Source organism: Paenibacillus sp. 4624, assembly GCF_050435065.1.
Classification (GTDB): Bacteria; Bacillota; Bacilli; order Paenibacillales; family Paenibacillaceae; genus Paenibacillus; species Paenibacillus amylolyticus_D.
This window is the reverse complement of sequence record NZ_JBNDJR010000015.1, coordinates 1-57,671: the sequence shown is the minus strand read 5'-3', so window position 1 is coordinate 57,671 and position 57,671 is coordinate 1. Positions and strand designations below refer to the sequence as shown.

The window sequence follows — 57,671 nt, the reverse complement described above, 5'->3', positions numbered from 1 at the left end:
ACAGGCTCTTCGACACGCAGCTTTTCGTAGACGGGGAAAGGCTGCTGAATGAATGAATGATCCATGAAATCAACTTTGGACTTGGAACGATCTTGATTTGCATTGGTAAACATCGTAACGCCCCCTAAAATGATAGTTTTAATATCAATACAATATAAATACTATCATATTTAGGGATTTACTTTCAAATTACTTCGTTTAATTCCAGTAATACGAAATTCAACATTTTCTTGTCTCTAAACCTGCACTCCCACTTCATAACTCGTGTACGGTTTTAAGCTTCTTGTCCTTCACCATAAAATGAAGTATTGTATAGATAAAAATTAGTTGTAACGTTTGTAGAATATTAACCAGGAGAGCCAAACAACATAGTTCTGCCATTGGTGTTAGTTAAAAGAGAAAGTACACAAAGTCTTTAAAGAGAGTTTCACGAATTAAAAAAGACAAACGAAGGTCAATCAATGATCTTGGTTTGTCTTTTTAGGTTATTCACAAAAGACATCGATGTTTATTAAATCAGGAATTATTGCTTCTGCTTTTTGTAGAAATCAATTAACATATTAAAAATGATTAAGTCATCACGGTAATCCTCTGGAGTTGTTTTTATGACCTGATCGTGAACAATTGCATCATAAAGTGCTTCCAGCTCAATCGTATAAGGGTCTTTATAAGTATGTCGAATAACGGTTTCTTTGTACAAGTCCCCTTCTGTTTCTGACACGATTAATTTAACAGGTAGTCCTTTAATATACGGTGTGTCAAATTCTACTCTAACCATTTTATCTTTTCCGTACACTTCCAGATGAGCATCAAACTTACCTACGTTATTCATACCTGTCTCATAAACTACATTGAAAGAAGGGTAGTTGAGAATGGCATTTATAAAGAAGCCTCCACTATTAAAGGCAAAACCGGATACGGATTCTGGCATTCCCAAAGCCTCACGCATGGCAGAAAGATCATGCGACCCTAAAGCGGTAAGGAAATAGTACAACATAATTGTAGTCTCATCGGCGCCCTCACCAAGAGCTTCTCTAATCCACTTCTCTGATTTCTCAGCTCTTTCTTTATTTAATTCTTCAGGAAAATCGTTAAACTTTTTCGGGTATGTTCCAGATTGCCCTATGAAATAATCATTCGGTCCAATAATATCTCGTACCCTTGCGTACAAAATTTGGTCTAATCCCCCTATTTCTTTAACTGCAGCTTCAAATGCAGGAGCATATCTTCTCATATAACCGACCATAACATGAACATTATTTCTGTTTTTCGCCTCGATCACAGCTTCTGCTTCCGATAATGAAAGCACCATAGGCTTTTCAACGAGAACATGCTTACCTGCGTTGGCAGCAGCTATAGCAGCATCTGCATGATATTCGTTACTGTTACAGACGAAAACAACATCAATATCTTCGTCATTAACAAGATCCTCCACATTTGTATAAAGGTTTGAAACACCAAATTTTTCGCCGTTATATTTGAGGGAATTATACGAAACATCACATAGAGCGGTTACTTTGAATTTTTCGGATAATTCTTTAAGGATAGGCAAGTGTACGACTTGTGCAAGTTCTCCCGTACCAATAATTCCTACACTAAGAACTTTACTCATTAGAACTCATCCTCTCAGTATGAAAACGACAAATTTAAATTTAAAATTTAATCGTGTCATTTAATTCGGCTGAACGGTAAATCGCTTCAAGTATCTGAGTAACGACTAGCGCTTGTCTTGGTTCAACTACAGGATTTTTGTCTTCAAGGATTGCATCAATCCATTGAGCCATTTCTCGATCAGCATCTGTTTCTTCTACGGGTGATATATACGATATACCGGCTGCATTCTGTAACTGAGTGCTAACGAGATTTCCATACATTTCTGTATTAAATATCAGTTCATTTGTACCTAAGGCTGTATTCCGGCGCATTTCGGCGCCTCCTTTTGTCCCAGACAACGTAGTCATTGCTTCTCTTTCATCTAGTGAATTCAGAGCCCAGGAACATTCTAGATAAATGGATGCACCATTCTTCATTTTGATAAAAGAGAACGCTGACTCTTCTACGTTAAAATGATCCGGATTCCACGGTCCAAAAGGATTGGCCTTATTCTCATGTCTTAATTTGTTGTGCACTACGCCGGTTACACTTTCAACTTCGTAGTTATTCATCAACCATAGAGTCAGATCAAGTGCATGCGTGCCAATATCAATAAGTGCACCCCCTCCTTGCATCTCTTTATTTAGGAATACTCCCCAAGTTGGGACACCTCTACGTCGAATTGCATGCGCTTTAGCAACATAAATTTCTCCCAGATCGCCATTAGTACACGCTTGTTTCAAAAGTATTGAATCTTTTCTGAAACGATTCTGATATGCGATTGTCAATTTTTTACCTGTACGCTCAGCAGCTTTTACCATTTCCTCTGCTTCTTGACTGTTCAAGGCCATAGGCTTTTCACACATGACATGCTTCCCTGCCTCTAAAGCCTCGACAGTCATTGAACTGTGTAATGCATTCGGTGTACAGATATGAACAACATCAATTTCAGGATCTTGCAACATATCTTTGTAATCGGTATAAATTTTTGCATCATTTCCTACCAAATTAGCACCTTTTTTTGCTTTTTCTTCATTTCTACTAGCAAAACCTTTGACATTTACCTTATCAGACAGTTTGAGCAATGCTGGTAGATGCTTTTCCATAGCAATTGCTCCGCAGCCAATAATACCAACATTTAATTTATGCATACTCAACACCCAACAAATCAGATAAGGCGTTAAAGCTTATCTCAACACTTTTTATTTCATCTATCGTTATAACATCTTGCTCGACAATGATATATTTAGTGGCTGTATGCTCTTTTACTAATTTGATAATTTCCTTAATATCCAGCTTTCCTTGTCCTATTTCTACAAAATTATCAGAATTAAACAATGGCATGAAATCATGTAAGGTTATCGCTTTTTCCTCGTTTAATGTTTCGAGTATATTTATTGAGCTAATTGGATGAGGCAAATCTTTTATATGAATTAATTCACATCGATTTCCAAGTTGTTTGAGCAACTGCTCGACATTTGCCCCTCCCCTAATAGCCCAATACATATCTAATTCAAACTTCAAATAATCAGGATTTGTATTTTCTAGTAGGATTTCATATACCGTTTTCCCATCAAACTTTTGAAATTCTTGAAAATGATTATGATAATATAGCTGGATCCCGTGAGTCCAAAGTTTTTTTCCATATTCATTTAATCGCTTACTAAAAGCGATTACGTCATGAGCTCCTTGAAACAGCATCATAGGAATAATGGCTCTATAACACCCCAACTCTTTGTGATAGGAAATTATGTCATTGAGTTCTTGCTCTTTTAATTCACCTGGAATATGTGTTGCAAGTACTTGTATGCCTGCAGTTTCAGTCATTCGCTTTAGATCACTGGCAGACAGAGTGTTAATATTAAAAACGCTATCACTTTGAAAATCAATTGGGATTTCAATGTGCTTATACCCAATCGTTGATAAATCCTGTAATGTTTTAATTCGATCTTCATTGAATTTATTTCGAACGGAAAACATTTGTAAACCAATTTTAATAGACAATAAAGTGACCTCCTTTTTGATCTAACCGGGAAAATAAAACGAAAACGGCACTAAAATTACGCTATTCGTATTCCGATCTCTCCCCAAATACGATTTCAACAGGACCAATCAAACCGCAATCCAGCGGTTGTCGGTTAGGATCGAAGATGCTTAGCGCATTGTTCAGGGTCGTCGCTACTTCGACCTCCAACTCGTTGTTTTCTCCATAGCGCAAGTATTCCCCGATTGGAATATGACGCCCGATCTGATCGACACCGTGGAGCTCTCGGCCGTTAACGAAGACCCTGAACGTATCGGACACCTCACCCATCTCTAAAATAACGGCAGCGGAAGTATCATTCCGCTCTTCAATGCGGAAACTTGTCCGATATCGTCCAATTCCGGATACTTGCCGGAGTACCGGAATGTGAGTCCAGGAGCGCAGCTCGTCAAGTTCAAGCTCGATCCTTTCAAGCTTCGTCTCCGTCGGATGCGCGCCTGCAGTCCAACTGTCCACGACGAGAGACCAGCGATCTGGTATGATCCGCGTACCTTTCGCAATCATATCGCGATATTCCTCGCGCTGAAGCGCTTCTGTCCATTCATCTGCAACCGCGATCAAAGCAGTTCCGTTCGGAGCGAGTCGTAGCTTCGCCGTCGTTTGACCGGAGCCTGTATGAACAGCGGCCATCGGGCATATTGTTCCATCCCAAGCGTTCAGCTTGAAAGGATTCCCTGTCCCTGTGAACTGCACTTCTCCCTCGAATGCCTGCACTTGACTTGGATTGTAGATGAAGTAATAGGAAATACCGTTTTCGTACCGACGGGCATTCAACAGAGGCGACTCGCACTGGACTTGAACAGCAGGAATGACGGAAAGCTCGCCCAGTGCCGCGACCGCATCTTCTTGAGTCTTAACCGCTCTTACCGTCGGCAGGTTTAACAGATGCTCGATTCGATCGCACAGCTGGACGTCCTTGGCTTTCATCTTGTCCTTGCTGCCAAAGAACGAAGCAACATGATACGGAGCTTCTCCAACGACCACGACAGGTAGTCCGCTCTCCGCGAAGGCGATCAGTTGATTGGCTGTTTCATTCGGGAGATCGGACGCCCTCCAGTCTCCGGTCAACGACTTCTTGCGCATATCTACGACGATAGCTCGATATGCCGGCCCGTCCGCTGCCAGTACGGAATGTCCCTCGAATGTACCGATTTGGGCACTTGCTAAATCCAACAAACAAGGACTTACAAAGTCATACGTGAAACCGGCTTGTTCATACGGGGTCAATTCCGTTCCCATTGCGCCATGAATCCCATCAATATGATAACGATAAATCGCCAGATCTACTTTCGGCTTACCAATTTGAAGCAGATATTGAGTACGCGCGATATAGTCTGTGAGGGCTCTTGCATGAAGGGAATTCGGTTGGCGTCCTCCCCATTCGTTCGAGAACCTCGACCCCATGAGCGACAAGCCCGGCCATTTGAACATCGCTTCGAAATGTTCCGAAGCAGATGAAGTATCGTAGGACATACCATGAAGAACCGCCTGGTTGACGCCAGCCGCAAAGCCTCGATGCAATTGCCAGAGAAGGCCGAAGTCCTGTCCGGTCCATGTCTGTTTGTAGCCATAACCCATAACAGCGCCTACCTCAATCGAATAGATCTCGCGATCATACAGATGAACGGCACCCGATTGGATTCGGTAACCGTCGGTCGAATCATGGAAACCGAGTGATTCCGTCTCCGGGATGTCAACTTCGGCAAGGCCCGAGGAGAGTTCGGTAGGCATGCCATAAGTTTGATAACGAAGCTTCATATGATGTCCGTTTGCCCACCTTCTTATTGTCCGTAGGTGATTGTCCCGGAACATATCTGTCAAGGTTTGAAAGAAGTCGTTCCTAATGCGTAGGTTTGCCGAGCGGTCAGTGAAATCGTAATCCGAGTCTCCGTCCGTCCGATTGCCCGCGCCTAGCTGATACAAACCTTTGACGAATATCGAAGGCAGATAAGGAGTCAAATCATAGCCTCGACGCATACGGAACTCCTCCAATACGGCGGGAGACCAGATCGCGACGGGCATCGGCGTCGCACCGTACATCCCGCCTAGCATAGTTGCGTTCAATTCAATGGAATCACAGAACAAGCTTCCGGCGTTCTTCTCGTATAAGGCACGTATGTCCGGATCCGCAAACAGGCGATTGTCCCAGAAGCCCGTAACTGCATCGGCTGCTGCTTTAGAGAAGTGATCGATCGCGGGAGCACCGATTGAGTCATTCATCTGTCCGTTCGTTTGGCTCCAAAAGCCGAACAAGTACCATTCTCCGTCAAGAGGAGCTGTCCAATCTATCCTTCGGTCGTCAACTCTGAAGGTGAGATCTGCTGCCGTCTCTAATTCCAGCGTGACGACTTCGCCTATGGACTCGCCGCTGTGTCTCCGAGCAGCCGTTACAGCCACAAGCTTATAAGGACGTGCGGGATCGATCGTATTGGGCACAGGAATTGCTCCGTTGTACGTCCCCACGACTACCGCCGCCCCGACATGCAACCCATGTGTGCAGCGATCGTCATTCTTGTCCATGACGGCGGGCGTCGCGATCGGCCACAGCGGTCCTATAGTGAAATCCAACTGAAAGTTAAGCGGGATGGCGGCTTCGAGTGCAGCTTTCATGCGGTTGTTCCATTCATCGCCTCCGAAAACGAAGCGGCCATAATCCGCTGGATTTACATCCGCGGAAGGGATCGGGAAGAAATGGATGATTTCCGCACCGCCGTAGCCGGCTTCCGCCATCCACTCGATCTCCCGTTTAATCTCGTCTTTGTCCATGAACGCCCCGGGAAGCCACCACCTCATTTTCGGGCGATAGTGCTTGGAGGGAGTTTGGAATTCCGCTGGATTCCATGTATTCATTTAAAACACTCCTTAGTTGAGAATGATGGGGAAACTTGTGTTTTCCAAACTGGCTATATATTCATTATAAGAACTTTGATTTAGAGAGACTGTAACGGAAACCAAACATTGTATAACGCGATCTTAACCTGTAATCGTCATGCCAAACGTACTGCCAATTCGATGAAAGTAGGTGCTCGAGGACATCACTGCGCCAACTCTGAATTGGGATAACACTCCTGAAGCGCAGACGTCAATACGGCATGACCAGTCCCATGCCGTAACCTAAGATCAACATTTTAGCGGCACTGTTAATTTGAAAGTGTCATGCCCCATTGTTATAGGTAAAAAACCGCTGTTCTCTTTAGATGAGAACAGCGGTTGCTTTTTAGGAAAGAGAGAAATTCCCTCATACTCGTGAATCAAACGCATAGGTACCATGATTCCTGCGTTATTGATAAAGTAGTCGATACGACCGAAAGTCTCTACTGTCTTTTCAACATAGTTTATTACATCTTCTTCTCGAGATACATCTGCTTTAATAAAGATGCTTGAATGTCTTGCTCCTGTGCAAGTAGTAGTGTTTCTTGACCTGCCTGTTCATTGAAATCGACAAGGGCTAAGTTGTATCCCTGTGAAGCAAGTTTTAATGCAACCGAACGTCCCAATCCTGTGGCTGAACCTGTAATTAGCGCTACCTTGGAATTATTCATATATAACACCTTCCTCAAACCCGTTTATATTTTTTACATGTTTCCGAATTCATGATAGCATGATAGCAAAAAAACTTATAAACACTCACTTCTTTCAGTGTAGTATTTACTACACAAGGGCAAATCTCAGAGAAGCATTAATCGACCTTTTGCAGCATACTACTTATGCTTTGGTAAACGTAACCGACATCGCTAAGCAAGCTGGTGTTAACCGTGTTACTTTCTACAATCACTATTCTTCGAAGGATGAATTAATAGAGGAAATTCTCGAATTGCTGATCGAAGAATATGTTGCATTAATCAACAAATACGAACCTGCTGAACTTGAACTTTTCATTCAGCTCAATTACACACATTATGATCAACATGCGAAAGGCTACAAATTGCTCTTATCGGAGGAGTTTCCAGAATACAAAAAAATATATATTGAACATTTACAACAAAGCATTCGTAGTATCCTAATGAAAATGAGGAGAAATCCAAACATTAATGATGAAAATTATAACTTTCTAATTGAGTGGAATGTCGGAGGCACGTTACAGACTATACACAACTACCTCAAAGAGGAAACGAGGCCTTCCCCTGAAATTCTTTCTCAACGAGTAATATGGATGACATCTTCAATGTTTCTAGACTGAAATACAAGACCAAGCGACAAGGAATTCGCTTTTGCTTCATGAAAAGGGTACAATTCACTTCAAGTTAACTTTAACTATTAAAGGAGCATCTTACATGTACAGTATTAGTGAAATTGAGAAGATCACAGGTTTACGTCCCTCCACTCTACGTTATTATGAACAAGAAGGCATATTGCCGCACGTTGAACGGAATGCTTCAGGTAGAAGAGAATATTCTGAGGAGGTTTTAGAGTGGCTTGAACTGGTTGTCGCTTTAAAAGATACGGGAATGTCTATTGAAGACATTAAGGCTTATACAGAGCTGATTCGCCAAGGTGATCCTTCCCTGGATGCCAGAAAACAATTTTTGCTTATGCATAAAACTAAAGTGGAACGTACTGTGGCTCAGACTCAGTTCCATCTGGAAAAGATTATTCGGAAGATAGCGATTTACGATGTTTTAATGCATAAGAAGATGAAATAGCTATGAATATTTATTTTTCAAAATGAGTATTGACTTCAAGTTAACTTTAAGAGGTAGAGTAAAGTTATTACCTTGAAGGAGTGATTACATTGTCAGAATCAAAAGTTTGGCTTATCACTGGATGTTCAACAGGATTTGGGCGACACATCGCGCAGAAAGCGATTGAAACAGGTTATAAAGTTGTCGTGACCGCACGTAATGTTCAGCAGGTAACAGATCTTATTGCCGGGCATGAGGATCAGGTAATTGCTCTCCCACTGGACGTGACTAGTCCAGAACAGATCCGCAATGTGGTTGACCGCACGATTGAGAAGTTTAACCGTATAGATGTGCTTGTGAACAATGCAGGTATCGGATATTTCAGCTCCGTTGAGGAAAGCGTAGAGGAAGAAACCCGTAAGATGTTCGAGGTTAACTTCTGGGGTCTCATGCATGTAACCAATGCCGTTCTTCCACATATGAGATCACAAAAAAGTGGTCACATTATAAACTTCTCATCCATTGGTGGTCTGGCTTCATTCCCGACCCTTGGCTATTATCATGCTACAAAATACGCTGTTGAGGGCATATCCGAGAGTCTCTCCCAAGAATTGACACCTTTTAATATTAATGTGACTTTAATAGAGCCAAGCGGTTTCCGCACAGATTGGGCTGGCCGTTCTTCTGTCAAAACAGAGACAAGCATCCCTGAGCTTAAAGAATCCATCGTCGGACAAATGTTGCAAGGGATCGAACTCGGTGCTGGTCAAGAAACTGGAGATCCTGCAAAGGCTGCCGAAGCAGTTATTAAAGTTGTGGAAACAACGGAACCGCCTCTTCGTTTGTTGCTGGGACAACAAGCCTACGATACAGCGACCTATAAATTTAACAGCCTGCTTGCCAGCATAGAACAATGGAAAGAAACAACGATAAACGCAGATTACAAATAATAACAGGTTGAATTACAAAATCTCACAGGGCATCACTTTTTTATGTGATAGCCTTGTGGGATTTTGTTACTTGCCAGAAAGTATAAGCTGTTTACGATTTTTATTTCGATGCATAGCCTGGTTTGGATTTAGTCTTGAGAGATGAAGCAACTAAAGGTTTCTGCTCCACGGAATGAATGCCACTCTAGTTTACCAATACGCTTGCTTCTTCGTTTTCAAGCATATATCGCGCATCTATTATCCGAATGTCGCTTGCATGATCGGTTAGAACTTGAAACTCTGGCCAGGCAGTAACAATGACACAAATATCACTACCTGCTACGATTTCATCCAGTGAGTTTGCCATCTTTAATGGATAACCGTAGTGCTCTTCAAAATTCCTCATAGCCATCGGATCATAAGCAGAGAGGTTCGTACATCCCTCATCCAGAAGTGCTTCGATAATCCCTACAGCAGGGGAGTGTCTAACATCATCACTGCCAGGTTTGAAAGCTAAACCGAGTATGCCGATTTGTTCATCCCGATGTTTTAGACTTCTGATTACCTTTCTGACCGTGTGTTCAGATATATCAAGATTTACTTCCATAACAGCGTTCAATACCTTTGCTTCAACACCATGTTGATTTGCCGCATTTTTCAGAGCAAGAGTGTCCTTAGGAAGACAATATCCTCCGAATCCGCAGCCGGGATAAACATAATTTATCATTCCAGCCGGAGACCCTGACCAACGTTTATCCATGTGCAAGAGGCGGAATAACTCAGGTATATTCACCTGTCCTATATGTTCTGCAATTAGTGCCTGTTCATTTGCGAAGCTGATCATCGTTGCGAGCAATGCATTGGAAGAAAATTTGAGCATTTCTGCTGTTTCTGCGCTCACTTGGGCATATGGCACAGTAAAACTTTCATAGAGCTTTACAAGTGAATCTGACGTTACCCGATCTAATTCACCTATGATGATTCGATCAGGATGCATAAAGTCATCCCAAGCGTTACCTTCTCTCAAAAATTCCGGATTGTATGCCAAGCCGATATTTTGTCCAACTCGAAGTCCGCAATCCTCTACAACTGGCTTGATCTTGGTGCGCATTGTGCCTGGGGGTATAGTTGATTTGACTATGATGCTTGGATATGAATCTTTAGATGAAAATCGACATATGTCTTTAACCACATTAAGCAGCATAGACAGATCAAGGCCTGCTCCTTCAAGGTAAGGAGTACCGACACATATAAAAATCAGTTTAGCATCGGAAAGGGATTCCTCCAGACTGTCACACAGTACTAAATTTTCCTTCAAATGTTTGTTCAGCATAGTGGATAAACCTGGCTCATGAAATGGAAGTTCACCCTTGCTCAATTCTATTGTTTTATAGATATCCGAGTCATATGCCTTTACCGAATAGCCCTTTTCCGCAAACCCCAGCGCGGCAGTTAGTCCAACAAAACCTAATCCAACAACAGTAATATCTATGGAATCTTTCACATTCATCTCCCCACCCCGCAACTGATCAAGTAACGCCGGATTCCTTGTTCTAATCCGATTTCAGGATTGAAACGAAGTAGTTTTCTCGCTTTTTCAATGCTGGGGCATCTTCGTTGTGGGTTATGAGTCAAATAATGGGGATCAGCTGATTTTTGATATGTAACTGCAGGAAAATACCCTGTTAGTTCCCTTGAACATTTAGCAAATAGTTGTGCCAGACGGGATACACTGATTTCTTGGGAATCGGCTCCAATATTAAATACATCAAATTCAGAATGAGTGATGACTTTAAAATACCCCACGATGGCATCCGCAATGTAACAATACGTTCGGGTTGGTGTACCATCTGATAGAATATCAATTGCTCGCTTTTCTTTGATCGCTTTGGCAAAGTCTGCAGCAACTCTCTGATCACTCAGCTCAAGCCCGGGACCATAATTGTTGAAGGGGCGAACAATACGCACGGGGAGCTGATGCTCTTGATGATACAACGAGCAGATCGTTTCTCCCATCCGCTTGGACTCATCATAACAAGCCCTCGGCCCAATGGTAGCTACATTACCGTTGTATTGTTCTGAGGTGGGTATATACTCTGGATCGGGATTACCATAAATCTCGCTGCTTGAAAAATATAATATGCCTTTCGGTTGGTGAGACAGACAAGCATGTAACAGACGCTGCAAGCCAAATACATTAGCCTCCAGCGTACGCAGTGGATACTTCCGGTAAAATGATGGTGATGCGATGGATGCCATGTGAAAGATATAATCAGTCCCCGAAATATAATCAGAAAATGAATCCGTAGTCACGTCAAAGACAGCTGCAGTTAAGGGCTCCCCTACGGCCTGAAGTCGTTCAAGCCATGAAGGGATTCCTTTAGGAAAACGATCCAAAACAGTAATATGTTTAATCGGCGTGCCTGACCTGTTTATATGTAAAAGGGCAAGCACGAGGTAGTAACCAATAAACCCTCCACCTCCGGTAATTAAAAACCGACATCCTGAGAATAAATGTCTCTGCTCCAATTTTTGAGTTATATAGTTCAAGTCTTCTTCAATGATTTCGTTTCCGAAGAAACCAGGCTCCCAGTGAAGGTTGAATGTACGAGATTGGTCATGTTCTATTGAATCTAACCCCATATTTTCCATGGTGCATTCCCTTCCTCCCATAATTGTTCCAATTCCTGTTTGTCCCGAATTGTATCCATACACGCCCAATAACCTTCATGATAATAGGCCATTAATTGCCCCTGATGAGCAAGTTCTGGTAACACATGGCGCTCTAATTCTGTCTGATCTCCATGGATATAATCCAATACCTTTGGTTCCATAACAAAAAAACCCGCGTTTATCCATTCATCAGATAACTGCCCCTTCTCTTGAAAGGAAGTTACTGTACGATCCTGACATTTCATTATGCCAAAGCGGGCTTTGGGTCTAACTGCTGTTACGGTTACAAGCTTGCCATGACTTTTATGGAAGCTTATCAGCTTATGAAGATCGATATCTCCGATACCGTCGCCATAAGTTAACATAAAGGGTTCACCGTGTAGACGCTGTTTCAATCGCGCTATTCTTCCCCCGGTCATTGTGGCTTGTCCCGTATCGATTAGATTGATTTTCCAGTTCAGTTTTGTTGCTGTTAGTAAATCGGTTTGATTTTGATCCAGACTCACCGAGAAATCATTATATAAAAACGGGTAATCCAGAAAATACTTTTTGATATAATTAGATTTATATCCCAGAGCGAGCTCGAACTCATGAAACCCCTGCGAACTATAGATATGCATAATGTGGCACAAAATTGGCATGTCACCGATCTCAACCATAGGTTTAGGGCGTACTCTCGTTTCCTCTGCAAGTCTTGTACCTAAACCTCCGCATAGAATCACTGTTTTCATTAGAAGTGACTCCCTTCGTTTCCGGTTTCGCGATTCATTGTTGCATGTTGCTGTGCGTATTCCATAATCGTTTGATGCCATATCATTCGTTCAACACTTAAATGTCCTTCAGCTTGCCGAACATCAGGGTGAAGACAGCGATTGGCGAAGGCCTGTAGTTGATTCACATAATAATTCATGGGTTCAAATTGTTTTAAATAAGTCTGCGGATTAGAATCGTTCAGACGGATTTTCAAGCTGTAGAAGCCTGTTAATGGTTTGAAAAAGTTCGGGACAACCACTGTTGCCCGCTCAAAGTAAAGCGTATGCATGGCTTTATAAGGGAGTTCAAATGAAGTCAAAACACTCGCTTCAAACCCATTACCATATCGAAGTTTGGCATTAAACGTCCAGTCACAGCCATCGGGGCCATCAAAATTAGAAAAAGCTGAAGCACGACTTCCTTTCAGACCTACAAGATGCTGTATCCATTGAAGCCAGTAACAACCAAGGTCATTAAAGCAGCCTCCGCCTTTAAGTCTCACACTACGATAATTATCACGATGACTTTTGAGTGCTGGAATGCTAATACGGGTTTCTGTCCGATTTAACAAGCCGTATTGACCAGAGTGTACAATGGCTTTGAGAGCAGCTTGCCAGGGATGATGTGCAGTTATTATCCCTTCCATGAAGACGAGTGAAGGAGATTGCTTCAGAGCACTCGCAAGCTGCTGGGCATCCTCCTTCCCTAATCCTGCAGGTTTTTCTACAAGCACATGTTTGCCAGCCTCAAGTGCACGTAAAACCCATTCCATATGGAGGTCATTGCTAAGTGCAATATAAACGGCATCAACATGCGGATGCTCCAGTACCTCCTCAAGAGAGTGCAGGACATGGGGGATGGAATATCGTTGGGCCAGGTGAAGTGCTTTCGAGCGGGTACGATTAGCTATGGCTACTACTTCCACCTGTGGTATATGCGAAATGACATCCAAAACAGCACGGCTAACGATAGCTGCACTGCCAAGTATGCCAAGCCGGCAAGTGTTTTTGTTGAGCTCGTTCATATATGAGTCAGCGACGATGAGCCATGCAGGTATAATACATTGCATTTTGAACAGGCGGGGGACAACTGTTTTCCTAATGTGGTTCGTATTTGATCATAAGCTTTCGAATGCCAAATATCGGATAATGATTGATCATGCAAGTTGCCTACAGAAAATTCGGAGAAAAACTTACAGGCACTTACATTGCCTGTTGGTGTAATATCTGCTCTTGTGCTCAGTGCCAAACAATTCGAAGCACAGCGTGAAGTCATTGAACGACCACTCACGAAATCTTCAATTTCATCAAAGTCCAGTCCAGGCTGATATCGAATCCGTGTTTTCCATGTATGTTCATTAATTGCACTGAGATCCATCATTAATGCTGGAATATGCTCGGGTTTGATGTGATATTTAAAAGCATGCCAGCTGCTGCGGTGCTGCTGGTCCATGGGATGAAGCCAATTAAAGTTTTCCTGAAAAAAGGTATCCATTTCTGCCGACGTTTCATGCGAGATATACCAGGGGAAACATAATAAAACCAGATCAATCCCTTTTTCTTCAAAGAATTTCATTAATGGATGTAGTTGACCAATCATACTGTCGTTAATTACCGTGTGTATCGATATTTTCCCCTGAAACTTTCCTTCTTTACGTAGCTCCATCAGCCGGTCGATCTGTTTCATCACTTTGTCAAATGATCCTTTTCCACGTATCAGATCATGTTCTTTCTCAAACCCTTCAATGGCAATAAGTAACTCAAGGTGAGGTGAGATACGACACAACTCATCTTCAAATTTCTCGATCAGGTATGCGTTAGTACAAATCGTTGTTTCTCGGGGGTCTTTTTCAAGCAAGTCGAGAATACCACGAATATCCCGGTGGAAAAGCGGTTCTCCACCCCATAAATACAGTCTGGACTTCGTATGATGAGTTTCTTCCAATACTCGCTGAAAAACAGCAAGGTCCATGTCCATATTTTGTTCCGTTTTATCCATATCATGATGGTAGCCCGACTCATTCCACTGGTAACAGTGTTTGCATCGCAGATTGCATCGATTGGTCAGTTTTAACGCAACCACTTCGGGCATGTCCATCTTAAATGAAGGGTTTAGCTTTCGCTCTCTATGCGGAATAACCACATTTCTCATCGTTCGTTTCAAAATCTCAAATGATTTATCATCCATTTCTACCCGACTGTTAGGCTGCATCATATCTCTTCCTTTCAGACTGAGATTTTGTTAAAAACTTTATGTCCGCGTTCCCATTTAGGGTTTTTCGTTATAAAACAGGCAGCAACCTTGGCAGATAGGCAAAAGATGCTTACGAAGATAACGCCGATATTGCTTGTACTTTTCCCCTCTCCAGATCGCAGCAATGCTCTCATCATTAACGTTGCCCAGCGTAAGATCATAATAAGCATGACAGGACGTAACATCACCTCTGGCGTTAATTTCGGTGCTTATCCACGGAAAAGGGCAGCGTTTTTTGATATGCGTCATCGAATGCCAGTCTGCGGAAAAGTATTTCCTGATGTTATCCTCCGACATCATTTGAGGATACGTATTCATATATTTGTTGTTTTTTTCGCAAAATTCAGCTAGACGCTGGACTTGTTTCTCAATCAGACCCGCATCCATGTCCGAAAAAATGGCTGGATCACAAACAAATCCTTTGGATAGAGGCGCTTCTTGCACTCCAAATTCTTTTCTGAGAATCCCGCTATACTGTTGATGGTTTTCCTCCGTTATATAAGCCTGCAGCTCAATACTGATGCAATCCAGCTTGGAAATATCAATGGATTCAAAGAAAAATCGTTCCAGATGCCGGTGATTTGCAGGTGTAACGACTGTACTAATCCCGATCTGCGGGTACGCACTTCCCGCTTGTTCTCTTAAGGAAAGAAGTTTGTTGATTCCGCGAATAGCTTTTTTAAAAACTCCCTTACCACGCTGAGCATCATTAATTTCTTCCGGACCATCAAGTGAAATCCATATCCGTTCAGGCGGATATTGAATTAACATCTCTGCATGTTTCTCCAAAAGCGTTCCATTCGTCGGAAAATGAACTTTACTCCCTGCTTCATGAATGGCCTGAAGGATTTCACCAATTTGAGGATGCAGCAGAGGTTCCCCTCCGTAGAGCTCATAGTAAGGTTGTGCGGGTTTACAGGTTGCGATAATATCACGAATCACATCGATACTTAATTGGTTTAAAACCTTATACTCACGATAAGGACCGTTCTCTCCCCATTCGTAACACATTCTGCATCGAAGATTACAGCTCTCAAGCAGTTGTAAAAAAACCCACTTGGGTAATGAGATATCAAGATTTGGCATGGTTATTGTGGATTCGATCTGCATGTAATGCCTCCTTCTCGGAATGAATGAAGCGGCTCATATATTCTGTGGGATAATCTTGAATCTGTTGCTGTCTAGAGATCAGATTATGAGCAAGTTGTGCTAGTAGATCTTTGGAGTAGCCCTGCTCAACCCATACGTTGTACGGTATGCCAAACCCGTTTTCCTCCCAGATGGATGCATTACGCTTCTCATGCTCACCAAATGGTTCAAGCATAATGAGTGGTGTGCCTGATGCTAAAGAATCCATCAAAGCCCCTGCACCAGGCTTGGATACAACCGCCATGGCTTGGCGAACTAATCCATATAGTCCGTGATGCTCAATGGGTGTCTCATAAACAAAAGGTTTACCAGAATCCGTAATAACGTAGGGAGGAAATGTGTGCAAACCAGACTCGTCTCTGAACCATGTCCGCCAATGAGGATCATTCATTACATAGCGTAAACCTGGCGTATTTGAAGGGACCACCTCTTCTTCCGTGTATGCTACAATATCCAAGTCATACCCGTGTTCAGTGTCCAAGAGCTGACGAAGCTTTTCCCTGAAGGTTCCAACGCCCCATCCTCCTCCATGAATAACGAGACGACTTGCGCGTTCTTCATATGGAACCGACGGTTTATCATCCACATCAAGTCGATACATAATCTCAAGCCTGTTCGGATGATACAGCGGAATTTCCCGATAAAATGAGGCATAGTCCGGTTTAAGCTTCAGTAATTGTTTCCATGAGGGGGATAGACTGGAGTCCACATACAACAGATCCACGTCAATCTCATCCTTTGTTCGTTCACGCAGAATATCCAGCAAGTGGACCCAGTGCCCGGACAACACGATAAATCGAGTACGTCCTTCCTCCAGCCACTGGTCAAGTAGAGACTTTACTGCAGCGGAGTTCAGACTTTGGCGAATGTCTCCAGGTATTCGTTGTGATGCAAGAGCGACAGCGAAATTTTCACGATAAGCCTGTCTGCTTTGGTCTGTTTTGAATTGCTTGTCCTCATTCATCACGTTTTCGAATACTTCAATGCAGGTTTCCAGGCCGAGTTGCTGTAACCTTTTTGCGATGATTAGTCCTGGGATATAAAAACCCAATCCAAAACCGGAACATAATATAGTAATCTTTTGACCCATTTGCACCGTCTCCCCTAGCATAGTAAGCTTGGAATCCCGACAAACTCGGGCTAGGTAATCATGTTTATCCCTGAATCCAGCAATGACTGGTTAACTCCAGCAACTACATTTTGCATATGCTGCTGGCTCTCATAAATAACTGCAAAATAGAGTCGTCCCATGGTACGTTCATTCTGATCACGATTTGTAAAAGGAGATATAAGAGTTCCGGAGGAGAGTGGCAAGATGCCCATCCCTCTCTCTTTGGTGTACAAGATCTGCTGTTGATTTAAATTTTGAAGCAAGTGCTCATATTGGAAACGGGCAGGAACTGCGAGATTGAACTGTACTAGGCTGCTATGCAACTGTGTGTTGGTAATTAAATCATCTACACCGTGTTTAATTAAACTCATGGATTTGCGGGCATTTATTTCAACCAAAGGTTCAATTGAATGATCTTGTAATATCATAGAATCGATACAAACATCACCGAAATAGCCGTCTTGATATAATAAGCGTCCGATTTCTAACACTTGATCCGTATAACCGGAATCATATAAGTGCGCTTTGAAGGATTCACTCATCGTATGTGAAGCACCGAATGCGTATCCATGATTATCAAGTTGTTGAAAAGAAACGAGTTGAACCTCGCCCGATTCATGAATGTAAAGCTGGCAAGAGAAATCAAATTTACGATCCAGCAGAGGTTCTACGACAAAACGAATCAACTTTTCCTGTGCAACTTGCTTATCCAGGTGCTTGATCAAACGAAGCAAGGCTTTTTCGGAGTGAATGACGAAATTTCCTTTTCCGGACACACCAAACTCATCCTTTAATAGTACAGCTCCGTCACAAAGCATTTTTCTGGTGATCGCAAGTAGTTGCTCCCTCCCCTCGACCACTCTGCCGACATTCGGCAGGTTCAATCTATCGCGCATTTCAAGTGAGTACGATTTAGCATTAATGCGCTGTACAATATTTTGCTCGGGATAATGGGATGCAAGATGATGCCTTTGTGCAAAAGCTAGCATTCCGGGTATTGCCGCAAACGCTTCCAAGGTTGCTTTTTCCAAAGAAAAGCAAGATAGTAGTTGATCCGTAACATTAGAGAGAGTCATGATTTCAAAGACATTTAAGTGATCCATTTCGTTCTCCCTATCTGAGGTAAACCAGGGATTTCGATTCATATGGATGTCATACCCGATCGAGCGAATATAATCATATTGAACGGAGTCCATGACATGGCGAGTAAGCAGCAAGTCTCCGGTTTTACAAAAGACAAACAGAAGCTCGTCCATGGAATCAGTAATCTTCTTTGTTTGTATATTCTGTATGGCAGGAATAGAAGCAAGCCGGGAATCGCGCCAGTACCGCTCTGCTTCAAATGATCCACAATGTAGAGCAAAATTCATACGCTGGCCATCTGATGGATGAATTGTGAAAATTTCTGCACGGATTGCAGATGCTCCAGACTGAAATGATCAAAATCAACTTCAATATCGAACTCTTCTTCAATACGTAAAATAAAATTGATAATCTGCAGTGAATCCATTCCTGCATCATGAGTCAGATCAGAGGATTCATTCAGCTTGTTAACCAGGCTTGGGTCTTCCTTGATTTCAGCTATGATCTCAATAATTTTAGTTGTCATTGTATACAGCCTCCCTTTTTCGCATTACCACTACGATATCTGTCTGAGGTACAAATAAATTGTAATTCGTTACATGCACTTGTCTTGTTTCGGTTACGGATTCAATCTTTAATTCAGGAGGAATACAGCGCTCAATGTGAGCAATTAACGATTCTTTCGTAAATCTCCAAATTACACCATCAATCGAAGAGTTCGCCATATAGCCACTTTCCATTGTAGAACCTGAAAGAGGCTTGAGAACAACCGGGTCGGCAATAATGATAGATCCACCGTCACGTAACAGTCTGGAGCTCTCAACGAAGGCTTTTTTGTGATGACGAATGTGATGAAAGCTTCGTGCAAACAAAATCATATCGCAGCTATGATCAGGTAAAGAAGTCGGCTTATCAATGAAGGCATGGATATAAGAATCAAACCTTCCCCACTTCTTTCCAAGTTTCAGAGCATTTAAATTTGGATCCATGTTGAAAAAACGAACATCCTTCTGCTTGCGAAGATACTTGTTTAATAAACCTGTACCACAGCCCACCTGAAGAACATCGCCCTTTAAAGGGGGTAAAACTTTGTAGACATTACGAGGAATAGGGAAATTTTGAACGTACATGGCCAATTCGTAGAAAATCGGATAACGCTCTTGCAATCGAACCAATTTACTGGTATAGAAAGGCTTCCGCTTTTTGTGACGTTTAAAGTCCCATTTGTTCAAATAGTAGACAGGGGTTAACAGCAGGAACAGAATAATAAAGACACCTTGTACGCCATAAATCCCCAATTTTTTAAAACGATCATTGGAATTACGAGGCATCATTTGTTCAGAAGTATTGAAAATGATCACTCCCCTCTCACAACGCTATAAATGGTGTAGAACCCATTCTAACAAGATCAGAGAATCCAATATATGGTTGAATACGCCAAAAAATATAGATATACTGTCCGTAAGCAATGCTTCCTACCAAATGACTTACGAAGCGGAGGGAATCTGATCATGCACGATTCAATCGAATTTAGAGAAGAGTATTTTTTTGACTCTATCACCCCCGTCCATTTGAAGCTGACAAAAGAAGAGCCGTTTACGATGATGCATCACCATGATTTTGTTGAAATCGCTTATGTATATGAAGGAGAAGGGCTTCATCAGATTGGGGATCAATGTATCCTGGTTTCCAAAGGCGACTTGTTTGTCATCCCTCCTGGCGTATCACATGTGTTTCAACCACTGGATTTGAAAGAAAAGGCCCCGTTATATATTATGAACTGTCTCTATAAGCCGTTTTTGGAGAAATCATTTTTTCGTGGAGGACGCACTTGGTCTATGTTCGTCGAGCGGCGTAATGAATTTCGCAACGTATTCAAACAAATGTTACATCAACAGGAGGCTCCTGCTGCGCCTTATTTAGCTGCTGCTCAATGCCAGTTACTAAATAAACTATTCTACATTATCTACAATAGTAATCAGCAGAAGATGTACAGAAAGACCGAGATTAAGGATTTTTCAATACACCAAGCCATTCAATATATGGGAACCCATTATAGGGATACACTTACACTTGAAAAAATAAGCCAGCTTGTTGCGATGAGTACAAGAAACTTTCAACGAATGTTTAAAAAAGAAACGGGTATCAGTTATATTCAGATGTTACAACACATTCGTATTTTATACAGTTGCAAACTGCTGGAGTATTCAAATTGGAGTGTTCAAAAAATTGCTCAAGCGATTGGCATCGATGACATGAAATATTTTTACAAATTATTTAGAGAACATTATGGAACTACTCCAGGGGCATACAGGCAATACATAGGGATTTCTGCTGAACTACTTCGGGAGGATACAACATGTTAGATATACAACCGCTCAAAAGCTTTAATACCCAATTTCAAGTAACGTCTTGTATTGATGACCACTTCAGAACGATTTCCACTTGGCTAGGAAGAGATACGAGAACGATGTATGCCGATGCATGGGCTTTTGAGTACAATGCTGATGCACAACAACTTTTGCTGGATCGCGTCGTCTATCCTCGTTTAAATCTGGGTTACCTGGACACCTATCATGGTATACAAGTTGATTTTAGAGACAGAAATTTCAGTGGGACTTCGTTGAACAGCAACGAGGATGAAAAGCCATTTCTAGATATGCTGCAGTCTGAGTTAGATGCTGGCATGGCTGTACTGGTAGGTATTGATGTGTATTATTGTCCATGGTCTGACGGGTATCTCAAAACGCATGCACGGCATTCCTGTCTTGCTGTAGGCATAGACCAGAAAGACCAGAAAATAATGCTGGTGGATGCGTATTATGGACAAAAAAATATGGAGATGGAACTCCAATTGTTTTTGAACATCTCATTTTACTATGCTATCTTTCGTTTAACGGATCCCTGCTCTTCTCACAACGATTGGAAAGGACTGCTATCTTCCAGTTTACATGATCAAACGAGCATCCCAACAATGAGAAATAGTATTCGGAACTTAAAAGATTTTGCCAAGGCTTACTCAGAGGAAGGAATCGTTATTTCAGATCCCAAAATAGATACACAACACGCTATCTTTCAATGGATGAGGTTTTCATTGGCCAGACTTAGATATGCGTCGTTTATCTTTTATTTACATGAACTATCTCAGGAAGATATGTTCCATACGATTGGAAGACACTACTTGGAGCTTGCTAGAAAATGGGATGCTATCATGCATCAGTCCATCAAAAGTAGTTTTTCCGGCGATCCCGTGAATCAGCGTCAGAAAATATATAATAAAATGCTCTTTATTATTCAAAATGAGAGTGAATTGCTTAATCAACTGCAGGATTTGGCGTAATCCACTATATATCTTATTTGTTCGCTTCTGTAAATTTGAAGTTAGATGAAGTTATCAAATCATACAGGAGTGATTTTTTATGTTTCAGCATCATCAGATCGCATTGAATCAATTGGTCGAGCTTTTAAAACCTGACCCTACGATCAGAGCCATTATAACGGCGGGCTCAATCGCCCAAGGTAAAGCCAGAGAAAACTCGGATATTGACGTTTACATTGTCGTTACAGATGAATCTTTTGAAGAGAGAAAATTGCAGCATCAACTATCATATACCAATCATGAGATCTGTGATTATCCTGAAGGGTATATTGATGGCAAGATTATCAATTATCGTTTTTTGGAACTCGCTGCTGAACAAGGCAGTGAACCTACAAGGTATTCTTTCTTGGGTTCCAAGGCAGTGTATTCAACAATTCCTCAATTGGATGAACTTCTTCAGCGAATCCCTGTTTACCCGGAGCAAAATCGCGAGAAAAATATAATGGATTTTTATGCGGAAATTTACTTGCACGCTTTCTATTTTGCTGGAGAAGCCGTCAAAAAAAACAATCCTTATCTGCTCTCCCATGCTGTTAGCAATTTAGTTTTATTTTCCGGTCGGGCAATTTTGGCGATAAATCATCAGTTGTTTCCCTGCCATAAAGGTCTGATGAATGCCGTCTCTGGAGTAACGAATAAACCGGAAGGCTTTGTAGAATTGACTAATGATCTCATCGCTCATCCGAATTACGAAAAATGCATGGATTACGCGAAGGTCATGCTTGGATTCTATAATCCTAACATTGCATTCGAGCAAGCGCTTACTATTTTTGTGGCCAACAATGAATGGAACTGGATCGATCAAGAACCGCCGCTAGCGGATCGCTAAGTAGAATAAAGCCAATACGAAATTTTCAAAATATCATCTCCCATTGTTAGGGATCGAATTTGAACAAACTAAACAAGGCCATCACTTTCTGAGTGTGGTGGCCTTGTTTGGGTTAATAGTTGGATTCTGTTAAACGTATTCGCTTAGATGTTAGAGAGTAAGTCCGCCGTCTGCTAAAATTATGGAGCCGGTCATATAGCTCGATCCATCTGATGCGAGGAATGCTACAAGCTCAGCAAGTTCTTCGGGCTCGGCATAACGTCCCATACGCATATTAGGGAATTCTTCCGGCATATAATCGCTATCCTGAAGCATCTGCGGCACAGCTGCTGTGAGTGAAGTTGCTACACCGCCAGGGCATATTGCATTCACACGAATCCCTTTTCTCACGTATTCAATGGCGGCTGCTTTCGTTAAACCGGCAACACCGTGTTTACTTGCTGTATACGCAGCCAGGCTGTGCTCTGCACGGATTGCAGTTGTGGAGGCTGTGTTAATCACATGGCCATAGCCTTGTTGATCCATCACCTTGAGCGCATGCTTCATACAGAGGAAAATCCCCTTCAGGTTGACATCAATAATTCGTGAAAAATCGCTCAGCGCTGTTTCGTGGAAAGGTTGGAATTTCTGGATAATGCCAGCGTTGTTAAATGCAACATCGATTTTGCCAAATGTTTCGACTGCTTTTTGGATATAGTTTTGAACATGCTCTTCGTTAGATACGTCCGCTTGAACGAAGATGGCTTCCCCCTCTTGCTCTTTCACAAGTTCAAGAGTTTCGTTACCCGTAGCCTCGTTAAAATCAACCAGTACTAATTTAGCTCCTCTTGAAGCCATAAGAACTGCACTTGCTCTACCGATGCCACTACCCGCTCCCGTAATCGTAATCACTTTCCCAGCCAGAGAATCTGATTTTTTCTTTACTGCTTGAGTTGCCTTTGAAGTCTCTTCTTCTACAAAAGTTACATTAGCGAGATCTGCTTTTAATGCAGCCAAAATCGTTTCAGGCAAATCCACCTGAGGAATAGCGGCAAGTTGATCGAGTGTAAAATGGGAAGCCATTTTGAATGAAGGTTCGTTAATAAACTCTGGCAGATGTTTAGCAAGAAGTGCAGTTGCTTCCGCGTTATTTAATAATTCCGAAATTTTGATGTTCTCATTGTAGTTTGTCATGTGATCCTCCCTAGTTGAATGTATTTCGCTGTTACTGCAATTTCTAAAAATGAATTACCGGAATTTGCCGCAGAGAATCATTCAGTTGCATTTTCTTTTCTTCGTTTAATACGTCCCCTGCATATTCTATAATTACACCCAGTGGTACTCCCATGGCATCCGGATGAGGTTCCTCTCCAATCTCCGGCATAGCAGCAAGAATCAACATTTTACAGCTGTCATTCTTCCATAACGCCCCTAGTTTTACATCCAGACTGTACTCCAATACCTCTTCCTCAGGTAAGTGTTCGAGATCTGCAGCAAATTCTCCGAACACACGAGTCATCCAGTTTGTACATAAACTAAACCATTGTGCAAACGAGGGCTCCACCATGCTGATCAGCCCCATTGACGTTTGTGGACGGGCAAGGGACAGCCCATGAGTACCTGTAGGAAAAATATGCATCTCAAAAGGTACGTTTTGGCGAGTCAAAGCATCAGCAAAAGCAAGGGAGTTACTCACAGGAACGAGCTTGTCATCGAATGTGTGGAATATAAATGTCGGTGGTGTGAGATGGTCCACCTTCTGATCTACACCTGGGACAGGATTCGGAAAAATCGCACTCATTTCTTCGAGAATACAAGGATAACCAAGAATCAAAGCATCAGGACGATCAGAACCCATCGTACTTAGTGCTGCAGCCAAATGTCCACCTGCGGAGAAACCGCAGACGGCAATTTTTTGCGGATGGATGTCCCACTCTGCACTATGTGTGCGAATAAGCTTCATTGCCTCTTCTGCATCGTTGAGAGGTTGTGGAAACGCAGAATCTTGATTGAGCGAGTAACGTAAAATAAAAGCCTGATATCCTTCGGCCAAAAAAGCCATAGCAATCGGTTCAGCCTCTCGATCAGAGCAGGCTCTGTACCCTCCGCCCGGGAGGATAAGTACCGCAGGCCGCTGTTTCATATTTGGCATCTCGGGTGATGAATCCAGCAGATAGCCAGTCAGGGTAACATTTGTATTGCTCAAGTCATACGATAGAACTTTCATACACGTGCAGGTCTCCTTTTTTATAAGTGTAGTTTCAAAGAAAAAGGGATACTTCCATTGTAGATTTCAGAGAAAGGCCCTGCTATAACGCGATACAAAGATCAAATAGCGAAATCCGAAGAAATCATTCCAAACAAAAAAACCGCAAGATCGCGGTTCAATTGTAGTGTTCATCGAAGTGTCCAACCATGAACAAAGGGATTTGAATTTAAACCAGTTGAATCGTCATCAACTTGAGATCCAACTCATCCAGTTCTTCCTCTGGTGTGTTAAACGAAGGATAACTGGACAGATCGCGTATGCTCGCTTCTCCCATAGGACCAATGGTTGAAGGGTCCAGAGAGGCAAGCGTAGGTGAAAGTTCTTGCAGCATACTCCGACTCTCTTCATTACAAAGCAGCACATTGAGAGGTGTACGTGTACTCAGTGTTTGTTTGTATGGAGTAGAAGGCATATAATTAAAGTCGTAATTGCCGCTTGCTACTTCAATACAGACTTCATGGTCACCCTGTAATACCGGCAGGCCAGCATCAGATAGTGCAATCCCGTTCATAATGACTTGGTCAATAATTGCGCGTGGCAGCTTAATTGTTGCTGTTGCATTAAAGGGAACGGAGAAGCTCAAATATAATTTGCCATGCTCATCAAACTTCCATTCGCTTCTGTAAGCTCCAGATGCTGTATCAATGTGGGCTTTTGTCCACTGAATTCGGAAGTCTGGCATTGGTGCAAGCACGGTATGACGGAAACCAGGCTGATCTTCAGCAGGATTGATGCCAGCCATGTGACGATACATCCATTCCACGATTGCACCATATGCGTAATGATTTAGCGAATTCATACCGCTCTCACTAATTTTCCCATCGGGTAAGATGGAGTTCCACCGTTCCCAGATCGTTGTAGCTCCTAAATTAACGGCATACAGCCAGCTAGGGTAATCATCATTAAGCAAGAGTGTGTAAGCCACATCATTACTTCCGTGTGCTGACAGAACACGATTCAAATATGGCGTACCAACAAAACCGGTTCTCAGATGATTTTGATCCTTGCGAACACGCATGCGGAGGTCTTCCTCAATTCGTGCTGTATACTGTTCGGGTACGAGATCCATATACAAGGCGACCGCATATGCAGTTTGGGTATCAACTGCCAAACGCCCGTTTGCTGTGAAAAATTCATTTTGAATTGCTGTTCTAACTTCTTGGGCCAGCTTTTCGTAGGAGGCAGCAAGTTCCTCATGCCCAAGCACCTTAGCAGCTTTGGCAACGATGTCCGAGGAGTACGCGTAATATGCAGAAGCGATGAAGAAATTATCTGTCCCGCCCATCGGTGAATCGGGATTATCTCCATCTAGTGCCAACCAATCACCAAAGTGGAAACCTACTGTCCAGAGGCGTGATCCTCCGGACTCTTCGTCTGAACGTTTGATGTAATCCACCCATGCTTTCATGCTATCGAATTGTTGCTCCAGGATAGCCTTATCTCCGGAATGTACATACGTATTCCAAGGAATAATTGTTGCTGCATCTCCCCAAGCGCTTGAGCCACCGCCCTGCACTCGGCCCACAGGAACGACCATTGGAACCATTCCATCACGATCCTCTTGCTCCATCCACAAATCATAACCATATTTATTAAAAAAGGCATACGTGTCCATATTGTAGTTAGCCGTGCCTGAGAAGACCTGTGCGTCTCCAGTCCAGCCCATGCGCTCATCCCGCTGAGGGCAATCTGTAGGCGTGTCCAGGAAATTCCCCTTTTGTCCCCAAAGTGCATTTTGGAATAGACGATTTACGCCGGCGTGACTGGTTTCCAGATAACCAATGCGATCCATATCGGAGTAAACTACACAGCCTGTAAAATCATTCACATCCAGCTCTCCAGGCCAGCCTTCTACCTTGACATAGCGGAAGCCGTAAAAGGTGAAATATGGACGTACAACGGCTTCCTCACCATTTGCTGTATATACGTATTCCGCTTTGGCTGACCGAAGGTTTTCACGGAAAAAGTTCCCTTCCTGCAATACTTCGCCGTATTGCAAGCGGATCATGGTTCCTCGGGGTGCTGTTGTGCGGAATTGAAGCCAGCCGACCATATTTTGTCCCATATCAATCACGGTTTCACCCGCTGGTGTGGTCAGAACAGATACAGGTTTCAAAGTTTCCTTGATGACTACCGGGAGACTTCTTCTGGCTTGAAGCCGATCGTATCCCAGATCGCTTTCGCGAACCGGATAAATTTCACTTACGTCCAGTGTGGCATCGTAAATTTCCCCATCATAGATGTTGCCATCCAATACATGGGAGCGAGTGGCATGCCAGGACAGGTCCGATGGAATGACCTCTTCCGTACCATCGGCATAAGTGATCACGAATTCGGACAACAAAGCAAAATGATCACCATACAGATTGGCTGTCGTATCACCTTCGAAACCAAAACGGCCCTTGTACCACCCGTTTCCCAGACGCACATCTACCGAATTTGTTCCTTCCTGCAGCAAATCTGTAATATCGTATGTCTGATATTGCAACCATTTGTGATACGCATTATAATGCGGAGTCAGATATTCCTCCCCTGCTTTGACCCCGTTTAATTCCAATTCATAGATGCCCAAACCGCAAATGTAGGCTCTTGCTTGAGTAATCGGACCTCTTAATTCGAAGCTTTTCTTCATCACGGGATGAATATCCCTGTCCAGATCAGGTGTAATCCACATGGCCGTCCAGGATTCATCCATTTTCGCTGTTTCAAACCAGGCAGTTTCACTAACGGCTTGTTCACCCCGTTCATTCCACACGGTAACTCTCCAGAAGTATCGCGTCCGTGGAGCTAATTCCAAGTTTGGTGAGTACGAAAGTGAATCGATATCCTGTTTCTGCCCGCTGTTAAATACGATCTGTGAAAAAGATTCATCAACAGCGATTTCGATCTGTGCCGCAATTTGTTTCGTTGCCGTAGTATCCGTAACCATGTAAGAAAAGCTTGGATTGGATATCTCAAATCCTAACGGATTGGAGATATGATTTGTTTTTAGCTTCGTAATCTTCATCTAAGTAACCTCCTGTGTTGATTCGCGAAATTCAGCTGTAAATGATTCAATGTTATGGCCTAGTCTCTGTGGAACGGTACCACTCGTTCACTTCGTTTGTAATTTGTCTCCCTCCGGAATTCATCCACTTTTGTACAAACTCATCAAACGTAGCAAGTGGCTCCTCTCCATAAATGATCGAGTTAAAAGTTTCCAGCTCATTTTTTTGCAAATAGGCGTTTCGAGCTTGCATCGTTTTGGTCGGGGGACCTTGAAACAGATTGCTGCGATCAATCTGCCTCTGCTGCATCACTACAGCATCTGCCTGCATGATAGGGGATTGAATTTCATCCTTGGGATCAACCCCCATACTTAGTAAAGCAGCGCGATCATGTGAATTGAGATTCTTCCCTCGGCCCATTTTCAGTAAAGCTGCTTTGATTCTGGAAGGGTAACTGGCGTATTGTCCCATGAGGGTGTACTTAAATGTTTGCACCTTCCCCCCAGGAATATCATTGCTGTTGCTATCTAAGGATCCATCAGGGTTTAGAACATAATCGTAACCATTTTGATAAGCGCTGAGATACAAAGGATCGTTGGTCACTGTTGCTTCGTATAAATAGTTCTGATACCTGAAAAATGCCTGCAATGCTTCTTCTGAAATATGCCGATTAATCATCAATGCTCCACTGTATGAGTTTCCTTTCAAGCGGGCCGCGGTTCCGTCCATCCCGGCAGGAATGGGATAAGGTACAAACTCGGCTGACGGCTCCTTGGCTTTTAGTTGCTGGAAAGGATAGTCACCAAACCAGCGGGGGCCAGCAACTATCCCTACTTTTCCATCAATGATGTTTTGATTTACTTGACTAAAGTCTTGAAGTGCTAGGTTATTTCCAATGTAACCTTTTCTCTTCCATGATTTTAATGTCGCAAGCGCTTGTTTGATCTGAGGCTGAACACTTCCATACACGAGTTGGCCTTTTTCATTCTTGCTCCATATGCTCGGGATCGCTCCATATGCACCGAATACCCATGAGATATCCCCTATCGGTGAGACGACGTACTGGTCTTTAATTGCAAAATCAATACCGTACGTGTCCTGTATGCCATTTCCGTCCGGGTCGTCATAGGTAAAGGCAGTCATGACCGTTTCCAGTTCTTTCAGATTGTTAGGAGCTTCGAGGTTCAAGTGCTTCAGCCAGTCCTTGCGAATCCAGAGAACAGACTGTGATGCTTGCTCCGTAATGATCGGAATAGCCATACGCTTTCCATTGATCTCGAAAGGCTCCCAGGCTTCTGGCACCTCTGCCATTGCTGCTTTCCATGTGGGCGAAGCATAACGCTCCCAAGCTTCTCCTGCATCCAAGAGTTTTCCTGAAAGCATAAACGTGTTGACCGTATCCATCACATTCGACGTAAAAACATCAGGTAATACATCATCGGAAGAGAGCATTAGCCGAAGCTTCATATCATAGTCTTCAACTGGAGCACTCCATTTTGTACGAATGTTTACACCCAGTGTGTTATAAGCCCAGCGAATATGTACATTATCTGTAGCATTTTCGCCGTTTTTATATACGGTAGTAGGGTCATTCATATTGACCGTTGTCAGCACAACTGCCGATTTATCGGGCTCAGGTTGTGGCGTTTTAGGGCTACATCCTGCAGTGAGCAGGATCAGACATAAGAATGAAAGAGAAAGATAAATTTGTTTCCAGTTCATACGAATCAAGCTCCTTCATCATCATCATATCGTGCCAGTGGTTGAGTCTAAATAACGCTTTATCAACATTACATAATTCATTATTAACCTTACTTCTATATGTAAGTTAAATGGCTTGTAATTCAGAGTTGGCAAGCCTACAATAAGGTGAATTTAGTTCTTGTCAGGGGGAATTTCAGATTGAGAGAGAAATACAGAACATTTCTGAGTATGGTAGCAATTACGTTTATTATGCTTGCTGCTGTTCTTATCATGTATACCTTTTCTGTTCAATCCAGTGTGGATACGGTGCAGAAGGATATTGAAACGAATAATCTCAATCGTGTCCAATTTGTAGTGAATTCGCTGGATCAAAGCCTGGACCGGTTAAACATGTTATCCATCTCGATGGAAACAGACAACTCCATTGCTTTGTTACGCTCGGTTGATGTGATGAGCTCCTACGAACAGGTACAATTAATTCAGAATATTGCTACAAGAGTCAATCTTCAAAGTTTGTCAGAAGGATGGAACAACAAAATCTCCATCTATTCTACACTTTTGAAACAATGGATTATTTCTTCCGAGATGGGCATGAAAGCTCCTATCGTTAACTCCAATAATACAGGTTGGCATTTTGATAAAGCATCGGATAAATACTACAAATATAAAGTGATGCCCCAGACTATTATCCGACTTGAGTTCCCTCGAAGTAATCTTGAAGATATTGTAGAGAACTCCCATCAGGGAGAGAATGAGTCTGTATTTTATAATACTAACGGGGACTCCATCACACGTAAGAAGGCCAGTCCGGTAACATCTAATATTGTAAAGGAGATCGCAAAACATCTTCAACCTACCTCCGGTTCTGAAACCGTGTCTGTAAACGAAGAAAAGTATATCGTAAACTATGTATACTCTCATCAGCTCGGATGGTATTTAATTGACTTCATGCCGCTTGACAGGGCTTTACAACCCATTCGTTTCACTCAGATCTGGTTCTATGCTTCTTGTATCATGCTGTTTATCGCAGGAATCACGATCATTGTGGTTCTCTTCCGTAAAGTACAGATTCCAATTCTCGCCTTATTGAAAGGTGTTCGACTGTTGAAGCATGGGGACTTCTCTTATCGAATACAGCGGGAGAGCAGTAACGAGTTTGATTTTTTATATGGACAATTTAATGATATGGCTGGGCAAATCGAGGATCTGATTGAAAAAGTGTATAAAGAGAAAATTGTAGCAAGGGAAGCCGTGTTAAAGCAGCTACAGGCTCAGATTAATCCTCATTTTCTGTATAATTGCCTTTTCTTTATCAACAATATGACGAGATTGGGCAATGAGGAAGCGGTGACAGCCATGACTCAAAATCTGGCTGAATATTTCAGGTATACGACGCGATTGGACGAACCTATGACAACCCTGGAAAAAGAGATGGGGATCATACGCAACTATCTTAAAATTCAGAGCTTGCGCATGGATCGGCTCTCCTATCAGATTGAATTTCCGGAGGAATTAAAGACTGTGCCGATTCCGAAACTGCTCATTCAGCCTTTGGTGGAAAACAGTATCATTCATGGTATTGAAACAAAGCGTGATTCTGGCGTCATACACGTCTCAATAAAACGTATTGAGCATGGGATCTGCATCAGGATAGATGATGACGGTAAAGGAATGAGTACGAATGATATCCATGCGCTTAAGGCTAGGATCTCAAAACCTCCGATCGATACGGTGGGATGTGCGCTTTGGAACATTTCGGAACGCCTAAGAATACATGATCCTGTTAACTCACATCTAGAGTTTGAGCAAAGCCCGCTTGGGGGTCTGCGCGTCCAGCTACATTGGTCTCTTGAACCACAACCGAAAGAAAACATGGAGTGAGCTATGGAAATGACTCATGGATTCTCCTCCGTTTAACCAATAATTTGCAACAAAATAAAGGCAACTGGATTATTTAAATCCAGGTGCCTTTCCTCTCGCCTATTGTTGCTTCACGGTATCATACCATTCATTTACTTCTTTGATGATCTTATCTCCTCCGGATGATCTCCACTTTGCAACAAAAGAATCGAATTCATCGACGGGCTTTTTGCCATAAATAATTTCAATATAGGAGTCAATCTGCATTTTGGTTAATAATTCCTGCCTGGAAAGCATCGTTTTGGTAGAAGGACCTTGGAAATACTCTGGTACATCGATATCACTCTGATCCATTGCAACCAGCAAAGCTTTTGAAGAAAAGGCCTCCAAAGGATTAGATGCGTCATTGCCAAGAATACCAGTTGGTGCCAGTGCCGCTAACTCTTGATTACTCAACGTTTCGTTTTTAGCCATTTTAACATTGGCTTCCAATCTTTTGGAAGGATATACGGCGTCCGAGCCAGTAATCGTATATTTCATCGTTGAAACTTTGCCACCTGTAATTTTACTCTCATCCATAACGGCTTTGCCATTCTCAATCACATAATCGTATCCATCCTGAAAACCCTTGAATAGCAATGGATCATCTGAGTTGTAGGCCTCGTACAATGCATTTTGATAATGGAAAAACGCCTGTAGAGTTTCTTCTGAAATATCTTTATTAATCAGGATCGCACTCGTGTATGGATCCGCGATTGTTCGCATATTTTTGCCATCTGCTCCCTTCGGAATCGGATATGGATTATAAATCGCATTGGGGTTGGATGCCAGCAGCATCGATCCTGGATATACCATCATCCAGTTTTCTCCGCCCAGCATACCCACTTTTCCAGAGGCAACGTTCTCAGCTACTTTATTAAAATCGTGCAGAGCAATGTCACTCGCAATGTATCCCTTGTTCATCCACTCATTGAGTTTGCTCAAACCTGACTTGACCTCTGGTTGAATGGATCCATACTTGAGGTTGCCATCTGTGTCTGGATACCAGCGTTCCGGTATAGCTCCAAACATTCCAAAGAACCATGAAGTATCACCCATAGGTGAGCCGACTACTTGATCTTTCATCGCGAGTTCCAGAGCTAAAGTGTCCTTTTTTCCATTGCCATCAGGATCTTGATTCACAAAAGCATCCATCACCTTCTCCAGCTCATCCAATGTGGTTGGTGCTTTAAGGTTTAACTTATCCAGCCAATCCTGTCTGATCCAAAGTACAGACTGGGTTCCAGCTGTAGGGCGAACTACCGGTATGGCAAATTTTTTTCCATCTTTTATGAAAGGATACCAAGCGGTGGGTTCCTCTGCGAGAGCTGCTTTCCAGGTATCCGATGCGTATTTGTCGAATGCTTCTGTTACGTCAAGCAATTTTCCTGAGTCAATAAAAGTGTTGATCGTGTTGGATTGGCTTGAGTTAGCTACGAATAAATCAGGTATCTTGTCCCCGGAAGACAACATTAGCTTCAATTTGGTGTCGTAATCTACCGCAGAGGATGTCCATAACGTTTTCATTTCTACGCCGAGCGTATCTTTGGCCCAGCGGGTATGAACATTGTCCATATAGTTTTCACCATTTTTGAATTTGACTGTAGGGTCCTCGCTTCTCACCATTGTTACCGATACCGCAGGCTCGATTTTTCCATTCACAATTTTAATTTCTTTTGCAGGCTCATTCGATTTGGCTGCCTCTTCTTTATTGCTGCAAGCGGCTAACAGACTAAAGCTCATCGCAAGAAGCAGGCATCCCCACATCATTTTTCTTTGTTTTTTCATACTTTTCCCCCCAATGGAATTATTCTTTTACTGCACCGATAACAATCCCGGCTGTAAAAAACTTTTGAAGCACAGGATAGATGAGCAAAATCGGTATAGCCCCAATTAAGACCTGAGCTGCCCGAATAGAACGATTGTTAATCTTCGCAATGTCATTCACATTGCTGGCATCGACAACCGGTACAGCAATTAGAGATTTGAGGAGCGTACTGAGTGGTACATTGTCTCCCCTCATATAAATGGAGCCCGCAAACCATTCATTCCAATCGTTCACCACCATAAATAGGCCTACAGTTGCAAGGACAGGCAAGGATAGCGGCAGAAACATATTGAAGAACACCTGCCAATGATTGGCTCCGTCCATAAAAGCAGATTCTTCGATCTCCTTCGGTAATGCTTTGAAAAAATTCATGATGAGAACGAGATAAAATACGTTGACCAAACCTGGAAGCACAAGTGCCCAGACGGAATTATACAAGCCAATTTTGGTGACGAGCAGATAGGTAGGAATTAGCCCGCCATTAAACAACATCGCAACCACAAACAGACTTACAAACAGTTTGTATCCAGCGATGCCGTCCCTCCCGCCGCCTTTGGATAACACATAAGCTGCCATACAGTTGATCATAAGTCCGAGCACCAGGCTTAACACGGTACGCTGTATTGAAATCCATATCGCTGGCAGGAAAGCGGGATTCTCAAGTGCTTTCAGATAGGAGTTAAAGGTAATATCGATCGGGAAAAAAGTAACTCTGTTTGCCATAACGGCTTCTGTTGAACTTAGCGATATGGCAACAACATGTAGCAATGGTACAACACAAATTAGTGCTAGTAATATCATGAGTACATTATTAAATGTCTGAAACCAGCGCTGAGGCGTAGACATCACTTGCATAAGATCCCACCTTAGAAAATTTTATAGTCAGCTACTTTGTAGGCAATCCGGTATGCACCCAGAATTAAAATCAGGCTGACAATGGATTTGAATAAACCGATTGCAGTAGAGAAGCTGTAGTTACCATCAATCAGACCGATCCGATAAACAAAAGTATCGATGATATCACCTTTTTCATACACCAGAGGGTTATACAAATTAAAGATTTGATCAAAGCCTGCATTCAGTATTTGACTGAGTGAAAGTGTTAGTACCACAGCTATTGTTGGAATTAGAGATGGCAAAGTGATATGCAACATCTGTTTCCATTTGCCTGCTCCATCAATCTGTGCTGCTTCATACAGTGCTGGATTGATTCCGACTATGGCCGCGAGGAAAATGATGGAACCATATCCGAACTCTTTCCATACTTCACTCGATACCACTGTAAACAGAAACCAGTTGTTATCACCCAGAAAGAAGATGGGGTTGAGTCCCAATGCCTGCAGTGCCTGATTAACAAGACCGCTGTCCGGGTTAAGCAGCTCAATAAAAATGCCGCCTAGAACAACCCATGAGAGAAAGTGTGGGAGAAAAACAAATGTTTGAACAGTACTTCTTAATACTTTGCGGCGGACTTCATTAATCAGCAGTGCAAAGCCCATCGTCGAAATAAAACCAAAAACCAGTTTTAACACCGCGATCCGAAGTGTATTCCAGATGACCTGCACGCTATCTGGATATTCAAATAGAAATTTGAAATGTTCCATGCCTACCCATTCGGACCCCATTATCCCCAGATAAGGTTTGTAATCCTGAAACGCCATGACTAGTCCGCCCAGGGGCATGTAGACAAATACAAGAACCAATAGCACGGCGGGGCTTAACATTAAGTAGAGCTGCCAGCGATCTCCTCGTCTATTGATTTTCACTTTGTCCTTTTTTGGGGCTGCCAACTCCATATGAGACCTCCTCATGTCTGATGTAGAATAGTATTAATGGATTTATTGTAAGCGCATACAAGTCTGCGGGATATAATGCAATACAAAGGGTGAATAGCGTTTTCTTAACTTATAGATGAAAAAGCTGATCGTAAAAAAAGCCGCCATACAGGCGACTTCATTACGTAGACCGTTCTCTGGACTAACTTAATGTACAACGAGTTGCTCTTTATAACTTTTTTTTACAGGAGCATTTGTATTCAAGGAGCATCGGAAGCTGTGCTGTCCACTCGTCAAAATGTGTATCTCTCCATTGGGCATGTGTAAAGAGCATGTTGTAGAAACGGGGACTGTAACCTCGACATGGAATTGATGTTCATCCCGTTTCCAGTCTACACTCGCCAGGCCATAAGGGGTTATCGTAGAAGCTTTAGCCCATGTAATGCCTCCTCCAATCATAGGAGCGACTCGGAAAGTCTGATATCCGCCGCTGGTGGACTCCAAACCTGCAAGCCTTTTATAAAGCCAATCGCCCACAGCTCCATTCGCGTAATGATTAAAGGAAACCATTCCCCCATTCGATTCTTCTGCAGATTTATTGCCGCTTAGTTCTTCAATATTTACAGTTCCATCAGGTCTCAGTGCATCCCAGCGCTCCCAGATCGTTGTCCCGCCAGCCTTCACCTCGTATAGCCAGGATGGACATTCCTCCTGTAACAGCAGTTCATATGCTGCGTCAAGCTGTCCATTGTCAGACAGGGCAAACAGTAGATAAGGGGTTCCGGTAAAGCCTGTTGTAAGGTGATTTCCCGCTTTGTGAATTAATCGAGTCAAATTATTCACCATTTGCTTTGTTTCCTCACCTTCCGTCATGCCGAAATGAAGGGGGAGCACATAGGCCGTCTGAAATTCTTCTTTCATATTCCCCTGTTTATCAGTAAATACGTTCCGGTACGCGGTGATAATTTTTTTTCTTAAATCGTAGTAATAGGATACATCTTCGGTGTGCCCTAGAATGGAAGCGATCTTTGCCATAATGCCACACGAGTTAGCGAAATAAGCGGTGCCTACCCATTTCCCTTTTTTAATCCATGCTTTGGCATCTCCTTCCGGTGCAGCCCAGTCACCAAAATGGAACGGGAAACGCCAAACATAACGATCAGCAGGCGAGACTGCTAGGAAAGAAGACCACCATTTCGCTGCTTTTAGAAATTTCTTCATGGAAACATATTGTTTTTCAAGAACCTGTTTATTGCCGCGTGCCAAGTATTCAGCCCAAGGGACCAGAATACTGCTGTCTCCCCAACATGAATTAGCCATTGCAGGCCAGTGATCTCCACCTCGGGGAATAACCATAGGAAATCCGCCACCTTTGGATTGCTCTGCTCTCATATCCATCAACCATTTATCAAAGAATCGGCTCATGTCGAAGTTGAAACAAGCCGTTGAAGCAAAAACAGCAATATCCCCTGTCCATCCCTGACGTTCATCCCGTTGCGGACAGTCTGTTGGAATATCAACAAAGTTGGAGCGTCCTCCCCAACGGATGTTACTCTGAAGCTGTGTTAAGAGTGGATTGGAACATGAAAAATGACCAATCTCCTTGAAATCAGAATGTAGTACATAAGCCGAAAGTTCAATCTGGTCCGGATCTATCCCGGTCAAACCAACATAACGAAATCCCATATAAGTCAACCGAGGTGAATACGTTTGCTCTCCTTCCAGACAAACATATGTCGCAGCAGCCTTCGCGGTACGCAAAGATTTTACGAATAGTTCCTGATCTACCAATACTTCAGCGTGTCGAAACACAACCTTTTGATTGTGTTTCCCCACAATTTTGGCTTGGATAACGCCTGCAAAGTTTTGACCAAAATCATAGATGATTTCACCACTCGGCGCTATTGAGCGGGATATCGGTTTCAATTCTTCCTGTACACGCACGGGCAAACCATACTGGGCTAATAATGCCGGCTTTTTGCGAGGGTGGGTTATATCAACCCGCTTCCAATGTACATGGTTAAGATCAATGGTGGCATCATAATGTTCACCGTCATACCATTCTGCCATACGATAGTTTCCATTCAGAGTAACTTCCCACGTTGGATCGGTAACGATTAAATCTGATGTACCGTCTGTATACTCGATGTACAGTTCCAATAATAATGCTTGACGATCAGCACTAATTTTATTTTTACGAACATAATTGAATGAACCGACAGCCCATCCCCCCGCTACTACAGCTGTGACTGCGTTCGATGATTTCAGTTGATGTGTAACATCATAGGTCTGGTACTGGATCTGATGATCATATGAAGTGAACCCTGGAGCAAAATAATCTTTCCCCACCTTTTCACCATTCAGAGTAAGTTCATATACCCCCAGCGCCGTTACGTTGATCCACGCCCTTGTCACCGTCCGTGTGAGTTCAAAGTTACGGCGAAATGTCATAGGTACAGGAGAAACCTTTTTAGGGAAATCGTAAGACATATCGGTAATCCATTGAGCAGACCATTTTGAACCCATTCTGCCTGTCTTGAATAAAGCAAACTGCTCTGCCTGTTCTCCACTGGTTCCAGTTGCTATGATCCTGACATGATATTCCGTATGCGGTTTTAGCGGCCCCGTGTAAAGATTGTTAATCTGATCTGAGGTGGTCACACGCCAGTCACCGACTTCAATGATGGCTTCATGCAACTTTTCTCCAGCTCGATCCGAAGAAAGTGCAAACGAAATCATGGGTGCATGATCTGTAATACAGCCGGATTCCAATCCGTTGATCTTGATGGAAGATAGCATTAACATAGAGGCCTCTCCTGCCTTGTCAAAATATTATACATCTAGCTCAGAAACTATTTTTTTATAAACTCTGGTCTCATTCGGAGCATGTAACGGAGTCCATACTTGAGCAAAAAATGGATCTACTTTTGCACGTTCAGCATAATTCCAACTCTCACGTTCACATTCAGGGCACCAATGACCAGCATGCAGCACCAGCTTCGGACTGGCTTGGAATGTATGTCCAAATGCACATGTAAAACTCAACTTATTTCTCCAGTTTCCTTTTTCCATCTCTGAAGACAAACATTGTCCTCCCCGAAATGCTGCGGCCGACTTCACGTCATCAATTCCGAGATCCCGCTCAGGTTTGGTGTCATCGTATCCATGATCAATATGAACTACGGTGTTCCAGTCTTTGAAATGCTGGAACTCGCTTAATTTATCAGGTATGCTGTTCCATGCCTCTTTACTGCCCCAATACGCATCAATGTGGTCTTCCACATTTTCTTCAATGAACCGCAGTGTGCCATGTTCCGTTCGGGCCGGTTTTTCAAACATTTTTTTCATGACAGTTCCCATGATTCGTTCGCCAAACGGAAGTTTACACAGAATTTTCGCTGCCGTTGCCTGAGAACCCAGATTTTCAAGGTAACAACGATAAAAATAATCCATCCCGTCCTGACGGAAATGCAAATAATCGTTTAGCTTGTCCGAATCGAGGTAATACTGTCCGTGAAAATTACGAGTGGCATACCACTTCGGATTAATCACATGGTCAAGGTTTTTGAAACCAATTGCCCCGTATAGTTTTTGGTACATCTCATAGGTACTGACACGGCAGGATTCCCCGCCTCCTATATTGTAAACATGACACCAGAAATCCTCGGGCAGCTTGCCTGTAAACTCATAATTGCACAAATTCTCCATCATTCTGCCAGAGTCACGGTCTGATACATACTCCAGGACGTTGTCCAGACAGTTGTGAAACATAATCGCATCCATAATTTTACTCATGGCGGGTCCCATAATTCCGGTTTGACGCAGGCTTACCCAGTATTTGAGTCCGGATTCAATCACAAGACGCTCGGCTGCAATTTTAGAAACGGCATAATAGTCAAACATGCTTGGTTTAAGGGGATCACCTACTCGCCCCCAATGGATAGGTGGCATGCGATCGCCGGTTTCTGCGATGGTTCCGATAAATACCAGCTTGGTATGTTCCTCTTGGCCATGTTCGTATATAGCACTCACCAGATTTTTGACGGCACCGTAATTAATTTCCATAGCTTTCTTGGGGAAATAATCTGCAGCAGGTGACACAAATGCAGCAATGTGAAGAATCAAATCTACGTCTTTGACACATTCAAGCACCTTTTCATAATCCAGTATGTCTCCATACTTTATGGTTACTTCTTTCAATTCTTGATACGGCTCCAGGGCCTTACGATCCTTTTCCGTATCCAGACACAAAGTAACAATGTCATACAAATGGCTGTCTTTGACCATTCTTTTCAAGCTTTCCTGTCCCATACCACCGGATGCACCAGTAATAAAAACACGTTTTTTGCTGATCATGCGCTGACTCATGTTGTTTCCTCCTGTATGTTCGTGGTTTAAGGTGTAGTCACTTCTGGTCCTTCGGCAGAGGGGACAAACGTTCTTTTCGAAGCATGCGTTTGATGCCTTGCATGATCTGACCATTCAGCAAGTCAATCAGCCCTGCTGCGATATGGTAGCCAAAACGGCCTGTACTGGACACGGACATGGAACGAATGCTGTTATTCGGCATCATTTTCATCAGAAACATGCCATTTTTGCGCTGCATATCCCGCTCGGGACCTTCAGGCATCTTTTGTGATCGATTAAACTGTTTTTTGCCAATACCGATAACGAATGTATAAAATAAATTCCCTATAAAGGATTCCCGCAATTCATCCAATCTGGAATCCAGAGTATATTTCGTTGATTCCTTATTAGATGATCTCGTTACTTTCCTCCCAAGTAGAACTTCGAATTCTTCCATACTCACTTGAGATAACAAATGTGGAGAGAAGTAATGCTTTAATTGTTCGCGAGAATACGGGCTTGCAATGTCAGGTTGGCTGGTGATAGACAGGCTGGCTGACAACCGAATATCGGTTGCTGAAGCAGCAATCAAGACCTGATAGTCCCCATTTTCTACAACCCACTCTTTCCGGTCCACATGATAGTAAGCGAGGTCGCTTAGGGTAAAACTCATTTTTACTTGCTTTTTCTCACCTGGCTTCAAATATACTTTGCCAAAAGCACGAAGTTCCTTGGTAGGCTTAAACACATCTGAGGTTGGGTTTGCAACATACACCTGTATGATTTCTCCACCCTCCATCTGCCCTGTATTCGAGATTTCACATGTGACTATGAACGTTTCTGAATCTTGCTGGACTTGCAGCGATTCATAAGCAAACTGTGTATAGCTAAGTCCATGACCAAATGGATAACGCACACCCTCTCCCAGCAAAAAATCATAATAGCGATAGCCTACGTAAATAGATTCCTTGTAAAGCTCGGACTTCTGTTGCACAAACTGTTCACCAAAGGGTACATCTGTATAACTTTTCATCCATGTCTCCGCCAGTTTCCCGGAAGGATTTTTTTCTCCGAAAAGGAGTTGAGCCGCAGCTTCGCCTCCTGCTTGGCCAGGCAAGTACATATTCAAGATCGCATGAACCTCATCTTCAAAAGGCAATTCGACAGGTGAACCCCCAAATAATACAAGAACAATTTTTTTGTTCAGCTGGACCAGCTTGCGCAGAAGAGCAAGTTGATTATCAGGTAATGTCATCGACTCCCGGTCATACCCTTCACTTTCTGTATAATCGGTTTGTCCTGCGAAGAATAGAACAACATCCGCTGACTGTGCCTTTGCCATAGCTGAATTAACATATTCCGGTTCTGATTCAAACTCGGACTCTCTGTAGCCACTTGCATAATCGTAGCGGATGCCGCGTTGATCAAAAGCAGTTTTTGGAGAAGTAAGCTTGCTTGGGTTGATCAAAGAGCTTCCGGCCCCCTGAAAACGCATCTTCTCAAACAATTCACCGATGACAGCATAGTTTTGGGACGAATCTAATGGCAGGATGCCATCGTTTTTCATAAGGACAGCACTATCGGCTGCGATTTCACCTGACAGGTTATGATGTTCTTCTCTGTCATATGCAAGGCCGTACTGAATATCGTGTGTACGCTGAATCAGCTTCAAAATATTGCTCACCGACTGATCCAGCGCAGAAATTGGTAATTCACCACTATGAACTGTATCTATAATTGACTTTCTAAAATATTCGCAATCACCTGGCATCTCCAGATCCATTCCCGCCTTAATGCCATCTACCCGATCAGATACTGCACCCCAGTCACTGATAACCGCACCATCAAAACCCCATTCTTCTCTTAGAATTTCAGTTAATAGTCTGTGATTTTCGGAACAGAAGACACCATTAATCTTGTTGTATGCACTCATTACAGTTACTGGCTTTGTGTTTTTGACAATTCGTTCAAATGCTCTGAGATAGATCTCACGTAATGCACGCTCATCCAATACAGAATCTCCCATAAAACGATAATTTTCATTGTTGTTTACAGCGAAATGTTTCAGGGAGACTCCAATCCCTTCATTTTGAACACCCTCGACAAAAGCGCTGCCAAGAATTCCCGAGAGGTAAGGGTCTTCAGAGAAATATTCGAAGTTTCTGCCGCACTTGGGATTTCTTTTAATGTTAACAGCAGGACCAAGGAGAAGATTAACCCCGAAATGGTGACACTCCTTCGCTATAGCTGCACCCATCTTACGAATATTATCCCGGTTCCAGCTGGCAGCAAGCGTAACTCCTGTGGGAAATGATGTTGTCTGCTCGCTGTTGTTTAGACCGAGATGGTCTGCCTTCTCTCCTTGTTTGCGTAAGCCGCAAGGCCCATCCGTCATATATATAGATGGTATGGATAATCTCGGAATAGAATTTGTTTTCCAAAAATCCACACCAGCCATTAAAGCCGCTTTTTCTTCTACCGTCATACGTTGAATTAGTTCATTAACGGTCTGCATGATCCTTCTCCCTTCGCTCCGGATGCATTAGTTAAGATTTATTGTATTCCATTATGGAAATGCTATCTTTCATATATGTAATGTAAATTTCAGATTTGTTCTTTAAATATATTGACTGCCTTAGACGAGTTTGATATTTTTGAAAATAATGATTAGAAAGCTCGCACTTCAACCATTTGTTTAACCCGGAGGAGATTTTGTTGAACAGCATACAAAAGAAATTAAAATTTCTCTACCAGTCTACGTTGATTCCGACATATTTGTATAACCATCAGCACCAATCATTTAGTCATCCTGCTCAGAGCGAATTAACTCATCCGCCACTGGAGTATCTCTCTGAGCTTTTGCTTTCACACGAAGAGGTCGCATATTTATCTACTTCCTTCTTTGCTTATTATGGTGCGATCAAAGTCAGTTCCCTTCCGGGCCATGTTATTCTTGTCGGACCCGTCAGTCAAACACCTTATTTGAAAGACACACTGCGTATCGCTAAAAAAGCCTTTGTCGTTTCCGGTCAAGATGAAGCAAACTTCGAAAGTTTTCTAAAGCAGATCACTCCAATGCCGCTGCAGCAATTTCTAAATCATCTTGTGACCATTCATTATTTTGTGAACGGCCAAGAGATGAGTTACTTGGACTTACTTCAAATGAATTCGATGAAGGAAATTAACAACGAGCAAACAAAACGAATTTACGAGAATAAAGAAAACTTATATTTTAACAATTCCTACGAGATTGAAAACCAGATGTGTTATTACATTGAGAACGGTAATGAAGTTGGCCTTAAACAGTTTTTGGAACGGCCTTTTATGGTTCATGAGGGTATGACCGCTGGGGACACAATTCGTCAGACGAAAAATACATCGATTGTCGCGATTGCCCTGGCTACGCGAGCAGCCATTCGGGGGCAATTAGATACAGAAGTTGCTTTTCAGTTATCCGATCTCTATCTCCAAGAGATTGAACAATTATCGACGCCTGAATCCATTCAAAATTTCATGAAAGAGGCATTGTTTAATTTTGCTAGGAGAGTCCAAGCCGCAAGGTATGATATAGCAGATGACGTAAGTATGCGAAGTTTGATTCAATATATTTATAATAACGTGCATCAGAATTTGACCGTTGATCATGTGGCAAAACATTTTGGTTACAGTCGTACGTATCTATCGACCACTTTCAAAAAAAAAATCGGCAAAAGCCTGCATCAATTTATTATGGATTGCAAGCTAAAGGAAGCTCAAAATTTGCTTGTTTATACGAACAAACCCATTAGCGAAATTAGCAACTATCTTTGTTTCTCCAGTCAAAGTCACTTTCAGACCGTCTTCAAAAAATCATTAAATATTACACCTGCTCACTTCAGGCAACAGAGCAGCCATGGTGTGCGCCAGAATAAATGATCCTAATATTGCATTAAGTGTCTTGAGCCAGTAGAGTTTATCTTCTAACAGAACGTATTTAAAACGGTCAACAAAAAGAAGCTTTCCCTTATGGGAGAGCTTCTTTTTCAATGAATCAGGATTGTTTTCTGGCATCCAATTCTTGGATGATTTTAGGATATTCTTTATCAAGTTTATATTTATACAAGGCTACAGCAAGAATAAGCAAAATGACAATGGGAACGTAAATGTTCAGGGCAATAATAGCTTGTTTAGCTCCTGCTCCTTGTGTAGCAGCCTGCTCCACGTATCCCCCTAATGCAAGAAACCAACCGATCATAGCGGTTCCAACTGCTGTTCCTACTTTGGAACCAAATGCGATAACACTATTGGTCAATCCAACCAGACGTTTATTGAACTTCCATTCCCCGTATTCAATCGTATCTGTTGTCAGAGCTGTACCAACGGCCATAAGTGGAATCGTACCTAGAGCCTGAAAGATGGAGCAGACCAGTCCCAGAACAATGCTTTCCGGTGAGATCAGTCTAATCACAGCTGCGATTAGAGCTATAATAATGCCGCCCAAGGCTGTATTGCGTTTCCCAAAACGTTTGATGAACGGTCCAGAGAGTGCGAATCCGATAACAACTGGTATCAGACCGATTGCCCCCATCAAACCAACCAGGCTTACATTTCCCCAAATGTATTTGGCAAAATAGCTGCCTGCAGCAACGTTAAGAGCAAACAATACATTTACAACTGTCATCACGATGAGGATTTGAACCCAGTACTTATTTGCAAACAACATTTTAAGACCTTGTGACAGCGGAACTTTATCCTGGAAAAAACCAAGTTCATCCAATTGAACATTATTATACTTTTCTTTGTTGGATAAAAAGGCAACGAAAATACCGATGGCAGCAACTGCAGCAAATACACCGGCTAAGATCGTCCATTCCTTTCGTCCTCCCCCCATAGCTGTTACCATCGGAATAAAAGCAATGGCAACAATCATACCGGACAAATATCCTCCTGCGGAGCGGAAAATCCCCATCAATGATCGTTCATAGTTGTTACGTGTCGTTAGTGCCATTAGGCTGGAATACGGAATAGATGTTGGTGTATACACAAGAATATAAAAGATAAGATTGGTCACAACAGCATATATTATTTTACCAGTTGGACTGATATCTGGAACAGAAAATACGAGCAGCAGCGAGACGAACATCGGGATGGTCATCCATCGAAGCCATGGACGAGCCTGCCCGTATTTTGACTTGGTGCGGTCAACAAGCACTCCCATACCAACGTCTGCAAACGCATCCAATATTTTAGTTAACAGCAGCACTGTACCAACAATTGCAGCGGATACACCGACCACATCGGTATAATAATACGTAATTAATCCAAGCAAGCCGCTGGAGATGTTAAGACCAAATTGTCCCATGGAATCTCCAAGTAATCTGCGTGTCGGAATTTCTCGTTCAGGTTGTTTGGGCTTAACGTTCTCGGTTACAATGGGTTGTTCATTTACTATGGTTCCCATACTGTTTCCCTCCGGTATCTAGTTGTTTTAATGCTCAATTGAGTTCTTTATCTTATAACTTTATTTTAATAACTCTTTGAAGAGAGGGATATAACTCATAACAAAGATGGAATAGCGTAATCTAAATGATTGGTTTAATCGTTACAGCAGTTAGAATTTAGTATCAACTCTCCCGATTTTTCTCCATACTCCGAATCCTTTTCATTTTTTCTATTTTCGCGCTCATCCTCACATATATCAGGTTTTGTAAATGGAGATTTGATCTCTCATATTAAAAGCAGAATCTCGAATGTTATCGGAAAAATGCTGTATTTCTTCTGCAATAACCATCTGCTGTTCAACGGCCTGAACCATCGTTGTGCTTTCTGTATGTGCTTGTTTGGCAATAGAAGCTAAATGCTGCATCGAAGCGCTGACCTCCTCAGAGCTTGCGGATAATTGCTCAGAAGCGGATGAGATCTCTTGCATCTGACTGGCAACGTCTTTGGCAGATTCAAGGATCATTTCGAATGCTTGACCTGCTTGTTCAACTGCATTTATCGTTTGTGCCAACTCTTTTTTTCCTTGAACTACGATAGTGTTTGCTGATACCGTATCTTCCTGAATGTCGTTAATCGTATCAAATATGTTACTTAACGATTGACGGGTTTGATCTGCCAGTGAGCGAATTTCACTTGCAACAACGGAAAATCCTCTTCCCTGTTCCCCACTTCTTGCAGCCTCTATACCTGCGTTAAGAGCGAGTAAGTCAGTTTGACGAGCAACTGTCGCTATAAGATGAACGATTTCTTGAATAGTAACGGAATGCTGTTTCATTGTTGCAACAGATCTTTCTATTTCATCCATCGTGTGATTAAAGCGGTCAATGCGAAGTTTAGCGTTCTTTAGAAGTTCCTCTCCCTTTCTAGCTTCTTGTTCAGTAGTGGATGAACATTCTGTAGCTTCATTATTTGACTCACTGATCAGGGCAATGCCTCGGGCTACTTCATCTATGGCTCGTACCGTTTCTTCTGCTGACTGAAGTTGTACAAGCGCTCCATCCGAAACGGAAGTTGCCGACCGACCAATTTTTCTCATTGAAATGGAGGACTTCTCCAAATTCTTTATTAGATTCTGACTGGTTTGTACAACCACATCGGAATTATCCTGGGCTGAATGTATGAAGCCTGTAAGGCCAGTGCGCATGACTTCAAACATAATTGCAAGTTTGCCAATCTCATCTGAAGCGTTTGAATGAAATGACTGGCTTAAATCTCCATTATGGATCCGTTCCGTTCCTTTAACGAGACGTTCAATAGGCTTAATAATAGAACGCGCGAGCAGCAGTGCGATGACGATAACAAGTAAAGTCACTAATAACTGATATGTGATGGACTGCCAAAATACATTTTTGTTGGACGTGATCAATGTATGAATATTGGAGTTCACATCAATCACACTTTTGGATTTTAATCCAAGGATTAATTCGTTTAGTTTCTGTCCTCCCTCCAAATGACCTTGGTCAATGTAACTGGAATATGCTTCCTGAATCTGAACTACTTCATTTTTTTCGGATGGATTCAATGCAGAATACTCTTGCAAAGCTTGCTTGAATTTTGTTAACAATTGTGCACTTGCTTCTTCAACGGATTCCTTAGACGCATATCCAATCGATGGAAGCATCATTTGAACCTGGTATTCCATCAGACTCTCCTGCATCTCCTGTGCTTTCAGCGAGGAGGTAAATTGAACTTTTCGTATCTCTTCCAACTTTTCATTTTGGATTAAAGATTTGTAATTTTGGTAACTTAGTGCCACGAGATACAGTACAATAACAGTCCCAAACACGAATAGCATTTTCCTACGAATACTCATTTAATATCCACCTTCTCTAAAAGTTACATATTAATAATTCTTATAAATTTATACATGTACGAGTTAAGTATAAAGACTATACAAAGGATAAAAGTCGCCTTCATGGCGACTTTTATCTGAAATCAAGCTGAAAAGAAAGATCAAATTCTATGTTTCGCTTTGTACTGCCTGATTCAATGCTGCAAGTAATTGTGATAAGGTTTCCTCTGTCATCCCTGAAAAAGGAATCAGGTTCCGCAATGGCAAATACTGCATGGAAGCTTGAACCATCTCAGCGGATACTGCACTGGATTGAATCTCACTTTGATCCTGATCCGCTTGAGGTTGCATTTGAGAAAGGATTGCCATCGTTTTAGGATTTGCAAGCAACTCACCAAAAGTGGTGTCGCGATGGTATGTTGGGATAATTTCACGGGATGTCGAATTTACGACAACTTTTGTTGTAAGCCTAATATCTTGAGAAGATGCACCTACCAATATCTCGAATTCGCCGCTGTCCACATGCCAATCGGATCGCTCTACATCGTAATATGCAAATGAACGTTTATCGAGACTTATTGTGACTTGTTTCTCTTCACCTGGTTTTAAGTCGATCTTGGTGAAGCCCTTCAACTCTTTGTCAGGACGTGTAACACGTGATGCTGTGTCATGAATATAAAGTTGAACAATCTCCTTACCCTGCACAGAACCAGTATTCTTAATCTTTACCGAGACGTTGATGCAATCTGTATCGTTGATCTTCCTTTTATCAACAGTCAGGTTGGAGTATTCAAATTGTGTGTAGCTTAGTCCATAACCAAAAGGAAACAGCGGTTCTATATCTTTGGCTTCATAGTACCGATAACCTACAAATATCCCCTCTCTGTATTCAACCTGGTTTCCATCACCAGGGAAAAACAATGCGGATGGATTGTGTTTGGTTGAACGCGGGAACGTCTCGGCAAGCTTGCCGCTCGGGTTTGCATCACCAAATAAAATATCAGCGATAGCGCCTCCAGTTGCCTGTCCCCCCAGATATGCTTCCAGAACGGCTTTGGCATTGTGGAGCCAAGGCATAACGACAGGGGCACCATTGCTCAACACTACAATTACATTAGGTTGAACAGCAGCTATTGCGGTAATGAGCTCCTGATGATTGTTTGGCAGGTCAAGATGTTTGCGGTCATATCCCTCAGATTCATAACGATCGGGTAGTCCTACAAACAAGATGGCCACATCAGCTGCCGCTGCCGTTTCCAGAGCAGCTTGTAATAATGGAGCATTGGTTTCATCCGAGCTCAGTTCATATCCTTGTGCATACGTGAGTTGTGCTTGGTCTCCTGCTGAAAGAAGCAACTGCTCATAAGGAATATCAATTTTCGTTGCATTAATGTGTGAACTTCCCCCGCCCTGATAACGGGCAGATTGGGCTAGTTCTCCAATAACAGCGATATGGCCCGTTTTCTGCAATGGTAGTATCCCATTTTCGTTTTTCAGCAATACCATGGTCTCTTGGGCCACCTGTCTCGCAAAAGCATGATGCTCTTCAGCATCGTATGTCACATCTTGCTGCATATGATCTGCACATTTAAAAATAACCGTAAGCAAGCGTTCGACCGCTTGATCAAGTAATGAGATATCGAGTGTGCCCTCTTCAACCGCTTGAATAATTTTAAGTTGTGCCTCCCCATTGGAAGGCGGCATTTCAAGTTCCATGCCTGCCGCCACGCTAGGTACAATTTCACTGACTGCTCCCCAGTCTGACATAACAATTCCGTCATGACCCCATTCTTCTCGCAATATATCATTCAGCAGGTAGGGATTCTCCGATGCATAGGTCCCATTAACTTTGTTGTATGCAGACATAAGAGTCCATGGTTGAGCTTGTTTGACCGCTTTTTCAAAGCCAGTTAAGTAAATTTCGCGTAAAGTCCTTTCATCCACTACCGCATTAACAGACATTCGACGATCCTCCTGATTGTTAACGGCAAAATGCTTCAACGAAGTGCCGACTCCCTGGCTTTGCACACCGCGAATGTGAGATGAAGCCAGTTCACCTGTAAGATACGGATCTTCAGAAAAATACTCAAAGTTTCGTCCGCACAGCGGGGAGCGCTTGATATTAGCACCTGGTCCCAGCAAAACAGATACATTCTCGGTCTGGGCTTCTTTACCAATGGTACTTCCTACCTGTTCAATCAGGTCGCGATTCCAGGAACTTGCCAGCCCGCTGGCTGTAGGAAAACATGTCGCGGGTACACTTTCGTTCAGACCCAGATGATCCGATTCTCCATCTTGTTTTCGTAGTCCATGTGGTCCGTCAGCTAGCATAATGGATGGAATACCTAATCTTTCGATTCCTGTGGTTGTCCAGAAGGTGCTGCCGGAACACAGACTGGCTTTCTCCTCGATTGTCATTTGATCTATGAGCTGTTTAATATCTCGTTTCATCCATTGATACTCCCTTTCGTTATGTATCATTTAAAGGTATCCATTTTATTTTACGGTTGAGGGAGAAGAAGGCATATAACGCATTCTTAAGATTGCATAACGCATTTCGCAAGATTCATTTTGATTTTTGTGTCCTTTTTTACACCTATAGATAACTACATCCAAACACGGATAACAATATCTTAATATTCGCAGGTTAAGAAGGAAATCCGGATTGTAATGCCCGTGATGATTGCCTACAATAAGGAGACCAATCATCAGGAAGGAAGTTGTTGCACTTATGTATGCGCTTTTAATTGTAGACGACGAGAAGTCTGTGGTGGACAGTCTTGCTCTCACGATTCCTTGGGAAGATAGCGGCATCGAAGAAGTGCATCGTGCCTACTCCGCCGAAGAAGCACTGGATATCGCGTCCCGGTTTGCGATTGATGTGATGATTACGGATATACGTATGCCTGAAATGGATGGTCTTGAATTAATCCGCCTTATTCGCTTATCAGCTCCTCGCATTCGGAGTATTATTTTGTCAGGACACGATGAATTTGAATATGCGCAGCAAGCCATTCGCTATCAGGCAATGAACTATATGCTTAAGCCTGTGGACACTCAAGCGCTTATCAAGACTGTTGAAGACGCCATTAAGAATATTGAGCAAGAATGGGAAAAGATAAGTTCAATGCAGCAGATCCAGCACATGTTACATGCTAATCTTCCCGTGTTGCAAAATCAGTTTCTTAATGATCTCCTCCAAAATAAGCCTATGAGTCAGCATATTTTGGAGGAGCGCCTGAAGATTCTGAATCTTCCTATCCGTATGGAAGACAACTATCGAATGATGGTGATCCGAATGGAAGAGGAATTCTCAGGATATGATCTTCAATCTCTATCCCTCCTTGAATATGCGATTACCAATATTGCAGATGAAGTTTTCACTCCATTTGGATTATGGCATTGTATTACCGATCAGGGGTATCTGGTGTTCCTCATTCATCATGAGGATCCCAAAACACTAAACTCTGTCGATTCTTTTGCGGTTAAGTTGCAAAATCATGTGCAAAAATTTCTAAAAGGGGCAATCTCCATCTGTTTGGGACAAGAGCAACTTTTTCCCGGAGGATTAAGTGAAGGTTTTAATCGGTGCGTGGCGGCTATTCAACAAAATGTCGGTGAGCATAAAAGCTATTTTATTACCGTCGACGATCAGCTGCCGAACCCTGTGATGGATCAAGGTTATCTTCAACTTTTGGAGCCCCCACTTCTGCCGCAATTGTTGGAAGCTGGAAACTGGGAAGAAGCGATTGCCAAAATCAAACGTGTGCTTTTAGTAGATGAAGAAGGGTCGGACCTGTCTCATGAAGTTCTTTATACATGCTTGCTTTACTTGTCATCCACCTTTGCCATTGCATTCCGCTCACAACATGTTACGGTAGATGAACTGCTCAATGAAGAGTTTGATTTGATGATTCGAAAGAAAAGTCAAATTTCCAGTCACCGTGTATATGCCTGGGCTGAGAAAATAATTCAGTTTCATCGAAGCCAAGCGATAAATCAGATCAGGCATACCCACGATGATATTGTTTCAAGCGTGCATGCATACATTCAGAATCATCTTTCAGATGGAATCTCGTTGCAAATTATTGCAGATCACGTTGGACTTCATCCGGTCTACTTGTCAAAAGTCTACAAAACAGCAACAGGAGAAACGATCGGCGACTATCTGTTTCGGCTGCGCATGCAAAGAGCTGTTCACCTTCTGACCCAAACCGAACTTAAAGTTGCTGATGTTAGCAAAAAGCTTGGGTTTATGGCTCCCCCTCATTTTATAAAAATTTTCAAAAAACAATATGGCTGCACACCTCAGGAATATCGAAATCGTTAATTTTACAAAAAGATCATTTGATTAATTTATAATGTGAAAAAACCTTCCATCCCATCGATAATTATGGGTGGAAGGTTCTTCTTTGTATTATGCAAATTGTTGGAGCAGTTTTCTTAAGAACGTGATCTGTATCAGATGATGATAAACATACTCTCTTTCGTTGACAAACCACATCTAAGTTGATAGCATAATTTAATTGAACTTAAGGAGGTCATTCTCATTCAACCCAAACAAAGGTTAGAACAGGAGCGAACCAGCTTGCGGCAGAAACGCCGGATCGAAATTATTAAAGCGGCTACTGTTGTATTTGCACGACAGGGTTTTGAACAAACGACGATGCAGGAAATTGCAAATGAAGCGATACTCGGCGTTGCAACAATTTTCCGTTACTTCCCAAAAAAAGAGCATCTTATTGTGGAGGTAGCAGCTAACATCGTGCATTCAGAAATTGAGATACTTCAAGACGTATTGCATGATGAAGGTACGTGTTACGAGAAAATGGAGCGCATCTTTGACGCTTTGGTTTTCTATCATCAAGCTCATTATCAACAGAATTCCAAACTTATAGAAGCTTTTGAATGTTATGTTGCCTTGTCTAAAGAACCTCTGGAGAACATACAAATTTATCAGGATAAATATGATCAGCTAATCCATCTGTTTAAGGAGCTGGCCCATTTAGGCGAACAGGATGGTTCTGTGCGCACTGACATGAATACAGTTGAAACATTAATTACAATGATTAATGTATTCGGTAATTTCTCCAAAAAAATGTCCATGCTGCATGATACGGATGCATTTAATACCCGGGTAGACTTGAATCAACAATTTAACATTCTTAAAACGACGTTTCTTTCAGCGCTCAAGGCTTAATGATATCTTTTTTATTTAATGTTTGATTCCGTCTGAACTTTGGTATTTTTTGTCATTCTGCTCTCGTTCATATTCTCTTGCATAATGGATTCACCTTCAATATCGATATTAGGTAGAAGTCGATCCAACCATTTAGGCAGATACCAAGCGTGTTTGCCGAGTATTGTCATGACAGCAGGTACAAGTGTCATTCGTACGACAAAGGCATCTACCAGGATACCAAAAGCAAGGGCAAGCCCCATCGATTTGATGATCGTATCTTCGGCAAAAATAAAGCTGGCAAACACAGCAATCATAATAAGTCCAGCGGCTGTAACCACAGGCCCGCTGTGAGTTAATCCACTTCTTACTGAACGGTGGGCGTCGCCCGTGTGGGTATAATCCTCACGCATTCTGCTCACCAGAAATACTTCATAATCCATTGCCAGTCCGAACAAAATTCCTGTCACAAGAATAGGGAGGAAATTCAAGACAGGACCAGGTTCCGGGATGCCGAACAAGCTGCCGAGGTATCCATCCTGTATGACCCATACGATAAAACCAAGTGTTGAACCTAACGTGAACAAGAAGCCGACAACTGCTTTAATAGGAACCAGGATTGAACGGAAGACAAGCATTAGCAGGACAAAGGCGAGTCCAACGATAAGCAATGCAAACTTAGGCAGTGCCTCCTGTAATTTTTCCGATATATCAATGTTGACTGCCGTTCCACCAGTCACCATAATCTCTACGTTGTCTTTTTTTAGCACGTTCTCCGATTGATCCCGAATAGCTTGTACTAATTCAGTCGTGCGAATATCATGTGGTCCTGTCTCAGGCAATACAGTAATGATTGCAGCTTGCCCTGAAGGAGTAGGAATCGCTGGCGATACACTTGCAACACCTGGAATATCTTTGATGTAAGTTGTTGCCTCTGCAATCTTGGTCTGGCTATCTTTACTGTTAGTAGTTTTAGCTACAACGACAAGCGGACCATTAAATCCGGCTCCAAAACCCTCTGCTAATAAGTCGTATCCTCTTCGTTCCGTGGTTTCGGTTGATTTAAGCCCGCTATCCGGCAAGCCTAGCTGCATGTGCAGGAATGGCAATGTACATACGGTAAGAATGATTATGGATATAATCGAAATTAACCACGGTTTTCGGGTGATCAACCCTCCCCAGGCATTTTCTTTTGTTTTATTTTTCTTTTGACCTGACCATTTGCGCAACCAGCGATTTTCTCGCGCCGGACTAATCCGATCTCCAGCAACAGCCAGAAGAGCAGGAACAAAGATGATGGCAATAAGCACTGCGATAAATACACTGATTGCTGCAGCCAAGCCCATCATGGTAATAAACGGAATTTGAACAACGGATAGTCCTACAAGGGCGATAATAACGGTCAGACCCGCAAAAACGACTGATCCTCCGGCAGTAGCGTTTGCTTGCGCAATAGCTGTGTCACGGTCATAACCTTCGGCCAGCTGTTGACGGTAGCGGGATATAATGAACAAAGCGTAGTCAATACCTACGGCTAAAGCAAGCATGACAGCGAGTGTAATTGAGAATGATGACATGGATACAAAGTTCGATCCAACGATCACGGTCATCAATCCAATTCCCAAACCGATCACTGCTGTCAGAATTGGTAATCCGGCTGCAAGAAATGATGTGAAGGTAAAAGCCAGAATCATAAATGCAATCAGAATTCCGATGACTTCAGAAACGCCACCTACTTCAATTTCAGAGAAAGCCACACTGCCTCCGAGTTCTGTCTGCACTCCATTTTTGGTTAACAATTCTGCTATATTAAGTACATTTTCTTTTGAATGTTCTCCGACTTCACTTGCAGACTGTTTATACGTAATATCAGCATATCCGATTTTTTTGTCTGCACTTAGTGTCATCGTTTCGTATGGATTGGAAACGGAGACGACGGACAGATCCGTTTTAACATCTTTCAACGCTTTTTTTATTTTGGATTGATTACCCTCTGATGTGAGCAATCCCTGATCAGCTTTGAAAATCAGACGTATTTGACCACCACCATCCGACGCTGGGAATTCGGATTTCAATACCTCGGCAGCCTGCTCGGATTTTGTTCCGGGTATAGTCATCTCACCTGTAAACGAAGTCCCCATGCCTAGGCCGAGAGCTGCCATTACAATGAGAAGTGTGAGTCCTGCTGTAATTACTGCTTTTCTTTTCCTCGAAGACCAGGCTCCGAGACGATATAACCATTTTGCCATAATAAATGTCATGCCCCTTTCAACTTGCTGCAATTAGGAAGTGATTCATCACCACCCTATGTCTGTATTGTATTGAAAAATAGACGAAAAAAAATCGTACATAAGGGCATTCCCTAAATGTACGATCGGGCAAAATCGGGCATGTACGTTAGTTAAATCAAGACGTACGCGAGGCATTTTTTTACTTAGAGATGCAGGAGTCCCTTTTCGACAGCGACAGCAACCGCTTCAGACCGTGAATCTACGCCAAGTTTGTTGTAAATATTCGTAAGATGAGCTTTCACTGTACGTTCGGCAATGCCCATATCAAAAGCAATCTCCTTACTACGCATTCCTCTTGCGATGGCTTGCAGAACAATCGTTTCTTTATCGCTAAGCAAGGTAGGCTCCGTTTTTCTGGCTAACGATCGGGTCTGATGAGCGAATACTCTGGCAGTAATCTCTGGCTGAAGCAAAGTCTCTCCACGGAGTGCAGAGTCTAATGTACGGAATAGGTTTTCACGGCTGGTATCCTTTAAAAGATATCCTTTGGCACCCAGGGATAAACCTTCGATCATAAGTTCATCCTCGTTATATGTGGTAAGAATGATAACGGGAATAAGCAGGCCTTGCTCTTGCATCCGTTTCATGGTATCCAGTCCCCCAAGTCCCCCTGGCATGTTAAGGTCCATCAGGATGACATCCGGTTCAGAACTTTCCATCAGTTTTAATGCTTCAACACCTTCGTTTGCTTCTCCTACAATGCAGTAATTGTCGTCTGTTTCAAGAATAAGCTTCAGACCTTCTCTCACAACCCAATGGTCATCCACAATCATGACTTTGTGCTTCATGCGGCTATCCCTCTCCTTCTACCGATTATAATGGAACGCTTAAATGTATAGCTGTTCCTTGTGCATTACTGTCAATCTCAATACTCCCGCCAATGAGTCTGGCGCGCTCCTGTACACCAATTAAGCCGTAATGGCCATGTAATTTTCCGATGCGATCCGTGTTAAACCCTTGGCCGTTATCAACGATGTTCAGGTTAAACTTATTATTGCTATGGCTGGTAGTTATCTTGACAAGGTTCGCTTGTGCGTGACGGGCGATATTCATAAGGGACTCGCTCAAAATATGCAAGATATGCTCCATCTGCACTTTGGACAACTGTGAAGAGAGCTCTCCCTGAAATTCAGTTGCAATGCCAGTCGCCTGTCGGAATCGTTCCAGTTGTTCTTGAAATGCTTCGCTCAGCGTGATGGAAGGGGTTGATTTTGTGCGTAAATCATCTATTGCTCGTCGTGCATCCGCCAATGATTGTCTGGCCTGCACCATGGCATTACGTATAATTTCCTGTGCTTTGAGCTGGTTCCCCTTTTCTTGGTGAATACTTGCAGCCTCCAGCTGCATAATAATTCCGGCAAGACCTTGGGCCAATGTGTCATGCAAGTCCCTAGCCATCCGCTGTCTCTCACCAGTCAGTGTAAGTTCCTCTACTTTTTGGTGAGCCAGCTCTAATTCCCGCAAGAAATTTTGGGTTCTGACACGTGCATTAACTTGTTTGTAAAACAATGACGCGTAAGATATGACTACAACCATCATGAGTAAAAGTAATAAAACAAGCAGTGCCGCCTCAGGGCCAGTTCGATTAAATAAAGTTAGAGAACAAAACATGACATAGAGCACAAATGCAACGAAAACCACTTTTGCTGTTTCGAAATAGATCGCAACGGTTTGCCCGATTAATACAGGTATAAGTCCAATCAGAATCGCCGGCATGCCATCCGGCATAAGAATAGCACTACCGTATATTAAACTTGCTTGAATTATAATATATAACGGCTTGGAATAAGCGACTATTGAACCTGTTATCCAGTAAAAGTAAGCATGGACAATCATCACTATGACGAAAAAAATACTCGGGATAATAATGGGTGCTGACATGGTCTGTAGTATAAGGGTTGCGGTGGTAACAAGGCATAGCCATATTAACACAGGGAGCCGCGAAGCGGATAAAGGGTCGATAGGTTCTTCTGCATCTGAAGCGGTATTCGGTCTTCTTTTAAACCACATTAGATTCACCTCGGTATCCAGTATACCTCTTTTCAACATGAATAATAGTACTTTAGTACATGCCCTTTCGGACATACGAAACGAAGAAAGTTAAAAAACGAATCGATTTACACCTTTCTAGTTAAATCTCATCTCATAACTTAGATGTTTATCTAATCGGCAATCGGTACAAGTTCTTGTCCATAGCTTGAGACAAGAACTTGTACGGATAAAATAAAAAAGCCGCTAAAATAGCGACTCTCAATGGGAACATGTTCTTGTCCTTCGACATCTACTCACATTAATAATCTCTCGTGTTCCCGCGCGAGAGATTATTAGGTCGCCCATTGGGAGAGCCGAACGTCGTGATCCGAACTACAATTCCATCCATTTAATACATGTTGGACGAGTTTTCGTCTTGAAAAATTCTGTGCACGCATCAGTCATTTGTCTAACTGTAATAACCATTGTACCTGCTAAAACTACTTCTGCACCATGAACATTCTCGTAAAAGGTAACCGTTTCGTCCCTAATATTGTCATCACCGTAAGAAGCAAAAGTTCCCTTTTGTTCAGAATCTAAAAAATACAACACACAATAATCATCCCGAACAAAAGCACATAATTGAGGGACACCACTTTCTTCAAAGGTAAAAATAAACTGATTGGCATTAAATGCTGGACGATTTCGAGTAAACTCAGCTACCTGCGATTCTGTATTTATTACAATTTCTCCATTAAAATCATTAGCATACATTTGTAAGACCTACTTTCAGTAACATAAAAAGGGATTTTCTCAGCTATACAGTTCTTGAGGCACTTAAGCTAAAAAGTGTCTGAGAGCCCTCCTCATTTTTCCTCATGTCCAATTTTTCGCCCTACTTATGATACGGTTCGGCGTATTATCTTTAGAGCGAAATCGAAGGCACACAGAGGGTGCCTTCGATTTTCTTAGGCCCATGCAATAATTGAAATCGGTGGCTCTAGCGGAGTAAGAGAGGAACACCCGATTACCCTTACGAAGAAATGCCGCGCCTTCGTTCACTTTATAACCAATGATCTCCCAGTCATATTCTGGCAGCGAAATCATCGTTTGCGGCCCAGTCCGCGTCCATGGATTGCTCATTTTAGATATATACAGATTAGAGTTACCTCCGATATTCGGATCCTTTTGTGCCCATACGTAATAACGGCTGCCATTATCCTCAAAGGTCGTGGCATCGAGAGCGAAGCTTTCCCATTCGGTACGAACCTGCCCTCTTTCCATCCAACTGCCTTCGAGCGGATTGACATTTTCATTCTCTAGCACGTACATCCGATGGTCGAACAGGTCTTATTCGTTTCCGTCGTGTGTGTGGCAGCGAAATACACGTACCATTTGTCATCAATAAAATGCAGTTTGGGTGCCCAGATATCGGCACTAAGGATACCAGTTTCGCGCTTTCTCCAGATCACTACAGGAGTTGATGTAACTTATCACCTGTTTCATCATAATATATATTACCCTTTAACAGCGCCAGCAGTCATACCGTCTATGAAATATTTCTGAAAAGCAATGAATAATATGAAAATCGGAATGATGGAGAAGAAGGAGCCCACGATCAATAGGTCGTAGTTATTGCCATAAGGAGTTAACAATGTTTTCAAACCGATTGGAAGTGTATATTTACTCTGATCTCCGAGCACCATGAATGGCCACAACAGATTATTCCAGCTATTCATCCCATTCAAAAT

44 protein-coding genes and 2 pseudogenes (1 of these 46 running past the window's edge) are annotated in these 57,671 nt (G+C 42.6%); 10 read left to right on the top strand and 36 right to left on the bottom strand.

Annotation, left to right across the window (positions count from 1 at the left end; genetic code table 11):
* The 7 genes from ABIE27_RS26975 to ABIE27_RS26945 all read right to left on the bottom strand — a co-directional run.
* Positions 1-113: the 5' end (the start) of a cytochrome P450 family protein gene (locus tag ABIE27_RS26975; RefSeq protein ID WP_429351968.1), read on the bottom strand. Its footprint begins 1,120 nt before the window's first position; 113 of the gene's 1,233 nt are visible here — the first part of the coding sequence; the start codon lies at positions 111-113; its stop codon lies beyond the left edge, outside the window.
* 410 nt (positions 114-523) lie between these two features.
* Positions 524-1,612 carry a Gfo/Idh/MocA family protein gene (locus tag ABIE27_RS26970; RefSeq protein ID WP_429351967.1) on the bottom strand — a complete coding sequence of 363 codons (1,089 nt, stop codon included), beginning with the start codon at positions 1,610-1,612 and terminating at the stop codon, positions 524-526.
* 40 nt (positions 1,613-1,652) lie between these two features.
* Entirely contained in the window at positions 1,653-2,744 is a 1,092-nt protein-coding gene (locus ABIE27_RS26965; RefSeq protein WP_429351966.1) for a Gfo/Idh/MocA family protein, read from the bottom strand.
* Positions 2,737-3,597: a sugar phosphate isomerase/epimerase family protein gene (locus ABIE27_RS26960; RefSeq protein WP_429351965.1), complete on the bottom strand. Its 861-nt coding sequence runs from the start codon at positions 3,595-3,597 to the stop codon at positions 2,737-2,739. The genes ABIE27_RS26965 and ABIE27_RS26960 overlap by 8 nt, the downstream gene beginning before the upstream one ends.
* Positions 3,598-3,658: 61 nt before the next feature.
* A complete protein-coding gene (locus ABIE27_RS26955; RefSeq protein ID WP_429351964.1) occupies positions 3,659-6,487 on the bottom strand; it encodes a glycosyl hydrolase in 2,829 nt (942 codons plus the stop codon).
* Positions 6,488-6,757: 270 nt separating this feature from the next.
* Positions 6,758-6,976 carry a hypothetical protein gene (locus ABIE27_RS26950; RefSeq protein WP_429351995.1) on the bottom strand — a complete coding sequence of 73 codons (219 nt, stop codon included), beginning with the start codon at positions 6,974-6,976 and terminating at the stop codon, positions 6,758-6,760.
* Entirely contained in the window at positions 6,976-7,179 is a 204-nt protein-coding gene (locus tag ABIE27_RS26945; RefSeq protein WP_429351963.1) for an SDR family NAD(P)-dependent oxidoreductase, read from the bottom strand. Before ABIE27_RS26945 ends, ABIE27_RS26950 begins: the two co-directional genes overlap by 1 nt.
* Before the next feature lie 59 nt (positions 7,180-7,238).
* On the opposite strand from ABIE27_RS26945, the gene ABIE27_RS26940 reads away from it, so the two are divergent.
* The 3 genes from ABIE27_RS26940 (at position 7,239) to ABIE27_RS26930 (ending at position 9,209) form a co-directional block, all read left to right on the top strand.
* The gene (locus tag ABIE27_RS26940) at positions 7,239-7,817 is read left to right on the top strand and encodes a TetR/AcrR family transcriptional regulator (RefSeq protein ID WP_429351962.1); all 579 of its coding nucleotides are present in this window, start codon (positions 7,239-7,241) and stop codon (positions 7,815-7,817) included.
* Between the two features lie 94 nt (positions 7,818-7,911).
* Positions 7,912-8,280, top strand: coding sequence for a MerR family transcriptional regulator (locus tag ABIE27_RS26935; protein WP_123066957.1), 369 nt, complete (start codon positions 7,912-7,914; stop codon positions 8,278-8,280).
* An 80-nt stretch (positions 8,281-8,360) separates the two neighbouring features.
* On the top strand, positions 8,361-9,209 hold the full coding sequence (locus tag ABIE27_RS26930; RefSeq protein WP_429351961.1) for an oxidoreductase: 849 nt from the start codon (positions 8,361-8,363) through the stop codon (positions 9,207-9,209).
* A 184-nt stretch (positions 9,210-9,393) separates the two neighbouring features.
* Here the strand turns inward: ABIE27_RS26930 and ABIE27_RS26925 are convergent, their stop codons facing one another.
* The 10 genes from ABIE27_RS26925 to ABIE27_RS26880 are packed head-to-tail and all read right to left on the bottom strand — an operon-like array spanning position 9,394 to position 19,376.
* Complete coding sequence (locus ABIE27_RS26925; protein WP_429351960.1) at positions 9,394-10,698, bottom strand: UDP-glucose dehydrogenase family protein; 1,305 nt, start codon at positions 10,696-10,698, stop codon at positions 9,394-9,396.
* Positions 10,695-11,840, bottom strand: a complete 1,146-nt coding sequence (locus ABIE27_RS26920; protein WP_429351959.1) for an NAD-dependent epimerase/dehydratase family protein — start codon at positions 11,838-11,840, stop codon at positions 10,695-10,697. The genes ABIE27_RS26925 and ABIE27_RS26920 overlap by 4 nt, the downstream gene beginning before the upstream one ends.
* Complete coding sequence (gene rfbF, locus ABIE27_RS26915) at positions 11,822-12,592, bottom strand: glucose-1-phosphate cytidylyltransferase (protein WP_342551219.1); 771 nt, start codon at positions 12,590-12,592, stop codon at positions 11,822-11,824. The genes ABIE27_RS26920 and rfbF overlap by 19 nt, the downstream gene beginning before the upstream one ends.
* Positions 12,592-13,683: a Gfo/Idh/MocA family protein gene (locus ABIE27_RS26910; RefSeq protein ID WP_429351958.1), complete on the bottom strand. Its 1,092-nt coding sequence runs from the start codon at positions 13,681-13,683 to the stop codon at positions 12,592-12,594. Before ABIE27_RS26910 ends, rfbF begins: the two co-directional genes overlap by 1 nt.
* Positions 13,635-14,825: a radical SAM protein gene (locus tag ABIE27_RS26905; protein WP_429351957.1), complete on the bottom strand. Its 1,191-nt coding sequence runs from the start codon at positions 14,823-14,825 to the stop codon at positions 13,635-13,637. The genes ABIE27_RS26910 and ABIE27_RS26905 overlap by 49 nt, the downstream gene beginning before the upstream one ends.
* A 57-nt stretch (positions 14,826-14,882) precedes the next feature.
* Complete coding sequence (locus ABIE27_RS26900; RefSeq protein ID WP_429351956.1) at positions 14,883-15,953, bottom strand: radical SAM protein; 1,071 nt, start codon at positions 15,951-15,953, stop codon at positions 14,883-14,885.
* The gene (locus tag ABIE27_RS26895; RefSeq protein ID WP_429351955.1) at positions 15,940-17,106 is read right to left on the bottom strand and encodes a UDP-glucuronosyltransferase; all 1,167 of its coding nucleotides are present in this window, start codon (positions 17,104-17,106) and stop codon (positions 15,940-15,942) included. Before ABIE27_RS26895 ends, ABIE27_RS26900 begins: the two co-directional genes overlap by 14 nt.
* A 50-nt stretch (positions 17,107-17,156) precedes the next feature.
* A complete protein-coding gene (locus tag ABIE27_RS26890; protein ID WP_429351954.1) occupies positions 17,157-18,497 on the bottom strand; it encodes a hypothetical protein in 1,341 nt (446 codons plus the stop codon).
* Positions 18,494-18,736 (bottom strand): acyl carrier protein, encoded by a 243-nt coding sequence (locus ABIE27_RS26885; protein ID WP_123066949.1) that lies wholly within the window; start codon positions 18,734-18,736, stop codon positions 18,494-18,496. The genes ABIE27_RS26890 and ABIE27_RS26885 overlap by 4 nt, the downstream gene beginning before the upstream one ends.
* Complete coding sequence (locus tag ABIE27_RS26880; RefSeq protein WP_161557054.1) at positions 18,726-19,376, bottom strand: class I SAM-dependent methyltransferase; 651 nt, start codon at positions 19,374-19,376, stop codon at positions 18,726-18,728. The genes ABIE27_RS26885 and ABIE27_RS26880 overlap by 11 nt, the downstream gene beginning before the upstream one ends.
* Before the next feature lie 345 nt (positions 19,377-19,721).
* On the opposite strand from ABIE27_RS26880, the gene ABIE27_RS26875 reads away from it, so the two are divergent.
* The 3 genes from ABIE27_RS26875 to ABIE27_RS26865 all read left to right on the top strand — a co-directional run bounded on the left by ABIE27_RS26875 (position 19,722) and on the right by ABIE27_RS26865 (position 22,418).
* Complete coding sequence (locus ABIE27_RS26875; RefSeq protein WP_161557053.1) at positions 19,722-20,576, top strand: AraC family transcriptional regulator; 855 nt, start codon at positions 19,722-19,724, stop codon at positions 20,574-20,576.
* Positions 20,570-21,550, top strand: coding sequence for a BtrH N-terminal domain-containing protein (locus ABIE27_RS26870; protein ID WP_429351953.1), 981 nt, complete (start codon positions 20,570-20,572; stop codon positions 21,548-21,550). The genes ABIE27_RS26875 and ABIE27_RS26870 overlap by 7 nt, the downstream gene beginning before the upstream one ends.
* A 103-nt stretch (positions 21,551-21,653) precedes the next feature.
* Positions 21,654-22,418 carry a nucleotidyltransferase domain-containing protein gene (locus tag ABIE27_RS26865; protein WP_205127955.1) on the top strand — a complete coding sequence of 255 codons (765 nt, stop codon included), beginning with the start codon at positions 21,654-21,656 and terminating at the stop codon, positions 22,416-22,418.
* A gap of 150 nt (positions 22,419-22,568) precedes the next feature.
* Here ABIE27_RS26865 and ABIE27_RS26860 read toward each other — a convergent pair whose 3' ends face one another.
* The 4 genes from ABIE27_RS26860 to ABIE27_RS26845 all read right to left on the bottom strand — a co-directional run bounded on the left by ABIE27_RS26860 (position 22,569) and on the right by ABIE27_RS26845 (position 29,375).
* Complete coding sequence (locus ABIE27_RS26860; RefSeq protein ID WP_429351994.1) at positions 22,569-23,321, bottom strand: SDR family NAD(P)-dependent oxidoreductase; 753 nt, start codon at positions 23,319-23,321, stop codon at positions 22,569-22,571.
* Positions 23,322-23,634: 313 nt separating this feature from the next.
* Complete coding sequence (locus tag ABIE27_RS26855) at positions 23,635-24,624, bottom strand: alpha/beta hydrolase (RefSeq protein WP_429351952.1); 990 nt, start codon at positions 24,622-24,624, stop codon at positions 23,635-23,637.
* 208 nt (positions 24,625-24,832) lie between these two features.
* On the bottom strand, positions 24,833-27,673 hold the full coding sequence (locus tag ABIE27_RS26850; RefSeq protein WP_123066943.1) for an alpha-L-rhamnosidase: 2,841 nt from the start codon (positions 27,671-27,673) through the stop codon (positions 24,833-24,835).
* 52 nt (positions 27,674-27,725) lie between these two features.
* Entirely contained in the window at positions 27,726-29,375 is a 1,650-nt protein-coding gene (locus tag ABIE27_RS26845; RefSeq protein WP_429351951.1) for a hypothetical protein, read from the bottom strand.
* Positions 29,376-29,555: 180 nt separating this feature from the next.
* Between ABIE27_RS26845 and ABIE27_RS26840 the strand changes: the two genes are divergently transcribed.
* Positions 29,556-31,238 (top strand): histidine kinase, encoded by a 1,683-nt coding sequence (locus tag ABIE27_RS26840; protein WP_123066941.1) that lies wholly within the window; start codon positions 29,556-29,558, stop codon positions 31,236-31,238.
* 99 nt (positions 31,239-31,337) lie between these two features.
* On the opposite strand, the gene ABIE27_RS26835 is transcribed toward ABIE27_RS26840, so the two are convergent.
* The 6 genes from ABIE27_RS26835 to ABIE27_RS26810 form a co-directional block, all read right to left on the bottom strand.
* Positions 31,338-33,044, bottom strand: coding sequence for a sugar ABC transporter (locus ABIE27_RS26835; RefSeq protein ID WP_429351950.1), 1,707 nt, complete (start codon positions 33,042-33,044; stop codon positions 31,338-31,340).
* 19 nt (positions 33,045-33,063) lie between these two features.
* Positions 33,064-33,939, bottom strand: coding sequence for a carbohydrate ABC transporter permease (locus ABIE27_RS26830; RefSeq protein WP_429351949.1), 876 nt, complete (start codon positions 33,937-33,939; stop codon positions 33,064-33,066).
* Between the two features lie 11 nt (positions 33,940-33,950).
* Complete coding sequence (locus ABIE27_RS26825; RefSeq protein ID WP_429351948.1) at positions 33,951-34,880, bottom strand: ABC transporter permease; 930 nt, start codon at positions 34,878-34,880, stop codon at positions 33,951-33,953.
* Positions 34,881-35,066: 186 nt separating this feature from the next.
* On the bottom strand, positions 35,067-37,664 hold the full coding sequence (locus ABIE27_RS26820; RefSeq protein ID WP_429351947.1) for a family 78 glycoside hydrolase catalytic domain: 2,598 nt from the start codon (positions 37,662-37,664) through the stop codon (positions 35,067-35,069).
* A gap of 27 nt (positions 37,665-37,691) precedes the next feature.
* A complete protein-coding gene (locus tag ABIE27_RS26815) occupies positions 37,692-39,227 on the bottom strand; it encodes an NAD-dependent epimerase/dehydratase family protein (protein ID WP_240037228.1) in 1,536 nt (511 codons plus the stop codon).
* 37 nt (positions 39,228-39,264) lie between these two features.
* Entirely contained in the window at positions 39,265-41,721 is a 2,457-nt protein-coding gene (locus ABIE27_RS26810) for a glycoside hydrolase family 3 C-terminal domain-containing protein (RefSeq protein WP_123066936.1), read from the bottom strand.
* Between the two features lie 200 nt (positions 41,722-41,921).
* Here ABIE27_RS26810 and ABIE27_RS26805 point away from each other — a divergent pair, with 200 nt between their 5' ends.
* Positions 41,922-43,121, top strand: a complete 1,200-nt coding sequence (locus tag ABIE27_RS26805; protein ID WP_429351946.1) for a helix-turn-helix domain-containing protein — start codon at positions 41,922-41,924, stop codon at positions 43,119-43,121.
* A gap of 115 nt (positions 43,122-43,236) precedes the next feature.
* Here ABIE27_RS26805 and ABIE27_RS26800 read toward each other — a convergent pair whose 3' ends face one another.
* The 3 genes from ABIE27_RS26800 to ABIE27_RS26790 form a co-directional block, all read right to left on the bottom strand.
* Complete coding sequence (locus ABIE27_RS26800; RefSeq protein ID WP_429351945.1) at positions 43,237-44,646, bottom strand: MFS transporter; 1,410 nt, start codon at positions 44,644-44,646, stop codon at positions 43,237-43,239.
* 237 nt (positions 44,647-44,883) lie between these two features.
* Positions 44,884-46,500 carry a methyl-accepting chemotaxis protein gene (locus ABIE27_RS26795; RefSeq protein WP_429351944.1) on the bottom strand — a complete coding sequence of 539 codons (1,617 nt, stop codon included), beginning with the start codon at positions 46,498-46,500 and terminating at the stop codon, positions 44,884-44,886.
* 147 nt (positions 46,501-46,647) lie between these two features.
* On the bottom strand, positions 46,648-48,930 hold the full coding sequence (locus ABIE27_RS26790) for a beta-glucosidase (RefSeq protein ID WP_342551199.1): 2,283 nt from the start codon (positions 48,928-48,930) through the stop codon (positions 46,648-46,650).
* 280 nt (positions 48,931-49,210) lie between these two features.
* On the opposite strand from ABIE27_RS26790, the gene ABIE27_RS26785 reads away from it, so the two are divergent.
* Together ABIE27_RS26785 and ABIE27_RS26780 are read left to right on the top strand one after the other, a co-directional pair.
* A complete protein-coding gene (locus ABIE27_RS26785; protein WP_429351993.1) occupies positions 49,211-50,809 on the top strand; it encodes a response regulator transcription factor in 1,599 nt (532 codons plus the stop codon).
* Positions 50,810-51,067: 258 nt separating this feature from the next.
* The gene (locus tag ABIE27_RS26780; RefSeq protein WP_161557051.1) at positions 51,068-51,679 is read left to right on the top strand and encodes a TetR/AcrR family transcriptional regulator; all 612 of its coding nucleotides are present in this window, start codon (positions 51,068-51,070) and stop codon (positions 51,677-51,679) included.
* An 11-nt stretch (positions 51,680-51,690) separates the two neighbouring features.
* Here the strand turns inward: ABIE27_RS26780 and ABIE27_RS26775 are convergent, their stop codons facing one another.
* The 6 genes and pseudogenes from ABIE27_RS26775 to ABIE27_RS26750 form a co-directional block, all read right to left on the bottom strand.
* Positions 51,691-53,907, bottom strand: coding sequence for an MMPL family transporter (locus ABIE27_RS26775; protein ID WP_342551197.1), 2,217 nt, complete (start codon positions 53,905-53,907; stop codon positions 51,691-51,693).
* Positions 53,908-54,092: 185 nt separating this feature from the next.
* Positions 54,093-54,737, bottom strand: coding sequence for a response regulator (locus tag ABIE27_RS26770; RefSeq protein ID WP_123066928.1), 645 nt, complete (start codon positions 54,735-54,737; stop codon positions 54,093-54,095).
* 25 nt (positions 54,738-54,762) lie between these two features.
* On the bottom strand, positions 54,763-55,998 hold the full coding sequence (locus tag ABIE27_RS26765; RefSeq protein ID WP_161557050.1) for a sensor histidine kinase: 1,236 nt from the start codon (positions 55,996-55,998) through the stop codon (positions 54,763-54,765).
* A gap of 315 nt (positions 55,999-56,313) precedes the next feature.
* The gene (locus tag ABIE27_RS26760) at positions 56,314-56,694 is read right to left on the bottom strand and encodes an Imm1 family immunity protein (RefSeq protein ID WP_429351943.1); all 381 of its coding nucleotides are present in this window, start codon (positions 56,692-56,694) and stop codon (positions 56,314-56,316) included.
* 195 nt (positions 56,695-56,889) lie between these two features.
* A pseudogene (locus tag ABIE27_RS26755) lies at positions 56,890-57,407 on the bottom strand (family 43 glycosylhydrolase); the annotation flags it as partial.
* Positions 57,408-57,437: 30 nt separating this feature from the next.
* Positions 57,438-57,671: pseudogene (locus ABIE27_RS26750) on the bottom strand (arabinose transporter permease); the annotation flags it as partial.

Coding starts and splice junctions, on each gene's coding strand:
- rfbF (WP_342551219.1), bottom strand. CDS start 12,592: ATGAAAACAGTGATTCTATGCGGAGGTTTAGGTACAAGACTTGCAGAG.
- ABIE27_RS26795 (WP_429351944.1), bottom strand. CDS start 46,500: ATGAGTATTCGTAGGAAAATGCTATTCGTGTTTGGGACTGTTATTGTA.
- ABIE27_RS26935 (WP_123066957.1), top strand. CDS start 7,912: ATGTACAGTATTAGTGAAATTGAGAAGATCACAGGTTTACGTCCCTCC.
- ABIE27_RS26800 (WP_429351945.1), bottom strand. CDS start 44,646: ATGGGAACCATAGTAAATGAACAACCCATTGTAACCGAGAACGTTAAG.
- ABIE27_RS26850 (WP_123066943.1), bottom strand. CDS start 27,673: ATGAAGATTACGAAGCTAAAAACAAATCATATCTCCAATCCGTTAGGA.
- ABIE27_RS26760 (WP_429351943.1), bottom strand. CDS start 56,694: ATGTATGCTAATGATTTTAATGGAGAAATTGTAATAAATACAGAATCG.
- ABIE27_RS26910 (WP_429351958.1), bottom strand. CDS start 13,683: ATGCAATGTATTATACCTGCATGGCTCATCGTCGCTGACTCATATATG.
- ABIE27_RS26770 (WP_123066928.1), bottom strand. CDS start 54,737: ATGAAGCACAAAGTCATGATTGTGGATGACCATTGGGTTGTGAGAGAA.
- ABIE27_RS26875 (WP_161557053.1), top strand. CDS start 19,722: ATGCACGATTCAATCGAATTTAGAGAAGAGTATTTTTTTGACTCTATC.
- ABIE27_RS26885 (WP_123066949.1), bottom strand. CDS start 18,736: ATGACAACTAAAATTATTGAGATCATAGCTGAAATCAAGGAAGACCCA.
- ABIE27_RS26845 (WP_429351951.1), bottom strand. CDS start 29,375: ATGAACTGGAAACAAATTTATCTTTCTCTTTCATTCTTATGTCTGATC.
- ABIE27_RS26785 (WP_429351993.1), top strand. CDS start 49,211: ATGTATGCGCTTTTAATTGTAGACGACGAGAAGTCTGTGGTGGACAGT.
- ABIE27_RS26775 (WP_342551197.1), bottom strand. CDS start 53,907: ATGGCAAAATGGTTATATCGTCTCGGAGCCTGGTCTTCGAGGAAAAGA.
- ABIE27_RS26870 (WP_429351953.1), top strand. CDS start 20,570: ATGTTAGATATACAACCGCTCAAAAGCTTTAATACCCAATTTCAAGTA.
- ABIE27_RS26855 (WP_429351952.1), bottom strand. CDS start 24,624: ATGAAAGTTCTATCGTATGACTTGAGCAATACAAATGTTACCCTGACT.
- ABIE27_RS26765 (WP_161557050.1), bottom strand. CDS start 55,998: ATGTTGAAAAGAGGTATACTGGATACCGAGGTGAATCTAATGTGGTTT.
- ABIE27_RS26965 (WP_429351966.1), bottom strand. CDS start 2,744: ATGCATAAATTAAATGTTGGTATTATTGGCTGCGGAGCAATTGCTATG.
- ABIE27_RS26940 (WP_429351962.1), top strand. CDS start 7,239: ATGATAGCAAAAAAACTTATAAACACTCACTTCTTTCAGTGTAGTATT.
- ABIE27_RS26830 (WP_429351949.1), bottom strand. CDS start 33,939: ATGCAAGTGATGTCTACGCCTCAGCGCTGGTTTCAGACATTTAATAAT.
- ABIE27_RS26835 (WP_429351950.1), bottom strand. CDS start 33,044: ATGAAAAAACAAAGAAAAATGATGTGGGGATGCCTGCTTCTTGCGATG.
- ABIE27_RS26890 (WP_429351954.1), bottom strand. CDS start 18,497: ATGAATTTTGCTCTACATTGTGGATCATTTGAAGCAGAGCGGTACTGG.
- ABIE27_RS26895 (WP_429351955.1), bottom strand. CDS start 17,106: ATGGGTCAAAAGATTACTATATTATGTTCCGGTTTTGGATTGGGTTTT.
- ABIE27_RS26790 (WP_342551199.1), bottom strand. CDS start 48,930: ATGAAACGAGATATTAAACAGCTCATAGATCAAATGACAATCGAGGAG.
- ABIE27_RS26820 (WP_429351947.1), bottom strand. CDS start 37,664: ATGTTAATGCTATCTTCCATCAAGATCAACGGATTGGAATCCGGCTGT.
- ABIE27_RS26825 (WP_429351948.1), bottom strand. CDS start 34,880: ATGGAGTTGGCAGCCCCAAAAAAGGACAAAGTGAAAATCAATAGACGA.
- ABIE27_RS26920 (WP_429351959.1), bottom strand. CDS start 11,840: ATGGAAAATATGGGGTTAGATTCAATAGAACATGACCAATCTCGTACA.
- ABIE27_RS26900 (WP_429351956.1), bottom strand. CDS start 15,953: ATGCCAAATCTTGATATCTCATTACCCAAGTGGGTTTTTTTACAACTG.
- ABIE27_RS26925 (WP_429351960.1), bottom strand. CDS start 10,698: ATGAATGTGAAAGATTCCATAGATATTACTGTTGTTGGATTAGGTTTT.
- ABIE27_RS26905 (WP_429351957.1), bottom strand. CDS start 14,825: ATGCAGCCTAACAGTCGGGTAGAAATGGATGATAAATCATTTGAGATT.
- ABIE27_RS26945 (WP_429351963.1), bottom strand. CDS start 7,179: ATGAATAATTCCAAGGTAGCGCTAATTACAGGTTCAGCCACAGGATTG.
- ABIE27_RS26815 (WP_240037228.1), bottom strand. CDS start 39,227: ATGAGTCAGCGCATGATCAGCAAAAAACGTGTTTTTATTACTGGTGCA.
- ABIE27_RS26810 (WP_123066936.1), bottom strand. CDS start 41,721: ATGCAGACCGTTAATGAACTAATTCAACGTATGACGGTAGAAGAAAAA.
- ABIE27_RS26970 (WP_429351967.1), bottom strand. CDS start 1,612: ATGAGTAAAGTTCTTAGTGTAGGAATTATTGGTACGGGAGAACTTGCA.
- ABIE27_RS26955 (WP_429351964.1), bottom strand. CDS start 6,487: ATGAATACATGGAATCCAGCGGAATTCCAAACTCCCTCCAAGCACTAT.